Annotated in this window: 39 protein-coding genes and 1 riboswitch; of the genes, 17 read left to right on the top strand and 22 right to left on the bottom strand. The window is 72.2% G+C overall.

The window, feature by feature from the left end; translation table 11 throughout:
• Positions 1–85: 85 nt before the first annotated feature.
• The 5 genes from KVA01_RS11510 to KVA01_RS11490 all read right to left on the bottom strand — a co-directional run bounded on the left by KVA01_RS11510 (position 86) and on the right by KVA01_RS11490 (position 8,228).
• The gene (locus tag KVA01_RS11510) at positions 86–1,288 is read right to left on the bottom strand and encodes a cystathionine gamma-synthase (protein ID WP_068470617.1); all 1,203 of its coding nucleotides are present in this window, start codon (positions 1,286–1,288) and stop codon (positions 86–88) included.
• A 166-nt stretch (positions 1,289–1,454) separates the two neighbouring features.
• Complete coding sequence (locus tag KVA01_RS11505) at positions 1,455–2,744, bottom strand: PLP-dependent transferase (protein WP_068470615.1); 1,290 nt, start codon at positions 2,742–2,744, stop codon at positions 1,455–1,457.
• Between the two features lie 103 nt (positions 2,745–2,847).
• Entirely contained in the window at positions 2,848–5,289 is a 2,442-nt protein-coding gene (gene metE / locus KVA01_RS11500) for a 5-methyltetrahydropteroyltriglutamate--homocysteine S-methyltransferase (RefSeq protein WP_068470613.1), read from the bottom strand.
• A gap of 124 nt (positions 5,290–5,413) precedes the next feature.
• Positions 5,414–6,424: a methylenetetrahydrofolate reductase gene (locus KVA01_RS11495; RefSeq protein WP_233438869.1), complete on the bottom strand. Its 1,011-nt coding sequence runs from the start codon at positions 6,422–6,424 to the stop codon at positions 5,414–5,416.
• A gap of 41 nt (positions 6,425–6,465) precedes the next feature.
• A riboswitch (SAM riboswitch) is annotated at positions 6,466–6,581 on the bottom strand.
• Positions 6,582–6,722: 141 nt separating this feature from the next.
• Complete coding sequence (locus KVA01_RS11490; RefSeq protein WP_141270386.1) at positions 6,723–8,228, bottom strand: MFS transporter; 1,506 nt, start codon at positions 8,226–8,228, stop codon at positions 6,723–6,725.
• A gap of 78 nt (positions 8,229–8,306) precedes the next feature.
• Here KVA01_RS11490 and KVA01_RS11485 point away from each other — a divergent pair, with 78 nt between their 5' ends.
• The 11 genes from KVA01_RS11485 to KVA01_RS11430 all read left to right on the top strand — a co-directional run bounded on the left by KVA01_RS11485 (position 8,307) and on the right by KVA01_RS11430 (position 17,677).
• Positions 8,307–8,951 carry a TetR/AcrR family transcriptional regulator gene (locus KVA01_RS11485; protein WP_141270384.1) on the top strand — a complete coding sequence of 215 codons (645 nt, stop codon included), beginning with the start codon at positions 8,307–8,309 and terminating at the stop codon, positions 8,949–8,951.
• A 71-nt stretch (positions 8,952–9,022) separates the two neighbouring features.
• Positions 9,023–9,868, top strand: a complete 846-nt coding sequence (locus KVA01_RS12665) for a hypothetical protein (protein ID WP_170221161.1) — start codon at positions 9,023–9,025, stop codon at positions 9,866–9,868.
• A 53-nt stretch (positions 9,869–9,921) separates the two neighbouring features.
• Positions 9,922–10,791, top strand: coding sequence for a fructosamine kinase family protein (locus KVA01_RS11470; RefSeq protein WP_141270380.1), 870 nt, complete (start codon positions 9,922–9,924; stop codon positions 10,789–10,791).
• Between the two features lie 85 nt (positions 10,792–10,876).
• Positions 10,877–11,389 carry a MarR family winged helix-turn-helix transcriptional regulator gene (locus tag KVA01_RS11465; protein ID WP_068470603.1) on the top strand — a complete coding sequence of 171 codons (513 nt, stop codon included), beginning with the start codon at positions 10,877–10,879 and terminating at the stop codon, positions 11,387–11,389.
• Positions 11,386–12,567 carry a polyprenyl synthetase family protein gene (locus KVA01_RS11460; protein WP_141270376.1) on the top strand — a complete coding sequence of 394 codons (1,182 nt, stop codon included), beginning with the start codon at positions 11,386–11,388 and terminating at the stop codon, positions 12,565–12,567. The genes KVA01_RS11465 and KVA01_RS11460 overlap by 4 nt, the downstream gene beginning before the upstream one ends.
• A gap of 14 nt (positions 12,568–12,581) precedes the next feature.
• Complete coding sequence (locus KVA01_RS11455) at positions 12,582–13,502, top strand: phytoene/squalene synthase family protein (RefSeq protein WP_068470601.1); 921 nt, start codon at positions 12,582–12,584, stop codon at positions 13,500–13,502.
• Positions 13,499–15,100, top strand: a complete 1,602-nt coding sequence (gene crtI, locus KVA01_RS11450; RefSeq protein ID WP_082810439.1) for a phytoene desaturase family protein — start codon at positions 13,499–13,501, stop codon at positions 15,098–15,100. Before KVA01_RS11455 ends, crtI begins: the two co-directional genes overlap by 4 nt.
• Positions 15,100–15,495 carry a lycopene cyclase domain-containing protein gene (locus KVA01_RS11445; RefSeq protein WP_068470620.1) on the top strand — a complete coding sequence of 132 codons (396 nt, stop codon included), beginning with the start codon at positions 15,100–15,102 and terminating at the stop codon, positions 15,493–15,495. The genes crtI and KVA01_RS11445 overlap by 1 nt, the downstream gene beginning before the upstream one ends.
• Positions 15,492–15,944 (top strand): lycopene cyclase domain-containing protein, encoded by a 453-nt coding sequence (locus KVA01_RS11440; protein WP_082810438.1) that lies wholly within the window; start codon positions 15,492–15,494, stop codon positions 15,942–15,944. The genes KVA01_RS11445 and KVA01_RS11440 overlap by 4 nt, the downstream gene beginning before the upstream one ends.
• Positions 15,938–16,813, top strand: coding sequence for a prenyltransferase (locus KVA01_RS11435; RefSeq protein WP_068470599.1), 876 nt, complete (start codon positions 15,938–15,940; stop codon positions 16,811–16,813). The genes KVA01_RS11440 and KVA01_RS11435 overlap by 7 nt, the downstream gene beginning before the upstream one ends.
• Positions 16,814–16,861: 48 nt before the next feature.
• Positions 16,862–17,677 carry an alpha/beta fold hydrolase gene (locus KVA01_RS11430; protein ID WP_141270374.1) on the top strand — a complete coding sequence of 272 codons (816 nt, stop codon included), beginning with the start codon at positions 16,862–16,864 and terminating at the stop codon, positions 17,675–17,677.
• 12 nt (positions 17,678–17,689) lie between these two features.
• Here KVA01_RS11430 and KVA01_RS11425 read toward each other — a convergent pair whose 3' ends face one another.
• On the bottom strand, positions 17,690–18,667 hold the full coding sequence (locus tag KVA01_RS11425) for an LLM class flavin-dependent oxidoreductase (protein ID WP_141270372.1): 978 nt from the start codon (positions 18,665–18,667) through the stop codon (positions 17,690–17,692).
• 93 nt (positions 18,668–18,760) lie between these two features.
• On the opposite strand from KVA01_RS11425, the gene KVA01_RS11420 reads away from it, so the two are divergent.
• The 4 genes from KVA01_RS11420 (at position 18,761) to KVA01_RS11405 (ending at position 21,649) form a co-directional block, all read left to right on the top strand.
• Positions 18,761–19,465 (top strand): alpha-ketoglutarate-dependent dioxygenase AlkB family protein, encoded by a 705-nt coding sequence (locus tag KVA01_RS11420; protein ID WP_141270370.1) that lies wholly within the window; start codon positions 18,761–18,763, stop codon positions 19,463–19,465.
• A 55-nt stretch (positions 19,466–19,520) separates the two neighbouring features.
• Positions 19,521–20,048, top strand: a complete 528-nt coding sequence (locus tag KVA01_RS11415; RefSeq protein WP_141270368.1) for a flavin reductase family protein — start codon at positions 19,521–19,523, stop codon at positions 20,046–20,048.
• A 220-nt stretch (positions 20,049–20,268) separates the two neighbouring features.
• On the top strand, positions 20,269–20,928 hold the full coding sequence (locus KVA01_RS11410; RefSeq protein WP_082810437.1) for a flavin reductase family protein: 660 nt from the start codon (positions 20,269–20,271) through the stop codon (positions 20,926–20,928).
• A gap of 163 nt (positions 20,929–21,091) precedes the next feature.
• The gene (locus KVA01_RS11405) at positions 21,092–21,649 is read left to right on the top strand and encodes a YceI family protein (protein WP_068470589.1); all 558 of its coding nucleotides are present in this window, start codon (positions 21,092–21,094) and stop codon (positions 21,647–21,649) included.
• A gap of 206 nt (positions 21,650–21,855) precedes the next feature.
• Here KVA01_RS11405 and KVA01_RS11400 read toward each other — a convergent pair whose 3' ends face one another.
• Both KVA01_RS11400 and KVA01_RS11395 read right to left on the bottom strand, forming a co-directional pair.
• Positions 21,856–22,095: a hypothetical protein gene (locus tag KVA01_RS11400; protein WP_068468160.1), complete on the bottom strand. Its 240-nt coding sequence runs from the start codon at positions 22,093–22,095 to the stop codon at positions 21,856–21,858.
• A 121-nt stretch (positions 22,096–22,216) separates the two neighbouring features.
• Positions 22,217–23,017 (bottom strand): cell division protein CrgA, encoded by an 801-nt coding sequence (locus KVA01_RS11395; protein WP_141270366.1) that lies wholly within the window; start codon positions 23,015–23,017, stop codon positions 22,217–22,219.
• 203 nt (positions 23,018–23,220) lie between these two features.
• Between KVA01_RS11395 and KVA01_RS11390 the strand changes: the two genes are divergently transcribed.
• Positions 23,221–23,862: an anthranilate synthase component II gene (locus KVA01_RS11390; RefSeq protein ID WP_068468162.1), complete on the top strand. Its 642-nt coding sequence runs from the start codon at positions 23,221–23,223 to the stop codon at positions 23,860–23,862.
• 185 nt (positions 23,863–24,047) lie between these two features.
• Here the strand turns inward: KVA01_RS11390 and pknB are convergent, their stop codons facing one another.
• The 8 genes from pknB to KVA01_RS11350 form a co-directional block, all read right to left on the bottom strand.
• Entirely contained in the window at positions 24,048–25,985 is a 1,938-nt protein-coding gene (gene pknB, locus KVA01_RS11385) for a Stk1 family PASTA domain-containing Ser/Thr kinase (RefSeq protein WP_068468164.1), read from the bottom strand.
• A 5-nt stretch (positions 25,986–25,990) separates the two neighbouring features.
• Positions 25,991–27,751 carry a protein kinase domain-containing protein gene (locus KVA01_RS11380; protein ID WP_141270364.1) on the bottom strand — a complete coding sequence of 587 codons (1,761 nt, stop codon included), beginning with the start codon at positions 27,749–27,751 and terminating at the stop codon, positions 25,991–25,993.
• Positions 27,748–29,190 (bottom strand): peptidoglycan D,D-transpeptidase FtsI family protein, encoded by a 1,443-nt coding sequence (locus KVA01_RS11375; protein WP_068468166.1) that lies wholly within the window; start codon positions 29,188–29,190, stop codon positions 27,748–27,750. Before KVA01_RS11375 ends, KVA01_RS11380 begins: the two co-directional genes overlap by 4 nt.
• The gene (locus KVA01_RS11370) at positions 29,187–30,917 is read right to left on the bottom strand and encodes an FtsW/RodA/SpoVE family cell cycle protein (RefSeq protein ID WP_068468168.1); all 1,731 of its coding nucleotides are present in this window, start codon (positions 30,915–30,917) and stop codon (positions 29,187–29,189) included. The genes KVA01_RS11375 and KVA01_RS11370 overlap by 4 nt, the downstream gene beginning before the upstream one ends.
• A complete protein-coding gene (locus KVA01_RS11365) occupies positions 30,914–32,479 on the bottom strand; it encodes a PP2C family protein-serine/threonine phosphatase (RefSeq protein WP_141270362.1) in 1,566 nt (521 codons plus the stop codon). Before KVA01_RS11365 ends, KVA01_RS11370 begins: the two co-directional genes overlap by 4 nt.
• Before the next feature lie 3 nt (positions 32,480–32,482).
• A complete protein-coding gene (locus KVA01_RS11360) occupies positions 32,483–32,995 on the bottom strand; it encodes an FHA domain-containing protein FhaB/FipA (protein ID WP_141270360.1) in 513 nt (170 codons plus the stop codon).
• Between the two features lies 1 nt (position 32,996).
• Positions 32,997–33,830, bottom strand: a complete 834-nt coding sequence (locus KVA01_RS11355) for an FHA domain-containing protein (protein WP_068468174.1) — start codon at positions 33,828–33,830, stop codon at positions 32,997–32,999.
• A gap of 288 nt (positions 33,831–34,118) precedes the next feature.
• Positions 34,119–36,233, bottom strand: a complete 2,115-nt coding sequence (locus KVA01_RS11350) for an NADPH-dependent 2,4-dienoyl-CoA reductase (RefSeq protein WP_141270358.1) — start codon at positions 36,231–36,233, stop codon at positions 34,119–34,121.
• Positions 36,234–36,440: 207 nt separating this feature from the next.
• On the opposite strand from KVA01_RS11350, the gene KVA01_RS11345 reads away from it, so the two are divergent.
• Positions 36,441–37,058, top strand: a complete 618-nt coding sequence (locus KVA01_RS11345; RefSeq protein ID WP_141270355.1) for a Dps family protein — start codon at positions 36,441–36,443, stop codon at positions 37,056–37,058.
• 143 nt (positions 37,059–37,201) lie between these two features.
• On the opposite strand, the gene serA is transcribed toward KVA01_RS11345, so the two are convergent.
• From serA to KVA01_RS11315, 6 genes are all read right to left on the bottom strand, one after another.
• On the bottom strand, positions 37,202–38,398 hold the full coding sequence (gene serA, locus KVA01_RS11340; RefSeq protein ID WP_068468180.1) for a phosphoglycerate dehydrogenase: 1,197 nt from the start codon (positions 38,396–38,398) through the stop codon (positions 37,202–37,204).
• Positions 38,399–38,839: 441 nt separating this feature from the next.
• Positions 38,840–39,955: a glycosyltransferase gene (locus tag KVA01_RS11335; RefSeq protein WP_141270388.1), complete on the bottom strand. Its 1,116-nt coding sequence runs from the start codon at positions 39,953–39,955 to the stop codon at positions 38,840–38,842.
• 5 nt (positions 39,956–39,960) lie between these two features.
• Positions 39,961–40,500, bottom strand: a complete 540-nt coding sequence (locus tag KVA01_RS11330) for an LbetaH domain-containing protein (RefSeq protein WP_068468184.1) — start codon at positions 40,498–40,500, stop codon at positions 39,961–39,963.
• 140 nt (positions 40,501–40,640) lie between these two features.
• Positions 40,641–42,386, bottom strand: a complete 1,746-nt coding sequence (locus KVA01_RS11325) for a glycoside hydrolase family 71/99 protein (RefSeq protein ID WP_141270353.1) — start codon at positions 42,384–42,386, stop codon at positions 40,641–40,643.
• Positions 42,370–43,701, bottom strand: coding sequence for a hypothetical protein (locus tag KVA01_RS11320; protein WP_141270351.1), 1,332 nt, complete (start codon positions 43,699–43,701; stop codon positions 42,370–42,372). The genes KVA01_RS11325 and KVA01_RS11320 overlap by 17 nt, the downstream gene beginning before the upstream one ends.
• Positions 43,698–44,336 carry a YveK family protein gene (locus KVA01_RS11315; protein WP_141270349.1) on the bottom strand — a complete coding sequence of 213 codons (639 nt, stop codon included), beginning with the start codon at positions 44,334–44,336 and terminating at the stop codon, positions 43,698–43,700. Before KVA01_RS11315 ends, KVA01_RS11320 begins: the two co-directional genes overlap by 4 nt.
• Between the last annotated feature and the right edge of the window lie 588 nt (positions 44,337–44,924).

The raw sequence follows: 44,924 nt of genomic DNA, 5'->3' as shown, positions 1-44,924 counted from the left end.
GTTTTCCCTGCCCTGCGTGGTGTTTCTCCTGCCCTTCCCCTGCGCCGTATGGCGTATGCCGCTGCGCTGCCGGTGGACTCTGGTGCTACCCCGCGAGCAGCACCCGGGACGCAGTGGTGGCCTGGTTGAGGGCCGCGTCGAGATCCTCCACATGGTCGGAGAGGTCCTCGATCCCCACGGACAGGCGTACGAGATCCTCGGGAACCTCGTACGGAGTGCCCACCCGGGGGGCGTGAGTCATGCTGTGCGGCACGCACACGAGCGACTCCACGCCACCGAGGCTCACCGAGAGGTTGTACAGCTCCGAGGTCTTGGCGAACTCGTCGGCCGCCTCGACCCCGCCGGCGGGACGGAACGAGATGATGCCCCCGTATCCACCGTTGAGAGTCCGGGTGGCGAGGTCGTGCTGGGGGTGGCTGCGGAGCCCCGGGTAGTTCACCTCCAGGACGTCCTCCCGCGATTCCAGGAACTCGGCCACGGCCAGCGCATTGGCGCAGTGTCGTTCCATGCGCAGCGGAAGCGTCTTGAGCCCCCGGGCTGCCAGGAAGGAGTCGAAGGGTGCGGCCACGGCACCGCACGCGAACTGCTGGAAGGCGATGACGTCCGTGAGGGGCTGGCCGCGCCACTGCGCGTCTCCCACTACGACGGCCCCGCCGAGCACGTCCGAGTGGCCCCCGATGTACTTGGTCGTCGAGTGGATGACCGCGTGTGCACCGAGCGTCAGCGGGTTCTGCAGGACGGGAGTGGCGAACGTGTTGTCCACGACGAGCAGAGCGCCGGCGTCTTCCGCAACTCGTGCCCACGCGGCGATGTCCGCAACGCGCAGCAACGGGTTGGACGGTGTCTCCAGCCAGAGCACGGCGGTGCGGCCCGGCTGGATGGTGGCCGCGGCGTCGTCGGCGGAGGCGGAGGGGACGAAGCTGTGCTCGATGCCCCACGAGGAGAGGACCTGGTCCACCAGGCGGAACGTGCCGCCGTAGACGTCCGAGGCGAGGACCACGTGGTCGCCCGGAGACAGGACTGCCCGAAGCAGCGCGTCCTCCGCCGCCATGCCGGAGGCGAAGGCGAAGGCCCGCCTGCCACTCTCCAGGGAGGCGAGCTGCTCCTCGAAGCCATTGCGCGTGGGGTTGGAGCCGCGGCTGTACTCGTGCCCGCCGGAACGGAACTGGTTGACTCCGTCCTGCACGAACGTGGAGGTCTGGTAGATGGGTGGGACGACGGCGCCGGTGGTCGGGTCCGGCTGCTGGCCGTCGTGGATGGCTCGCGTGGCGAGTCCGTGCTGCGTCATGGGAGGTCTCCTGTGAGTGGGTGTGAAGGGTGTGACGTCGTGTGGGTGGGGTGCCGGGAGGGTGCCGGGAGCGAAGCGGATGTTACGTCGGCGAGTGGCAGGGACCGCGACTGGTAGGGCCTGCGGGTGGCCGTGCCCTCAGCGGTGATCCGGAGTCGACATGTCCTTACGCGGGGACCTGCGGTGACCTCGCGGGGGCGATCACCGAGAGGGCTTGGAAGAGGTCGGCGGTGAGGTCCGCCTCGTCTTCGAGCCCCACGGTGAAGCGCAGCGTGTTCTCGGTGATGCCGCTCGCCTCGAACTGCTCGGGGGTGAGCCGGCAGTGGGTCATGCTCGCGGGGTGCGCGACCAGGGTGCGCACGTCCCCGATGTTGGCGGCGAGCTTGATCAGACGCAGCGCGTCCACCACCTGCTCGACCTGTTCGGGTGCGCCGCGGAGGTCCACCGAGAACACCGCACCGGCACCGCGGTAGCCGCCGGCCTCCAGCAGCGCCGCCTGGCGGGCCCCGGTGAAGCGGGGATGGTGGACCCGGGCGACGGCGGGGTGCTGGGACAGTGTCGAGGCAAGCCGCTGCGCGGTGGCCGTCTGGCGCTCGACCCGCACGCCGAGCGTTGAGATGCCCTGCAGGATCTCGTGGGCGGTGGTCGCCCCCATGCACGGACCGAGGTCGTTGAGGTACTTGCACCGGGCCACCCCCAGCAGTGCGCGCTTCGGCCCGTAGACCTCCCTGGGGGAGCGGCCGCCCCAGCGGTGCTGCCGCCGGGTGAGCCACGGCCACCGTTCGGGATCGCGGGTCGGGTCGAAGCGGCCGGTGTCCACGAGCAGACCTCCGAGGGGCCCGCCGTGACCGGCGAGGTACTTCGTGGCCGAGTGGATCACGAGGTCCGCCCCGTGCGCCCCGGGCGTGTACAGGTGCGGGGTGGCGACGGTGTTGTCCACGACCACCACGGCCCCGTGGCGGTGCCCGATCTCCGCGATGGCCTCCAGCTCGGGCAGCTCGGTCAGCGGGTTGGCGATCGACTCGAGCAGGAACACCCGCGTGCCCTCGCGCACGGCCGCCTCCCACTCGTCCGGGTTCCGCGGATCCGCGAACGTGACCTCCAGGCCCGTGTCCGCGAGCGTGTCTGTGAGCAGGTCCACCGTGCCCCCGTAGATCCGGGAGGAGACGACGGCGTGCGCGTCCTTCGCGGGGCCCGTGAGCGAGAGCAGTGCGAGGGTCACCGCGGCCTGCCCGGAGGCCGTGGCCACCGCGCACTCGCCGTGCTCCAGGCGGGTGATCTCGGCCTCGAGCGCCGCGACGTTGGGGTTGCCCGTCCGGGCGTAGGTGAACCCTCCGGCGCGCTGCGCGAACACCGCGCGGGCGTCCGCCAGGGTCTCGAATGCGTAGGCCGCGCTGTGGTGGATGGGCTGGACGATCGGTGTCCCCAGCGGTGCGGGAGCCGTGCTCGTGCTCATGACTTTCTCCGTTCCTCGGTGGCCGTGCCGCCCGGTGGAGGCGGCGGCACGGCCACGTCGTGTGCTCTGGACGTGGACCCGTGGGGGTCGCGGGGTGCGGTGCTCAGCGCTCGAAGGCGAGAGCGGGCTGCGCGGAACCGGGCGACGTGGAACGGGACGGGGTCGAACGGGCCCCCGCGGCGTCGTCGTCCGTGGCGAGCTCCGCGCGCACCGTGACGGCCGCGGCCACCAGCCGGTCGAGGGCGGCCTCCGTCTCCGGCCAGCCGCGGGTCTTCAGCCCGCAGTCCGGGTTGACCCACACGCGGTCCGCGCCGATGGCGTGGGCGGCGTGCCGGACGCGCCCGGCGACCTCCTCGAACGTGGGCACGCGCGGGGAGTGGATGTCCCACACGCCGGGGCCCACGTCCCGCGGGAAGTCCGCGGCGGCCAGCCCGTCCACGATCCCCGACCCGGAGCGGGAGGCCTCGAGCGTGGTGACGTCCGCGTCCAGGCCGTCGATCGCGTCCAGGACGGTCTCGAACTCCGAGTAGCAGAGGTGGGTGTGGATCTGGGTGTCCGTGGCCGCGCCTCCGGTGGCGAGCCGGAACGAGCCGACCGACCAGTCCAGGTAGGCGGGGCGGTCAGCCTCACGCAGCGGGAGCAGCTCGCGCAGCGCGGGCTCGTCCACCTGGATGATCGCGGTGCCCGCGGCCTCCAGATCGGTGATCTCGTCCCGCAGCGCGAGGGCGACCTGGTCCGCGACCTCCGCCGCGGGAGCGTCGTCGCGCACGAAGGACCACGCCAGGATGGTCACCGGACCCGTGAGCATGCCCTTCACGGGCCGCTCCGTCAGGGACGCCGCGTAGGAGGTCCAGTCCACCGTGATGGGCGCCGGGCGGGAGACGTCCCCGAAGAGGATCGACGGGCGGGTGCACCGCGAGCCGTAGGACTGCACCCAGCCGTGCTGCGTGGTCGCGAAGCCGTCCAGCGCCTCCGCGAAGTACTGCACCATGTCGTTGCGCTCGGCCTCCCCGTGAACGAGCACGTCCAGGCCGCGCTGCTCCTGCGCCCGCACCGTGCGGGCGATCTCCTCGCGGATCCGGGCGGTGTACTCGGCCTCCGGGATGCGCCCGGCGCGGTGCTCGGCGCGCGCCCGGCGCACGTCCAGGGTCTGGGGGAAGGAGCCGATGGTCGTGGTGGGCAGCTCCGGCAGCCGGAGCCGCTCGTGCTGCGCGGCGCGCCGGGCCTCGGCGGAGTCGCGGCGGCGGTCACCGTCCCGCACGGCGGCGGTGCGCTCGCGGACCTCCGCGCGGTGCGTGGCCGGGTGGTTCGCCCGGGCCTCACGCACGGCGGCGTCCTCCCGCAGCGTCTCGGCCACGGCGTCCCAGCCCTCGCCGACGCCGCGCGCCAGGGCCACGACCTCGCTCACCTTCTGGTCCGCGAACGCGACCCACGCGCGGACCTCCGGGTCCAGCCGGGTCTCGCGGGCGACGTCGTGCGGCACGTGCAGCAGCGGCGTCGCCGTGCCCACCGCCACCGGCCCGCGGGCCCGGGTGCGCAGCAGGTCCAGCTTCTCGACGGCGCGCGCGAGGTCCGTGCGCCACACGGTGCGCCCGCCGACCACGCCGGCCACGAGCGGGCGCTCGCCCCACGCCGCGAGGGCGCTCTCGCCGGGGACGTCCCCGCGGTCGAGGTCCACGGCGAGGGCGTCCACGTCCGTGCGGGCCAGCGCGAGCTGCGCGTCCTCGCCGGCGTCCCCGTAGCCGACCGTGACCAGGATCTGCGGCCGGTGCGAGGGGTAGCTCAGGCGGGCGTACGCCGATTCGAGGGCGGCCACGAGCTCGGCCCGCGGCACGTCCCAGCCGTCCGCGGCGAGGGCGGGCTCGTCGAGCTGCACCCACGCGACCCCGGCCTCCGCGAGGGCGGAGAGGATCGAGATGTAGAGGGCGAGGACATCGTCGAGCCGGTCGAGCGGGCGGGCCCCGGCGTCGTCCGTGGTCTCCCCGCGGGAGAGCAGCAGCAGGCTCAGCGGCCCCACGAGCACGGGACGGGTGGCCACGCCGGTGGCGGCGAGCGTGGTGGCGTAGCGCTCGACCAGGCTCTCGGGATGGGCGCTCAGAGCGGTGTCCGGGCCGATCTCGGGGACGTAGTAGTGGTAGTTGGTGTCGAACCACTTGGTCAGCTCGAGCGGCTCCAGGTGGTCCGTGCCGCGGGAGAGCGCGGTGACGAGCTCCACGCCGCGCGGGGTGTCCGGGGCCGCCGGCTTGTAGCCGTCCGCGGCGAACCGGGCCGGCACCGCACCGAGGGCGAGAGCGGTGTCCAGCACGTGGTCCACGGCGAAGCCCTCCGAGGGCACGGCGGCGTCGCCGGTGAGACCGAGCTCCACCAGGCGGGTGGTCGTGCGTCGGCGCAGCTGGGCGAGCGTGTCCAGCACGGTCTCGGCGGGGTGGGCGGCGGCGTCGGACCAGTGGGCCTCCAGAGCCTTCTTCAGCTCGCGGTCGGGACCGATGCGCGGGTAGCCCAGGACGGTCGCGGCGGGGAACGGGGTGGTGGGTCGAGCGGTCATGAGAACTCCTCCGTGGATGCTTCGGTGCTTGCGTGGTCGGATCGGAAAAGGGTGTGGGGTGCCGTGACCACGTGCGGCCTGCGCGTGGAACGGTTGGTGGTGCGGGTGGGGGACGGGTGCCGGGTCAGGCGGCGGGACTGCGGCCCCGGTACTCGCGGGCGGCGTCCCGGACACGCAGGTGCTCGAGGATGGCCAGCGCGGCGTCCGGGCGGTTGAACGTGTAGAGGTGGAAGCCCGCGCAGCCGAGGTCCAGCAGATCGTCGATGAGCGAGAGCGTCGCGGCGATCCCGCGGCAGCGCAGCTCCTCCGCGCTCCCGGAGGCCAGGAAGTCGGTGAGCCGCCCCGGGACGGGCACGCCCGTGATCTCGGTCATCCGGCGCAGCCGCTGCGGACTCGTGAGCGGCACGAGCCCGGCGACCACGGGAATGTGGATGCCCTCGGAGCGGGCGCGCTCCAGGAAGCGGGCGTAGTCCTCGGGCTCGTAGAGCACCTGGGTGATCGCGTAGTCCGCCCCGGCCTCCTGCTTCTCCCACAGGGACGCGAGGTCCGCCTCGAAGTCACGGCCCCGCGCGGGGGAGGGGTAGCAGGCCACGGACACCGACAGCGGCCGGGTGCCGGGACGGAAGCCGTCCCCGAAACGACGCCGCTCAACGTCGCGGATCAGCGCCACCAGTTCCGAGGCGCGGCTGATCCCGCCCGGGGGTGTGCGCCACTCGCCGTGGCCCAGGGGCGGGTCCCCGCGCAGGGCGAGGAGGTCGCGGACGCCGTCGTCGAGCAGCTGCTCCACCGAGCGCTCGAGGCCCGCCCGGTCCGTGCCGCCGCACGTGAAGTGCGCCATCACGGGGGTGTCCGTGGTGCGGCGCAGGTGCCGCAGGGCCTCGCGGGAGACGCCGGTGTCCGCGGAGTGGCCGTGGGTCACGGAGAAGAAGTCCGGCCCGGCCTCCGCCATGGTGTCGATGTGGGACCACACGGTGTCCGGGTCCGCGGTGGGGCGGGGCGGGAAGACCTCGAAGGACACGAGCGTGGAGCGCCGGGGCCGCCGCACGAGCCAGGACGTGCCCGTGGGCGGGGTCGTGGTGGGGGACTCGATCACCGGCAGGCGGGTGTGCTGCGGGGCGGCTGACGGTGCGGACATGTGAAAAACCTCCGGCGGAGGACGCCGGAGGTGGATTCCGAGCGCCGTACTTGCCATCGCGCGGTCACGCGGCGGCCGGATCCTCATCTGGGGCACCCCACTACAGCAGGAGGGTTGCCGCCCGGCTAGCCAGAGCTTCGCACCGGGACTCTTGATCCTTTGTTGCTGGAAAACGTAGCACGGCTCCGCCGCGGATGTCAAGGGAAGGGCGTACGGTGCGGTGCCCGCCGTGCAACGGGAGGTCACACGGCGGGCGCTCGGAGAGGGTGCGCCGGCGCAGTGCCGGCGCAGCGTCAGGTCAGTGCTCGTCCGCGGTGCGGGAGTCCGTGAGCGTGGAGCAGCCGTAGCCGCTGATCACCGCAACGAGGGCCGCGACCACGAGGAAGATCACGCGCTCGCCGTGGAAGAAGGACGCCAGGAACTCGGGGGACCAGGGGGCGTCCGGCAGGGTCTGAGCCACCAGCGCGGCGAGGATGGTGCCGACCACCGCGGTGCCGAGCGAGTTGCCGAGCTCCTGCCCGACGTCGTTGAGCGCGGTGCCCATGGAGGTCTGGTCCTCGGGCATGGCCTCGATCAGGGCCACCGCGCACACGGTCATGATGATGCGCAGGCCCAGGGCCATGATCCCCATGCCGATGGCGAGGATCCAGTAGCCGTGTCCCACGCCGTAGGCCAGCACCAGGGTGCCCGCCACCACGCAGGCGGTGGCGATCAGGCACGTGATGCGGTGGCCGTACCGGGCGATCAGCTTCTCCGAGACGGGGCTGGAGACGATCATCATCACGACGAACGGCAGGTTGCCCAGCCCGGCCTTCATGGGTGACCAGCCCAGGGCGAACTGGAAGTGCAGGATCAGCATGAACATCGCGGCCATCATGGCCACCGAGCTGCCGATCTGGGCGAGCGCGGAACCCCGGACGGTGGGGTGTGCGAGCACCGAGAGGTCGATCATGGGGTGCGCGGCGCGCCGCTCCCGCAGGACGAAGACGACCACGGCGAGAACCGCCCCGGCGAAGCACGCGATGGTGAGGGGCGAGGTCCAGCCGTTGTCCACGCCGCTGGTGAACGCGTAGCAGCCGAGACCCATGGCGGCCATGGTGGCGAGTGCGGCGGGGATGTCCAGCGGGGTGGCGTGCAGGTCCTCCGGGGTGTCCCGGGGGACGCCGAACATCAGTCCGAGGATCGCGAACGCCGCAATGGGGGTGTTCACGAACAGCAGCCAGTGCCAGCTGACCGTGGCGAGGGCTCCGCCGGCGACCACCGGGCCGAGCGCCATGGCGCTCATGCCCACGATCACCATGATCGAGATGGCGCGCATCCGGACCTTCTCGTCGTCGAAGAGCCGGAAGACGAGGGACATGGTCGCCGGGGCCATGCACGCGGCGAAGAGACCCATCACGGCGCGCAGCGCAATGAGCTGGTTGGCGTCCTGCACGACCCACACGAGGGCCGAGACCAGGCCGAAGCCCGCGAGACCCACGGTGAGGACGCGGCGTCGGCCGAAGCGGTCCGCGAGCGAGCCGGAGGTCAGCAGCAGGGAGCCGAACATGAGCGAGTACGCGCCGGTCACCCACTGCAGCTGGGTGGTGGAGGCGTTCAGGTCCCGGCTCATGGTGGGCAGAGCGATGGTCAGGACGGTGTTGTCCACCATCTCGACGAAGAAGCACAGGCACAGGGCCGCGAACGGCAGCCGGGCCTGGCGCAGGGTGCGGCCGACGACGGCGCTCGGGGTGGGTGCCCCGGCGGGAGCCGTCGAGGGCTCTGAGGCCGACTCGGAAGTCGGCTCTGACGTGGTGGTGGACATGGCCCCGACCTTTCTTGGAACGACGTTCTATTTTCTGTCTGCCGCGATATTAGAACGAGGTTCGGTAAAGTGCAATCCATGAGTTCTGCAACCACGCCCAAACGCACCCGGGGCCGTCCCCGCGGTGGTCGCCCCGCCCTGTCCCTGGACGCGGTGGTCACCGCGGCCGTCGCCCTGCTGGACGAGGCCGGCGAGGACGCCCTGACGTTCCGGGCGCTCGCGGCCCGCATGGAGACGGGAGTGGGCGCGATCTACCACTACGTGGGCGGGCGCGACGAGCTGCTGGACCGGGTCACGGACGCGATCCTCGTGGACGTGCTCGCGCCGGTCACGGAGTCCGACGAGCCTTTCGCGACCCTGCGCACGCTCTCCGCATCGCTCTTCGACACCCTGCAGCGGCACGAGTGGGCCGGCCCGTACCTCATGCGCGACGCCACGCTGCAGCCGCACGCCCTGGGCCTCTTCGAGGTCATGGGCCAGCAGTTCATGCGCCTGGAGCTCCCCGCGGCCCAGTGCTTCAACGCGGCCAGCACCCTGCTGTCCTTCGCGGTGGGCAGCGGTGCGGAGAACCGTGAGCTGCCGGACGCGTGGCTCGCGCTCGACGCCGAGCAGTTCCCGTTCCTGCACACCATTGCCTCGGGCTTCGCGGACCACGACGACCGCGAGCAGTTCCTGGCCGGCGTGGACATCTTCCTGGCCGGGGTGCGGGCCCAGCTCGGCTGACGGCGCACTCCCGCACCGGCGTGTGCTCGCGGTGGTTGATTCGGGCCCGGGGACCTGTGACACTCCAGTCCATGGAGATCGCACGCCTGGCCCGTCCCCTCTCGACAACGGCCCTCGTGCTCGCACTCACCGCGTGCGGGACCTCCGGTGGATCCGGAGGTGGCGGGTTCCCGCCCACCGACCGGGCGGGTGGCCCGGCCACGAGCAGAGCGGCGTCGCCGTCGGAACCGGGGCCGACGCCGTCGCGCGCGACGTCCGAGCCCTCCGCGTCCTCGAACCCGTCAGCCTCCTCGAACCCCTCCGCCTCCTCGAACCCCTCCGCCTCCCCGGACGGCTCGACGAGTCCCACGGCGGGTGGCGGGTCCTCGCGGGCAACCGGCGCCGGGCAGGACGTGGCCCTGACGCAGACCTTCACGACCCCGGACGGCACCGTGTCCTTCGGCTACCCGGCGGACTGGACGGTCTCCGAGCTGCCCACCGCCACCGCGGAGAACCCCGCGTGGGGTGTTGCGGACGCGCTGGGCACCCGGATGTTCACGCTGTCCATCCGTCCGGACGGGCAGATCGCCAGCCCCGTGACGCCCCAGAACCCCACCACCCTCGGCCGCCTTCCGGACGCCGTGGACACGAGCGGCCAGCCCCTCGCCATCGGGGTCGGTCCGTTCCCCGGCCAGGCGCCCGGGGTGCACATGGCCCACGTCTACGGCGTGACCTCTGCGAGCGGCGCGGACCCGCTCTTCGGGTACGTGAGCCGCGGGGACGGCACCATGGTCTCCTTCGAGGGCACCCAGGAGGGTGGCATCAACAACGAGGTGGACATGGGCGAGGAGAGCCAGAAGTTCCAGGCCAGCGATCTCTTCCGCCACCAGCTGCTGCCCGTGCTGAGATCGTTCACGCTCAAGCCCGCCGCGGGCTGAGTGCAGGGGCCCGGGCGGTGTCGGGCGTCGGTGGGCAGTGCTAGACAGGAAGCATGACTGCCGTGGACCAGCTTCCCCAGGACCTCGTGACCGAGCTGCGGGCCGAGGCCGCGCACCCGCTCAGCGGGGGTGACAGCGCGAACGCCTTCCGCGTGGACACCCCGCGGGGTCCCGTGTTCGTCAAGACCATGCCGCGGGCACCCGAGGGTGTGCTGCCGCTGGAGGCCGCCGCCCTCGAGGCGCTGCGCGCGGTGGCCACGGACGAGATCCGCATCCCCCGCGTGCTCCACGTCTCGGATCGGGCGCTCGCGCTGGAGTGGATCGACGAGGCCTCCGGGGCCGGAGGCGAGGCCACCGAACGCGGTTTCGGCAGCGGCCTCGCCGCGATCCACCGGGCGCACGCGCCGCACGTGGGCTGGCTGAGCTCGGACCTCCCCGAGCGCATCGGCTCCACCCCCGTGGACCTCACCCCCACCGACGACTGGGCGGGCTTCCTCCTGGAACGGCGGATCGAACCGCTCGTGCGCACGGCGGTCGACGCCGGGAAGCTGGACCCGGCGGCGTCGGCCCTGCTGGCGAGCCTGGCGCCGCGCGCGGAGGAGCTCGCCGGCCCGCCCGAGCCCCCGAGCCTGCTGCACGGGGACCTGTGGGCCGGCAACCGCGTGGTGGACGCGTCCGGCGGCAACTGGCTGATCGACCCGTCCTCGCACTACGGCGGGCGCGAGTACGACCTCGCGATGATGCAGCTCTTCGGTGGTTTCGGCCGCGAGTGCTTCGCCGCCTACGACGACGCCTACCCCCTCTCCGACGGCTGGCGGCAGCGGGTGCCGTGGCACCAGCTGCCGCCGCTGCTGGTGCACGCGATCCGTTTCGGCGGCGGCTACGGGGCGGCGGTGATGCGTGCGCTGCGCACGTGTGCGTGAGGCCGCGCCGGCACCTCGAATGGACATCCGTCCACTCACTAGGGATAGTGGTTGTCAGAATTTCTTGCAATCAGCGGGCGGAGGCGTGGTCGTGCAGGAGACCGGTGGATGGCGTCCGACCGTCAGCCCGCAGGCCCGGGCGCTGCGCCGGGTGGTGCGGCTCAACGAGGAGATCGGCTACCAGATCCGGCGGCTGATGGGGCTCAACGAGACCGACTACTCGGCCATGTCCTGGCTCGTCCGCGGTCCCCTCGGACCAACGGATCTCGCCCGCGCGCTGCACGTGACCACCGCCTCGGCGACCACCGTGGTGGACCGCCTGGTCCGCGCGGGGCACGCCGTGCGTGAACCCCACGAGCAGGACCGCCGCCGCATGACGGTGCGCGCCGTCGAGAACTCCCGGGAGGAGATCCGCAACCACGTGGTGCCCATGATGGACATGGTCGAGGAAGAGCTCGCGCTGCTGGACGAGCCCGGCCGCGCCGCGGTGCTGCAGTTCCTCAGCGGGACCGCGGAGCGCATGGAGACGCACTTGTCGCAGCTGCGGGAGCAGTCGGCGCAGGGTGCCCCGACCGGGTCCAAGGAGGCGGGGACGTGAGCGCCGGAGCCGCCGGGTCGGGAGGCACCCGGCCCGCCGGGAGGAGCGGGGGAAGCGCGGGGCCCGCTGGTGCGCTCCCGGACGAGAACGCGCCGGGGGGCGCGCACGAGAGGGCGCGGCCGGTTGCGAACGAGAACTGGCTCGAGTTCAGGGTGGCCGTGGACCGTGAGCTGGACGCGTTCTTCGCAGCACCCACCAACGCGGTGCCCACGAGCCCGGGCTTCCCGGTGATGTGGGAGCGCGTGCGGCGTCAGCTGGCGGGCGGGAAGCTGATCCGCCCGCGGCTCACCCACATCGCGTGGTGCTCCTTCGCCGGTGAGCAGACGGGGGAGTGCGTGCGCCTGGCGGCATCCTTCGAGATGCTGCACGCGGCGCTGATCGTGCACGACGACGTCGTGGACCGGGACTGGCACCGCCGCGGCCGACCCACCGTGGGCGAGCTCTTCCGGCGCGACGCCGCCCGCGCCGGGGCTCCCGGGCCCGAGGCCGAGCACGCGGGGGAGTCTGCGGCGGTCCTCGCGGGGGACCTGCTGCTGGCCGGGGCGCTGCGGCTGGCAACCACGTGCACCGAGGATCCGGCCCGACGCCTCGCGGTCTCGGACGTGGTCTTCGAAGCGGTCACGGCGTCCGCGGCCGGGGAGCTCGACGACCTGCTGCTCTCCCTGCACCGCTTCGGCGCCGAGCACCCGGGGGTCCAGGACATCCTGGACATGGAGCGGCTCAAGACCGCGACCTACTCGTTCGAGGCACCGCTGCGCGCGGGGGCCCTGCTCGCCGGGGCGCCGGAGGACCAGGCCCTGCAACTCGCCCACGCCGGTGCGCTGCTGGGCGTGGGCTACCAGGTGATCGACGACGTCCTCGGCACCTTCGGAGACCCGGAGGCCACCGGCAAGTCGGTGGACGCGGACCTGCGCTCCGGCAAGGCCACCGTGCTCACCGCCCACGGCATGCAGGATCCCGAGGCCCGCGGTGCGCTCGCGGACCTCGCCGCCGGGCGCACCACGGTGGGCTCAGCGCGGTCGGCGCTCGCGGCGTCGGGCGCGCACGAGGTGGCGGTCGAGCTGGCCACCGACCTCGTGGACCGCGCCCGTGAGGCCCTCGCCGGGCTGCCGCTCCCAGACACGCAGCGCGCCGAGCTCGACGCCCTGTGCCACCATGTCCTCAACCGGGACTCGTAGTGAGGAACCGCACCATGCCGCAGGCCACCCCGGCCCACGCACCCCTGAGCCTCTACACCGGGACCGCCCTGGCGGCCTCCGGGGCAGTGATCGAGCGCTACTCCACATCCTTCGCACTCGCGTGCCGCACACTGCCGCCCGCTGTGCGCCGGGACATCGCCGGGATCTACGCGCTCGTACGCGTCGCGGACGAGGTCGTGGACGGCACGGCGGGTGCCGCGGGTCTCGGCACGGACTCGGTGCGCTCCGCGCTGGACGGCTACGAGGCGGAGGTGGCCTCCGCGATCGACACGGGCTTCTCCACGGACCTGGTGGTCCACGGTTTCGCGGACGTGGCCCGCCGCCACGGCTTCGGCACCGAGCTGACCGCGCCGTTCTTCGCGTCCATGCGCGCGGACCTGGAGGTCGCGGAGCACGACGGCGCCTCGCTGCAGACCTACATCTACGGCTCCGCGGAGGTCGTGGGGCTGATGTGCCTGGAGGTCTTCATGGACATGCCCGGAACGCGCTCCGGGACCCCGGAGGAACGGGAGCTGCTGCGCACCACGGCCCGCAGGCTCGGCGCGGCGTTCCAGAAGGTCAACTTCCTGCGGGACCTCGGCGCGGACCACGACGAGCTGGGCCGCACCTACTTCCCCGGGGCGGATCCCGTGCACCTGGATGAGGCCCGCAAGGAGCGCCTGCTCGCGGACCTGACCGCGGATCTCGACGCCGCCGTGCCCGGCATCCTCGCCCTCGACCACCGGGTCCGGCGCGCCGTGTTGATCGCCCACGGGCTCTTCGAGGAGCTCGCGCAACGGATCCGGGAGGTGCCCGCGGCGGAGCTCACGCGGCGTCGGATCAGCGTGCCCACGGCGGTGAAGCTGCGGATCGCGGCGCGGGCGCTGTCGACCTCCGCCCGGTTCCGCTCCCGCGCTGGGGAGGTGTCCCGATGACCCGCGCCGTGGTGATCGGCGGGGGCTTCGCCGGGCTGGCGACCGCTGGGCTGCTCACGCGGGACGGGCACCGCGTGACCCTGCTCGAGCAGCAGGACACGGTGGGTGGCCGCTCCGGACGCTGGTCCGCGGAGGGCTTCACGTTCGACACCGGGCCCAGCTGGTACCTCATGCCGGAGGTGATCGACCGCTGGTTCCGCCTCATGGGCTCGAGCACGGCAGAGCGCCTGGACCTGCGGCGGCTGACCCCGGGCTACCGCACGTTCTTCGAGCACCACCTGGACGAGCCGCCCACGGACGTGGTCACCGGTGCCGCGGAAGAGCTCTTCGACCGGCTGGATCCCGGTTCCTCCCGCGCGCTGCGGGCCTACCTGGACTCCGGCGCCGAGGTCTACGAGCTGGCCAAGAAGCACTTCCTCTACACGAACTTCGAGCACCCGCGGGAGCTGCTGCACCCGAGCGTGCTCGCCCGCCTGCCGCGGCTGGCCGGGCTGCTGAGCACCTCCATGCAGCGCTACATCGCGCGCCGTTTCCCCGAACCGCGCGAACGCCAGCTGCTCGGCTACCCCGCCGTGTTCCTGGGCGCCTCGCCCGGTTCCGCACCAGCCATGTACCACCTCATGAGCCACCTGGACCTCACCGACGGCGTGCAGTACCCCGTGGGCGGGTTCGCCGCGCTCGTGGACGCCATGGCGGATCTGGTCCGCGCCGCCGGGGTGGAGATCGTCACCGGGGCAACGGTCACCGGCATCGAGGTGGATCCGGCGCGGGGGCCCGCGCGGGCGCGGCTGCGCTCCGCCCTGCCGGGAGGCCGCCCCACCGGGGTGGTGACGGGCGTGACCTACCGGCCGGGCGGCGTGGTCCCCGGCGCAGAGAACACCGTGCCCGCGGACCTGGTGGTGGGCGCCGCGGACCTGCACCACCTCCAGACCCGGCTCCTGCCGCAGGGGTTCAGGGCACCGGAGTCCCGGTGGACGCGGCGCGATCCGGGGCCGTCCGGCGTGCTCGTGTGCCTGGGGGTGCGGGGGAAGCTGCCCGAGCTCGCGCACCACAACCTGCTGTTCACGGCGGACTGGGACGAGAACTTCGACCGCATTGCCGCCGGCGCGCCGCTGGCGGAGGAGACCTCGATCTACGTCTCCATGACCTCCGCGACGGACCCCGGGACCGCCCCCGAGGGGGACGAGAACCTGTTCATTCTGGTGCCCTCCCCGGCCACCCCTGAGTGGGGCCGTGGCGGGATCTCGGCGCCGGGGATCGAGCAGCCCGGCTCCCCGCGGGTCGAGGAGGTCGCGGACCGCGCGATCGACCAGCTCGCGCGGTGGGCGGGGATCCCAGACCTGGCCGCGCGGATCGTCGTGCGGCGCACGTACGGGCCGGGGGACTTCGTGAGCACGGTCAACGCGTGGCGCGGTTCGCTGCTCGGCCCCGGGCACACCCTCGGACAGTCCGCGATGTTCCGTCCGGGTGTGCGCGACCCCGGGATCAAGGGGCTGTTCTACGCGGGGTCCTCGGTGCGGCCGGGGATCGGCGTGCCCATGTGCCTGATCTCCTCCGAGGTCGTGCGGGACGCCGTGCGGGAGAGCGGGGCGCACTGATGTACCTGCTCCTGCTGCTCGTGCTCCTGGGGTGCTTCGCGCTCCTGGACCGCCGCTGGAACCTCTTCTTCTGGTCCGGGCACCCGCTGCGGGCCTGGGCCGTACTGATCGCGGGCGTGGTGTTCTTCCTGGCGTGGGATCTGGTGGGGATCGCCCACGGCCTGTTCTGGCACGGCGAGAACTCGCTGTCCCTGGGCGTCTTCGTGGCACCCGAGCTGCCGCTCGAAGAGGTCTTCTTCCTCGCGTTCCTGTGCTACCAGACCGCGGTCTACGTGCGCGGCGCGCCGGTGCTGTGGCGGTGGCTGAGGGGGTGGTCGCGTGGATCCGGCGGGTCCGGCGCCGCCGGCCCTGCCGCCCCGGGCCCGGGTGCTCGAACGAACGGAGGTTGCCCGTGACGTACTGGGCGGTGAACGCGATCTTCCTGGGGATCGCCGCGGTGGTGCTGCTGGCCGCGGTGCTCCTGCGACGCCCGCGGCGGCTGTTCTGGGGCGCGCTCGCGGCGGCCGCGGTGCTGCTGGTGACGCTCACGGCGGTCTTCGACAACGTCATGATCGCCTCGGGCATCATGGCGTACACGGAGCACAACATCTCCGGGGTGCAGGTGGGCCTGGCCCCGCTCGAGGACTTCGCGTACCCGGTGGCCGGGGTGCTGCTGCTGCCCGCGCTGTGGCTGCTGCTGGGCAGCAGGGTCCAGGAGGAGGCGGACGAGGCGGGCGACCCCGCTGAGGGTGCTCTCCCCGGAGCCGGTCTCCCCGCGTCGGGTCTCCCGAACGGACGAACCCCCGACGCCCGAACGTCCGAGGGGCGTCGTCCCACGAACGAGACAGGAGGCCGCTCGTGCTGAGCACACTGTTCCGGGCCTCGCGCCCGCTGAGCTGGGTCAACACCGCGTACCCGTTCGCCGCGGCGGTGCTGCTGACCGGGGGGCTGCCGTGGTGGCTCGTGGTTCTGGGCACCGTGTTCTTCCTGGTGCCCTACAACCTGGCGATGTACGGCATCAACGACGTCTTCGACTACGAGTCGGACCTCCGCAACCCCCGCAAGGGCGGTGTGGAGGGCGCAGTGGTGGGACGCTCCGAGCGGCGCACCGTGCTGCTGGCCTCGTGCCTGGTGCCGGCGCCGTTCGTGGCGGTGCTCGCCGGGTACGGGATCGCGACCGGCAACCCCGCCTCCGTGGCGGTGCTCGCGGTGAGCCTGTTCGCGGTGGTCGCCTACTCGTGGGCGGGGCTGCGGTTCAAGGAGCGCCCGTTCCTGGACGCCGCCACGTCCGCCACGCACTTCGTCTCCCCGGCCGCGTACGGACTGGTGCTCGCGGGCGCGGACCTCACGCCCGGGCTGTGGGCCGTGCTCGCCGGGTTCTTCCTCTGGGGCATGGCCTCGCAGATGTTCGGGGCGGTGCAGGACGTGGTCCCGGACCGCGAGGGCGGCCTTGCCTCGGTCGCCACCGTGCTCGGGGCTCGCCCCACCGTGTGGCTGGCCGCTGCGCTCTACGCGGTGGCCGGCCTCCTGATGCTCGCCACGCAGTGGCCCGGCCAGTTCGCTGCACTGCTCGCGGTGCCGTACCTTGTCAACGCGCTGCGCTTCCGGGCCGTCACGGACGAGGACTCGGGGTGCGCGCACGCCGGGTGGCGGACGTTCCTCTGGCTGAACTACGCCACCGGGTTCCTGGTCACGCTGCTGCTGATCTGGTGGGCGCGGGTCCAGGTCCTCTGAGCATGAGCTGAGGCGAGCTCGCCAGCGGGTGGCTGGCATCATGGGGCCATGAGCCGCTCCACGTTCACCACGCACACCGTCCGCGTCAACGGCACGCAGCTCGCCTACACGGACGAGGGCGAGGGGTGCCCGGTCGTGCTGCTGCACGGCCACGCCTACGACCGCTCGATGTGGGACGCCCAGGTCCGCACCCTCACCCGGCGGGGTTGGCGCGTGATCGCCCCGGACCTGCGCGGCTTCGGGGACTCGGAGGTCACTCCGGGGATCGTGTACACCGAGGAAATCGCGGCGGACGTGCTCGCCCTGCTGGACCACCTGGGGCTCGGGTCCGTGGTGCTCGTGGGCTTCTCGATGGCAGGGCAGGTGGCCCTGCAGATCCTGGCGGAGCACCCCGAGCGGGTGGCCGCGCTCGTCGTCAACGACACGGTGCCGCGCGCCGAGGACGCGGCGGGGCGGCGTCGTCGTCACACGGGAGCGGACGCGATCATCGCGGGCGGCATGGCCGCCTACGCCGAGAAGGTGCTCGCCTCCATGATCCTGGCGGAGAACGTGGAGCGCCTGCCCGACGTCGCGCGCGCGGTGCGCGAGATGATTGCCGCCTCACCCGCGCAGGGCGCGGCCGCCGCGATGCGCGGGCGCGCAGAGCGCCAGGACTTCACCGCGACCCTGCGGGCCTGGGACGGCCCGGCGCTCGTGGTCGTGGGGGAGGGGGACGCCTTCGACGGTGGCGCCGCGGAGGTCATGGCGGACCTGCTGCCCCGCGGCGAGCTCGCGGTGGTCCCGCGCAGCGGCCACACTCCGAACATGGAGAACCCCGCGGACTACGACGCCGCCCTCACCCGTTTCCTGGACGGCCTCGCCTGAGCGGGACCGGGCTCAGTTCCAGTTCTTCGCGAGCAGCTCCATGGAGTTCAGCACGTCCGGCTGCTGCGTGGCGGTCGGGGAGATCATGAGCTCGTCGGCGTCCGCGTGCTCCGCGAAACGGTGCAGGTAGTCCACCACGGTGTCCGGGGTGCCGGCGCCCGTGTAGCTGATCATGTGCAGCACCTGGGACGCGGCGGGGGAGGCCATGACCATGTCCATCTCCTCCTCCGTGAACTCCCGGCCGCGGCCCACCATGGCGCGCACGCGGGAGCGCTGGGCGGCCTCGAGCTGCCGGGCGGCGTCCTGCGCGTCCTCCGAGACGATCACGTTGACCGCGGCGATCACGTACGGCTCCGCGAGCTGCTCGGACGGCTGGAACTGGGAACGGTACGCGGCCACGGCGTCCACGAGGGCGTCCGGCGCGAAGTGGGAGGCGAACGCGTAGGGCAGCCCGTAGGCGGCGGCCAGCTGCGCACCGAACAACGAGGAGCCCAGGATGGTCAGGGGTACGTTCGTCCCCGCGCCCGGCATGGCGCTGACGCCCGGGACCACGGAGTTGCCGCTGAGGTAGCCCTGCAGCTCACGGACGTCCTGCGGGAAGTTCTCCGCGGCCTCCGGTGAACGGCGCAGGGCACGCAGCGTGCGCTGGTCGGTGCCCGGGGCGCGTCCCAGCCCCAGGTCGATGCGCCCCGGGTGCAGCTCCGCGAGCGTGCCGAACTGCTCGGCCACGGTCAGCGGCGAGTGGTTGGGGAGCATGACGCCGCCGGAGCCCAGCCGGATGCTCTGGGTGTGCGCGGCCACGTGGGCGATCAGCACCGCCGGAGCGGAGGACGCGATGGTCCCCATGTTGTGGTGCTCCGCGTACCAGACGCGGGAGTAGCCCAGGCGCTCCGCGTGCTGGGCGAGCGTCACGGAGTCCGCGAAGCTCTGCGCCACCGACTGGTCCTTGCGCACGGTCGCGAAATCAATGACGGACAGGGGCAGTGCCATCTGAAAAACCTTTCCGGAAGAAAACTTGCTGTGGAAATAACGGGGATCGGGGGCGGGGTATTCCCTGTCCGAGGGGCGTTCTAGGGTGCAGGTATGGCCGAGTACGAGCTCGATGAGCTGTTCAGCGTCCCCCGTGAGCGGGCTGTTCTGGCCCCCGGGGCGGTGCACGTCCCGGAGTGGCTGGACCCCGCCCGGCAGCGGGAGCTGGTGGCCGTGGCGCGCGAGTGGGTGCGAGCCGCACCCATGGAGCACAAGGTGCTCGCCGGCGGGGGTCGGATGTCCGTGCAGTCGGTGATGCTCGGCAGCCGCAGCGCGGCCTACCGCTACGGGGCCGGCGGCGGCGCGACTCCCGAGCTGCCGGAGTGGCTCGTCGCGCTCGGCGCGCGGGCGGTCGAGGACGCCTACCTCGGGGACCCGGCGCACGACGTCGGTCTCCCGGACGCCGCGGGCACGGCCCGGGACTTCGCCCCGGACTCCGCGCTCGTCAACTTCTACGACGACGCCGCCCACATGGGCATGCACCAGGACAAGGACGAGTTCCCGGCGGCACCGATCGTCTCCCTCTCCCTGGGCGACACGTGCGTCTTCCGCTTCGGCAACACCGAGACGCGCACCGCGCCGTATCAGGACGTGGAACTGCGCTCGGGGGACCTGTTCGTCTTCGGCGGGCCGTCACGGTACGCGTTCCACGGCGTGCCCAAGGTGCTGCCGGGCACCGGTGGCCGACAAGTGGGACTGAAGAACGGCGGGCGCGTCAACATCACGCTGCGCATGACGGGCAGCCGCAGCGGGAGGTGACGGCGGCGCGACGCCGTCACGCGGCGTCGTCGGCCGGCGGTGACACACTGGGGCCATGCAGATCGAGCCCCTGGACGCCCAGCCCACCGAGCCCCAGGTGGAGCGCTACCGGACCCTGGCGGCCGAGCACGCCGTGGGGGTGGGTGTGGTGTGCTCGCGGTACCGCGGCAAGGACCACGCGATCACCGTGACGGCGTTCGCGGACGTCTCCTACGACCCGCCCACGATGCTCGTGTGCCTCTACGACATGGGGCGCATGTGCGAGGCCGTGGAGAGCACCGGCTCCTGGACCCTCTCCCTGCTCAACGCCCGGCAGCGCTCCGTGGCGAACTGGCTCGCGAGTCCGGGCAACCCCGTGGAGGGTCTCCTGGACTCGGTGCCCTTCCACCGTACGGAGCGCACGGGGACCCCGGTGATCGACGGCTGCCTGAGCTGGTTCGAGCTCGACACCGTCTCGACCCACACCGCCGCCACCCACCTGGTGGTCATCGGCAGGGTCACGGCCATGGGCCGGGGGCCGGGGGCACACGCCACGGACCGGCCGCTGATCCATGTGGCGCGGGAGTACAAGACCCTCGGGTGATGCCCGGTTGGGCACGGTTTCACGCCCCGTGTGGGCGCAACGGCGTCTGTCCGCGCCGCCCGGTGTCCCCCAAGATGACGTTCTTCGACGGTGTGTGGCCCAGAATGTGGACTGACCAAGCATGTATTGGACAGCACACGCCTGGCAGGATCTACAGTGGCCGGAAATTGGCGGAAGCAACCGCCCGTCCCGGAACACAGCCGTGTGAGAGGAACCCAGCATGCCGCAGCGCGTCAGCAACGCAACGCCCACCACTGCCGAGACCCCGGAGACGGGTCCCGCGCCGGACACCGTTCCCGCGTCCGGCCGCGAGGCCGAGCGGGTGGCCGCGCAGGCCGTGGATCTGGTGGCTCCCACCGAGGCGCTGCACAGTGACCCGGCCCTCACGGACGGCTTCAAGTCCGCGTTCGGGCAGCACCCCGCCGGCATCGCCATCATCACGGCCTCGGGGCCGGAGGGTCCGGTGGGCCTCACGGCGTCCTCCGTGTCCTCGATCTCCGCGGATCCGCCCATCCTGGGCTTCTCGCTGCAGGCGAGCCGCGGCTCCGCCGCCATCGTGGCCACGGCCGAGTCCTTCGTGGTGCACTTCCTGGACGCGGACGACGTCGAGCTGGCCCGTTCCTTCGCGGTCTCCGGCGCGCCGCGCTTCGGCGAGGACATGGCGTGGACCACCCTGCCCACGGGCGAGCCCCTGCTCACGGACGTGCGCCGTGTGCTGCGTGCGGTGCCTCTGGCCCGGATCAAGGCGGGGCCCTCCCTCGTCTTCAATGCCGCCGTGGTGGAGGTCCTGGGCGTGGAGGGTTCCGGCCGCCCGCTCGTGTACCACCAGCGACAGTTCCACGGGCTGAGCGAGGAGTCGGTGCTGGGTCTGCGCCCCTGAGGCCTCCTCCTGTGGGGACTGCCGCCCGGATCGCCGCCCTTCCGCGACGCCAAAAGTAGTTTTTTACGCATAGGTTGACGCGTCATGCTTCCCGGCGTAACTTAGTTTCCGAAGCAAGTAGTTGGGCGTCGGACGGCGTCCACGATCGCTAAGGAGAAATCACATGAGCACTCTCGAAGGTATGACCCCCGGCACCTGGACCCTCGATCCCGCCCACACGGAGGTCGGCTTCTCCGTCCGCCACGCGGGCATCTCCAAGGTTCGCGGCGTCTTCACGGACGTCGCCGGCGAGCTGAACGTCGCCGAGGACGCCGCCCGGACCACCGGCCTCGTGACGGTCAAGACCGCTTCCGTGGACACCAAGAACGAGGGCCGCGACAACCACGTTCGCGGCGCGGAGTTCTTCGACGTGGAGAACTACCCGGAGATGACCTACAAGGTCACCGGCGTGGAGCTCACCGACGGCGAGGGCACCGTCAAGGGTCAGCTGACCCTGCGCGGCGTGACCAAGGACGTGGACCTGGACACCGAGTTCAACGGCGTGGCCGTGGACGCGTTCGGCACCACCCGCGCGGGCTTCAGCGCCTCCACCACGATCTCCCGCAAGGAGTTCAACGTGACCTGGAACGCCGCCCTCGAGGCCGGCGGGGTCATGGTCTCCGACAAGGTGCGCATCGACCTGGACGTCGAGTTCACCGCCCCGGAGTCCGCCTCGAACTGAGCGCGGGAGGCGCCCCGGTCCTGAATGCCGGGCGCGCCTCGTGACGCACGTACCCCCGCAGGACCACGGTCCTGCGGGGGTACGTCTGTGTCCGGGGTGCGGCGGTCGCCGGGACACCCCTGACTCGCGAGAGATGCGGCGTCACCGGGGAGGGAGAGACGGGGTGCGGCTGCACCGGGGGGGCGAGGGGGCGGCCGCACCTCGGCTCAGCGCAGCGACTGCACCAGGAAGTAGACCACCGGCACCAGGATGAGCCCGATCAGCGCGATGCGCCGCACCCGCACCTCCATGCGGGCCGGGTTCACACCGCGCCGTTCCCGGTCTCCTTCGCCGGGCCCCGTGTCCGACTCGGGTGCGCGCCCGTCCTCGCTCAGGGGCCCCGGTGCGGCGTCCTGCGACGGCACGCGGGACGCGTCCTCCGGTGACGGCTCGGACGGCTTGTTCACGGTCTCTCCTGACGGGTGGCGCGGTGGTCCGGTGGCGCGGCGACCCCGGGGCCCTGTGGTGCTGGAGCGCCGAAGCCCGGTGGTGCCGCGCCCGGGTGGTTCGGTGGGGCGGTGGGCGGGGTCAGCGCCAGCGGGTGGTCATGATCAGGCCGGTCAGCATGAAGGCCAGACCGATCACCAGGTTCCACACGCCGATCCCGGGAATGGGGATCAGCCCCTGGAAGAGGTAGTACGAGATGATCCACAGCAGCGCCACGATCATCAGCCCCACCATGATGACCTTGTACCAGGTGGGGGTGGGCTGGTAGTCACCCGCGCGCTGCTCGCGCTCCGCGGCCTTGGCGGCCTTCGCCTCGCGGCGCTGGGCGGCCAGCTCACGCTTGCGCCGGGCCTTGAGCTCCGCGGGGGTCTCCTCGGCGGTCTCAGCGGCCGCGGTGGTGGTCCCGGTGGCGGAAGGGGCCTTGGCCTTCGTGGCGCTCGCCGTGGACTTCGACGACGACGCCGCGCCCACCGCAGTGCCGCGCGCGCCCTTGTTCCTGCCCTTGCGCTTCTTCGTGCCGTGGTGCGCAGCGCCCCGTGCGTCCTTGGCGCCGGCACCGTCTGCGGTGACCTCGGAGTCCGTGGTGTCCGCTGCGGCGGGGGCGTTCGATTCTCCGGCCGCGTCGGCGGAGGCGCCGCCGCGCGAGGGGCGGGAGGCGTCGTCGTCCGCAGTGCCGCGGTCCGTCACGGCGTCACGCGCCGTGACGGAGGTGGAGCCCGCGTTGCGGGCCGCGTGCCGCTCGAAGGAGGCCGCGGCGCTGGTACGGGGGAGGATCTCGGCGGCGAGGGCCGTGAGCTCACGGTCGCGCTCGGTCAGGGTGAACTGCTGGAGGTCGTCGTCCTCCGTGCGGGAACGGCGGAAACGCTTCTGGGACTGGGCCAATGCTGTTCATTCCTCCTGCTGCGTGGGCTCCGCACCGGGGGCAGGCTCCGAGGGCGGAACGACGGCGGACGGTGGGGGACCGCGGTGATTCCCCCGCGCGGGCGCTGCGGTGCCCGGTGCGAGATCGACGTTCAGTCTATCGGCCCGCGCGGGCGTAGACTTGCGCGAGTTCTGTCAACTGGTGAACCCGCAGGAGTTCTTGAGTGTCCGTGAAGATTCTCGTGGTGGACAACTACGACAGCTTTGTCTACACCCTGGTGGGCTATCTCCAGCAGCTGGGGGCCCAGACCACCGTGGTGCGCAACGACGACCTCGACGTCTCCGCCGCCACGGCGCTGGCCGGTGAGCACCAGGGCGTGCTGCTCTCCCCGGGCCCCGGCGCCCCGGCAGATGCCGGCGTGTGCTCGGACCTGATCCGCTGGGCCGAGGTGAACCAGAAGCCCCTGCTGGGCGTGTGCCTGGGCCACCAGGCCCTCGGCGAGGTCTACGGCGCCCGCGTGGGCCACGCGCAGCAGCTCATGCACGGCAAGACCTCACGTCTTGTGCACAACGGCGACAGCGTCTTCCCGGGCGTGCCGTCTCCCTTCACGGCCACGCGCTACCACTCGCTCGCGGTGGACGCGGACACCGTCCCGGACTGCCTGGAGGTCACCGCCACCACGGACGACGGCCGCGTGGTCATGGGTCTCAAGCACCTCAGCGCACCGCTGCACGGCGTCCAGTTCCACCCGGAGTCGGTTCTCACCGAGGGCGGCTACCTGATGCTCGGCAACTGGCTCGAGGAGGTCGGCCAGCACGGTGCGGCCGCCGCTGCCGCCGGGCTCTCGCCGCTCATGACGGCCTGACCGCCCCGCCCTTCCGTACGACGACGGCCCGTCCCCTTCGCGGGGACGGGCCGTTCCCGTGGGAGGACCCGATGCCAGATCCGGGCCCGGGGCCGGGCACCGGACGCCAGGTGCTGCGGGGCCCGTCGTCCGGGGCGCCGGGAGGCACCCGGGTGCTCCACGCGGACCGGACCACCGGGCCCGGATCAGCCGTTCGAGCGACCGCCTCGCGTGGCCGAGGGCCGCGCAGTCGTGTGCGAGGGCGTGGGCTGGGCGGTGGGGCCGTCGTCGGTGGGCGTGGGCTCCGCCGTCTCCTCCTCGGTGGGGGTAGGGCTGGGGGTCACCCGCTTGGCGACCGTCAGCGTGATCGTGGAGCCCTGGTTCACGGAGGACCCCGCGGGGGCGGACTGCGCGAGCACCGTGCCGCTCTCCGCGTCCTCCGTCTCCTCGATCTTCACGTCCGAGCCCAGCCGCACGTTCTCAGCGCGCAGCGCCTGCTCGGCCTCGGCGCGGGTGCTGCCCACGACGTCCGGGACGGTGACCTTGCCCGAGGAGATCTGCAGCTTCACGGCGGTCTTGCGCGCCACGGACGTGCCCGCGCCGGGGTCGCTGGAGATCACCACGTTCTCCGGCACCGTGGCGCTGTTCACGGTGGTCACCTCGCCCACGGTGAGCTCCGCCTTCTGCAGGGACTGGCGGGCGTGGTCCAGCGACTGACCCACCAGGTCACCGGGAACGGCCACGTCCTCCGGGCCCTGCGAGACCACCACGTTCACGGTGGAGCCCTGGTCCACCTCGGTCCCGGAGGCGGGATCCATGCTGATCACGTGCTTGTCCGGCACGCTGTTGTCGTGCTTGGTGGTGAACGCGGGGTTCAGCCCGGCGTCCCGCAGGGTGTTCTCCGCGGTGGTGCTGTCCATTCCCACGACCTGGGGCACGCTCACGCGGGCCACCTGCTCCACCTGCTGGGACTGCCACCACTGGACGCCCAGCACCGTCCCCACGCCCAGCAGGGCGAGCAGCAGGAGCAGCATGACGGGCAGCAGCCAACGACGCCGCCGCGGCGGGTTCGCCTCGCGGCTGCCGGGGGCCACGGGGCCGGTCTCGTCGTCCGGGTCGAGGTCTCCGGGACGCACGGGTGTGCCGCCGGAGGGCTCGGAGTCCTCGCTGCGTCCGGCGGCCACCACCGCGGCCGCCGGGGCGCCGTGGCCCACGGCGGGAAGCGTCTTGGTGCTGGAGTCCCCGGCCAGGGCGGTGTCAATGGGCTGCGTGGCCCCGAGGTCACCGGGCAGGGCCGTGGCGAGCTGGCGCAGGGCGCGCCGCATCTCGCCGGCGTCCGCGAACCGGTCCTGCGGGTTCTTCGCGAGGGCGCGCTCCATGAAGCGGTCCACGGCGGGAGGGAGCTGGGGGTTCAGCGCCGAGGGTGCCGGCGGGGCGTCCCGCACGTGCTGGGCGGCGATCGCCACGGAGGACTCCCCGACGAACGGTGCGCGCCCGGTGAGCATCTCGAAGAACACGCACGCCGCGGAGTAGAGGTCCGAGCGGGGGTCCACGGCCGCGCCGCGGGCCTGCTCGGGGGAGAGGTACTGTGCGGTGCCGAGCACCGCCTGGGACTGCGTCAGCGCGGCCTGGGTGTCCTCCACCGCGCGCGCGATCCCGAAGTCCATGACCTTGACGCTGCCGTCCGGGGTGACCTTCACGTTCGCGGGCTTGATGTCCCGGTGCACGATCCCCGCCCGGTGGCTGAAGGACAGCGCGTCCATGATGCCGAGCATGTACTCGAGGGCCTGCTCGGGGGTCACGCCGCCGCCGTGGATCAGCTCCCGCAGCGTCTGCCCGGGCACGTACTCCATGACGATGTAGGGGCGCAGCACACCGTCCGGGCCCTGTGGCGTGATCTCGCCGGTGTCGTAGATGGCCACGATCGAGTGGTGGTTCAGGGAGGCCACGGCGTGCGCCTCGCGCTGGAACCGCTCGTGGAACGTCTCGTCCGCGGCGAGCTCCGGGCGCAGGATCTTGATGGCCACACGCCGGCCGAGCCGCACGTCCTGGCCCACGTGCACCGTGGCCATGCCGCCGCGGCCGATGACCTCGCCGACCTCGTAGCGGTCGTTGATCAGGTCAGGAATCGAAGGGGTCCCCATGCCGACTACCCGTCCGTGCCGGCGCCCGAACCGCCCGAGGCACCGGGGGCCGCCACGGCGTCGCCACCCTGCTGGGTGCCTTGACCCGCGGCGTCGCCGCCGGTGGTCGCGCCGGAGTCCTGGGCCTGGGCGTCGGAGGTGCCGTCGGCGTGATCAGCCGCGCCGTTGGTCGCGCCGTTGGTCGCGCCGTTGGTCGCGCCACCGTTGCCGGCACCGCCCTCGCCCGCCGGGAGGGTGGGCTGCACGCTCTGCCCGCCACCCGCGGGGGCCGTGGGCTGGGCGGTCTCGTTGGCGCCGTTGCCTGCGCCCGGGTTCTGGGTGTTCGAGCTGCTGGGCGTCCACGCGACGTAGAGCACCACGGTGGAGCCGACCTCCACGTGCGAGCCGCCCGCGGGGTCGGAGGAGACCACGGTGTTCTCGGCCTTGCCCGTGCCCTGCTGCAGGCGCTTGTCCACGTTCACACCGAGCGCGACGATCTCGTCCGAGACGGTCTGGGCGTCCCGGCCCACGATGTCCTTGGGCAGCGTGACGGTCTCCGCGTTCGTGGGGCTCACGGTGGAGGACGTCACGGTGCCGGGCGCGGGGGAGTCCGAGGAGTCCTGGCTCGTGACGAACCAGATGCCCACCCCGGCCAGCAGCACGATCAGGACCAGCAGTGGGAGCAGCCACGCCCAGACAGAGCGCTTCCCGGGCTTCTCCGCCGGGCGGGAGGAGCTGCGGTCCACGGCGTCGAGCTGCGCGGTGGAGGGGTGTGCGCCGTACTTCGGATCCGGACGGTCCGCCGCGGCGGCCGAGCCGGTGCCGATCGTGGGAGCCGCGGTGCCGTCCATGGCGCGCGTGCGCGGACCCGTCACGGGGGCGATCGCCTCCGTGGGCTGGTCGTCGTCCGAGTACTTCTCCGAGAGCCACGGTGCCATGTCGGGCACCATGGCCACGGCGGACTTCACGTCCCCGCGGCGCAGCGCGTCCACGGCGTTAGCGAGCTTGCCGGCGTTCTCCGGTCGGTCCTCCGGGTCCTTCGCGAGCATCGACATGATGAGCGCGCGCACCGGCTCCGGCACGGAGTCCGGCAGCGGGGGCGGGTTGTCGTTGACCTGGGCGAGCGCAATCGCGATCTGCGACTCGCCGGTGAAGGGCCGGCGTCCCGCGAGCAGCTCGTAGCCGATGATGCCCAGCGAGTAGATGTCCGAGGAGCCGGTGGCGGTCTGCCCCGTGGCCTGTTCCGGCGCGAGGTACTGGGCGGTGCCCATGACCTGCCCGGTGGCGGTGAGCGGCACCTGGTCCGCGAGCCGCGCGATGCCGAAGTCCGTGACCTTGACCCGGTTGTCCGGGGTGATGATCAGGTTGCCGGGCTTGACGTCGCGGTGCACGAGCCCCTGGGCGTGGGCGGCCGCCAGCGCACGCGCCGTCTGCCCGATGTAGTTCAGGACGGTGTCCGAGTCCAGCGTCTTCTGCCGGTCGCTGATGTTGGACAGCGGCTCGCCGGGAACCAGCTCCATGACCAGGAAGGCCGAGCCCTCGTCCTCGCCGTAGTCGAAGACGTTGGCGACGCCGGGGTGGTTCAGCAGCGCGGTGTGGCGTGCCTCGGCGCGGAAACGCTGGAGGAACGTGGGGTCCCCGTTGTACTCGTCCTTGAGGATCTTCACCGCGACGATGCGGCCCAGGACCTGGTCCTTGGCCTTCCACACCTCGCCCATGCCGCCGATGGCAATACGTTCCGTGAGCGCGTAGCGACCGCCCAGAATGGTGTTCGACGATGGTCTCACTTGTTCAACACCGCCTCGAAGAGTTGCCGTGCGCTGGGGCTGGTCAGGGACGATCCCGTGGTGACGTCCACGTCCTCGACCACCACGGACACCGCCAACTGGGGGTCGTCGGCGGGTGCGAATCCAGTGAACCACGAATCGTTCAATCCGTCCTTGCCGATCTCCGCCGTACCGGTCTTGCCCGCGACCTGGACGCCGTCGATCTTGGCGCCGGACGCGATGCCGTTGTCGACCACCGAGGTCATCAGGCTGGTCACGGTCTGGGCGGTCTCGGTGTCGGTGGAGCGGCGCAGCTGCTCCGACTTGAACTCGTCGATCACGGAGAGGTCGGAGGAGCGGACGGTCTTGACCAGGCTGGGCTTCATCATCACGCCGCCGTTGGCGATTGCCGCGGAGGTCATGGCGACCTGCAGGGGAGTGGTGCGGACGTCGTACTGCCCGATCGATGACAGCGCGAGCTGCGCCTGGTTCATGTCCCGCGGGAAGACCGAGGGGGTGACCTTCAGGGGGATGTCCAGGTCCTGGCCGTAGCCGAAGTTCTCGGCGGTCTTGCGGATCTTGTCCTGGCCCAGGTCCATCGCGATCTGCGCGAACGGGGTGTTGCAGGACTGCTCCAGGGCGAACTGCAGGTTCACCTGGGTGCGGGCCGCGCAGCCGCCCTGCCGGTAGTTCGGCAGCGTGACGGTGGTGTCCGGGAGGGGCAGCTCGGAGGGGTTCTGGAGCGTGGAGTCGGTGGTGTACTTCCCGGACTCCAGCGCCGCGACGGTGTCGATGAGCTTGAACGTGGAGCCGGGGGAGTAGAGGTCCCCGCCGATCGCGCGGTTGACGAGGGGCTTGTCAGGGTCCGCGTTGAGCTGGTGCCAGGCGGCCACGACCTTGTCCGTGTTGTGCGAGGACAACGAGTTCGCGTCGTAGCTCTTGCGGGTGACCATGGCCTTGATCTCGCCGGTCTTGGGATCCACCGCCACGATGGAGCCGTTGTGGCCCTCGAGGGCGTTGTAGGCGATCTTCTGCAGGTCCGGGTCGATGGTCAGCTCCACGGACGCGCCCTTGGGCTGGTCCCCGGAGAACAGGGACATCACGCGGTCGTAGAACTGGTCGTCCGAGGCGCCGGAGAGCTCGTCCCCCAGGGTGGACTCGAGGCCCGTGGCACCGTAGACGAGCGAGAAGTAGCCGGTGAGGCCCGAGTACATCGGGGAGTCCGTGTAGACGCGCTGGTGCTCGAAGTCGTCGTTGGAGGCCACGGAGGTCGCGATCTCCTTGCCGCCCACCAGGATGGGCCCGCGGTCCTGGCCGAACTGCTCGTACAGCGTGCGGTTGTTCCAGGGGTTGGCCTTGAGGGAGTCCGCCGCGAAGAACTGCACGTAGGTCAGGGCGAGCAGCAGCACCACGACGATGGCTGCAACCATGAGCCACATCCTGCGAATCGCCTTGTTCACGCGGTCCCCCCTTCCTGTTCGTCCTCGGCACCGTCCGGTGCGGTGCTCGTGTGCGTGCTCGTCGCCCGGCCACCGGGTTCCTCCCGGTCAGCGCTGCGGCGCCGACCGGCCGGAGTGGCCCCGGAGTCGGCCGTGCGGCTGCTCAGCCGGGACATGACCTCCGTGGCGGAGCCGGCGTCCGCGGCAGGGTCCTCGTCGTGCGCGGGTGCACCCGTCGAGGAGCTGAGCGCGGCCGAGCGCGTGGGCTCGGTGGGCGGCTCTGCGCCGGAGGCGCCGGAGTCCCGCGCGGCGGGGCCGGCGACGTCGCGCTGCTGTTCGCGCGTGCGGCGTCGCCGTTCGATGGACGCGAGGTCCTCCTCCGTGGCGGGGCCCGTGACCACGGGCCGGCGCGCACTGTGGGAAATGGCGAGCAGGATGGCCACGATGATCCAGTTCGACAGCAGCGACGAGCCGCCGGCGGACATGAACGGAGTGGTCAGGCCGGTCAGCGGCAGCAGCCGGGTCACACCGCCGATCACGACCAGCAGCTGCAGCACCATCAGCGCGGAGAGCCCGGCGGCCAGCAGCTTGCCGAAGGCGTCTCGCGTGCCCAGGGCCGCGCGCAGGCCACGCGAGGCGAAGAGCAGGAACATCACCAGGATCGCGCCCAGGCCGATCAGCCCGAGCTCCTCCCCGAGGGCCGTGATGATCATGTCCGAGTTGGAGTACGACACCAGGTCCGGGCGGCCCTGTCCGAGTCCACGGCCGAAGAGCCCGCCGGAGGCGAGGCCGAAGAGGCCCTGCACGATCTGCGCGGAACCGCCCGGGGAGCGGTTGTAGACCTCGGGGTCGAACGCGGAGAGCCACGCGTCCAGGCGCAGGCTCACGTGGGAGAAGACACGGCTCGCGGCGAACCCGCCCACGGCCATCAGCACCACGCCCAGCACGATCCAGCCCAGGCGACCGGTGGCCAGGTAGATCATGGCCAGGAAGAGGCCGAAGAACATGATGGCGGTGCCCATGTCCTTCTGCAGCACGAGCACGCCGATGGCGATCAGCCAGGCTGCGAGCATGGGGGCGATGTCCCGGAAGCGGGGCAGCCGCACGGGGCCGATCTTGCGGCCCGCGAGCAGGATCAGGTCCCGGTTGGTGGAGAGGTAGCCCGCGAAGAAGATCGCGAGCGTGATCTTGGCGATCTCACCGGGCTGGAACGTGCGGCCGGCAATGGAGATCCACAGCCGGGCGCCGTTGATCTCCACGCCCAGCCCCGGGACCATGGGCAGCACGAGCAGCAGCGCCGAGAGCAGCAGCATGATGTAGGTGACGTTGCGCAGCCGGCGGTGGTCCTTGAGCAGCCACAGCACCGCGCAGCACACCACCATGGCCACCGCGGTCCACACCACCTGCGTGTTCGCGGCACTCTGTCCGGTGGAGAGGTCGATGCGGTGGATCATCGCCAGGCCCAGGCCGTTGAGCATCACGGCGAGGGGCAGCAGGTACGGGTCCGCGTAGCGCGCGCGGATCCACAGCACCACGTGCACCAGCAGCGCTCCGCCGCCGAGCACCGCACCGCTGAGCACGATGAAGCCGGGGTCCGTGCGCAGCCGGTCCGGGTCCACCATGACGGTGGCGCCCACTCCGATGCCCACGGCCAGCACCAGCAGGAACAGCTCGATGATCCGCCGGGGCCTGGGCCGCACGGCGGGGCGCGCGTCCTGCGCGGGGGCGGTGGTCGCGGGGGAGCTCACGAGTTCTCACCCGCCGTCGCGGACGAGGAGCCCCCGGAGGTGGGGGAGGGCGTGCGCGAGGTGCTCGCGGAGGGGTCCGGGGTCGTGACGGTCACGCGGCCGGTGGGGTGCGGGCCGGGCCCGCTCGACGTCTTCAGCTCCGCCACGATCTTCTCGGCCTCCTCGCGGCTGCCGGCGGGGATGGTGGCCTGCACGCGCTGCTGCGCGTACTCGGAGAGGGAGTCCACGGTGACGTCCGTGGTGGAGTCCAGCTCGCTCAGGGAGATGGGCCCGAGGGACTGGGAGACCCCCCGGTACACGGCGACCTTCCCCTGGTCCTCGCCCACGTAGAACTGGGAGGAGGTCCACGCCCGGGCGCCCCAGCCGCCGAGCAGCAGCGCGAGGGCCACGACCACGGCGATCACGGACCACAGGGCACGACGCCGCGCGGAGCCCCGGGAGGGGTCCTCGCCCTTGCGGCGCAGCAGGCTGCGCACCTCGGCGGGGTCCGGTGTGACGTCCAGGGTGGACGTGGAGAGCATGGTCGCGCGGCGCTGGATGGCGGAGTCGGAGACGGTGGGGATCCGGCCCGTCTGGGTCGCGCTGGCCGCGGCGCCCACGAGCAGGTGGGGGCGCTCGGCGAGGTCCTCGCGCAGCACGGAGGCGGAGGACTGCCCGTCCGGGGCGTCGCGGTCCGGCTCGCGGTAGTCGCGTCCGCCGCCCGCCACGGGGGAGTCCATGGGTCCGTCCCACTCCTCGACGGTCTCGCTGGCGAGCCGCTCGTCCGAGGTGCGGGACGCGTCCGGCACCTCGCCCTGGGTCTCGCCGGTCATGGGGTGCGCCTCGCGGCCGCCGGGGATCTCGTCCACCTGCAGCGCCACCACGGTCACGTTGTCCGGGGCGCCGCGGTCCAGGGTGAGCTCCACCAGGGAGTTCACGATCTGGTTCAGGTCCCCGGTGGAGCGCATCACGTTCTCGATGGTCTGCGCGTTCACCACGGCGTTCAGGCCGTCCGAGCACAGCAGCCAGCGCTCGCCCACGGCGGGGCGGACGGTGCGGACCTCGAGCTCGGGGGAGGCGTCCACGTCACCCAGGACACGCATCAGCACGTTCTTGTGGGGGTGGGTCTCGGCCTCCTCCGGCCGCAGCCTGCCCTCGTCGATCAGCCGCTGCACGAACGTGTGGTCCGTGGTGACCTGCTCGAAGCCCTCGGCCTCGGAGAGCCGGTACGCACGGGAGTCGCCGATGTGGGCCACGGACAGTTCGTCCCCGTCGATCAGCAGGGAGGTCACCGTGGTGCCCATGCCTCCGAGGCGCGGGTTGGACTGCACGAGCTTGGCGAGGTTCTGGTTCGCGTTCTGGATCTCGTCCGCGAGCACCGTGGCGCCCTCGCCACCGTGCTCCGCGTGGTCCAGGTGCGTGAGATCGATGACCGCGGAGGCGGAGGCGACGTCCCCGCCCACGTGTCCGCCCATGCCGTCCGCGACGACGGCCAGGTAGCGCCCGGCGTAGGCGGAGTCGTCGTTCTTGGAGCGGATGCGGCCGACGTCCGAGCGTGCGGCGTAGCGGAAGGCGATGGGCATGGGCTACGGCCTCAGTTCCATCACGGTGCGGCCCACGCGGAACGGCACGCCGGGGTCCACGGCGGCGGCGCGGGAGAGCTTCTGCTCGCGCAGGTACGTGCCGTTGGTGGAGCCGAGGTCCTCGAGGAACCAGCGCGAACCCTGGGGGAAGAGGCGTGCGTGGCGGCCGGAGGCGTAGTCGTCCTCCAGCGGCACGGTGACCTCCGGGGAGCGGCCGAGCATCACCGGCGCGGAGCCGAGCTGGTAGCTGCTGCCCGCGAGCGGGCCCTCGAGGACGACGAGCTGCTGGGGGCGGTGCCGGGTGCCACCGGTGGTGGGCGCCGGGGTGCGCGCAGCCGCGGCGGGCTCCGGCGCACGGCGCTCCTGCCGTGCCGGTGCGGCGGTGCGGGCCTTCGCGGCGCGCGGCTTGCCGCTCACGGTCAGGTCACGGGCCTGGGAGAAGACGACGGCGGCGATGAAGAGCCACAGCAGCGCCAGGAAGCCGAAGCGCAGCAGGGTCACGGTCAGTTCGGACACGTCAGCGCCCCTCCTTCGGCACCAGCAGCCGGAAGACCAGCCTGGTGCGTCCCATGGTGATCACGGAACCGTCCACGAGCTGGGCCCGTCCCTGGATCTTCCGGCCGTCCACGTAGGAGCCGTTGGTGGACCCGAGGTCCACGGCCAGGAAGTTCTGCCCCTGCCGCCGGATCTCGAGGTGCTTGCGGGAGACTCCCGTGTCCTCCACGGTGATGTCCGCCTGGGAGGAGCGTCCCACGCTCACGGCGTCCGCGTTGAGGGAGAAGCGCTCGGAGCCCACCTCGATCACCGGCACCTGGCGCAGCGCTGGGGCGGCGGTCCCGGGGGCGCCCCCCGAGAAGTCCTCCGCGGGGGAGACGGTGCGGCCGTCCCGCGTGGTGCGCGCCGGTGCGTGCGGAGCGGGAGCCGGGGGCTGCGGTGCGCGCGCGGAGGTCCCGGCGTTGGCGGGGGCCTGGGGTGCACTCGTGCGCTCGAACGAGGAGACGATGGCGAAGTCCCCGGCCTCCAGCCCGGACTCGCGCGTGAAGCTCACCCGCACCGCGCCCTGCAGCGTGTAAGCCTGCGAGCGTGCGTGGCGGATCACGACGTCGCACAGCTCCTCGGCGAGCTGCACGCCCCACTCCTGGGCGCGGGGGAAGTCGTCGTCCGAGAACTCGACGGTGAAGACGTTGGGGGCCATGGTGCGCCCGCCGCTGACCGTGAAGGACTCCTGGTCCAGCTCACGGCGCAGTGCGCTCGCGATCTCCACGGCCTCGACCCGTTTGCGCGAGCCGGCCGTGAAGGCGGTGCGGACCACTTTCTCGATCCCGTTCTCCAGTCCGGTCCAGAAACCCATCCCGCCTCCTTTCTCGGCCAGCCAGCGGCGGTACGTTCGGTGCCACCGCGGGGGCGGTGTCTCGTGCGGTGCTCAGAGGTCTTGAGAAATAGTAGCCGTACACGCTGTGCGGGCGATGACAGTGCGTGCCGGGTGCGGTGATCATCCCCTGCCGTTGCGGCGATCCCGGGCCGCCACGCCGGGGTGCGGGCTGCGGCGCGAAGGCTGCCCCGGCGGGTGGCGGCCCGCAGCCGGCAGGTCGCCACCCGGCGGGGTCCGGCGGCCGGGGGCGATCCCGGCACGCGGAGGTCAGGGCAGCGACGCCGCGAGCTCCACGGCCTCGCGGATGGCCCGCTTGGCGTCCAGCTCGGAGGCCACGTGGGCGCCGCCGATCACGTGCACCGGGCGCTCGCCCGTGAGCTGCTCCGCGAGCTCCGCACGGGACTCCTGCCCCGCGCACAGCACCACGGTGTCCGCGGGCACGAGCAACTCGGCCTTCCCCGGCGCGGTGTCCACGGCCGTGGCGGCGCCGCGGGCGGCGTCGTCGTGCCCGGCCCGTGCGCCGTGGTGCTGCGCGGGGGCGGAGACCCCGGCGTTCTCCTCGACGAGCCCGGGGTCCGGGACCAGCACGTGCACGCCGCGCTCGTCGATCCGCAGGTACTCCACCCCGGTCACGAAGTCCACGTCCGCCATGCGCAGCTCCGCGCGGTGGATCCATCCGGTGGTGGTCCCGAGCCGCGCGCCGGGCTTGCCCGCGCTGCGCTGCAGCACCGTGACGCTGCGCAGGGGCGCGGTCGGCTCCGGGCGCAGCAGCCCGCCCGGGGCCTCGAGCGTGCGGTCCACGCCCCACTCGCGGTAGAAGTCGGCGTTGGGGTCGTGCGTGAGGAAGTGGGCGACGTCGAATCCGATGCCGCCGCCGCCGATCACCGCGACCCGCCGGCCCACCGGCGCGCCCTCCAGGACGTCCTTGTAGCCCAGCACGGTGGGGCCGTCCTCCCCGGCAATCCCGGGGATGCGCGGCGTCACGCCGGTGGCCAGCACCACCCGGTCCGCGTCGGCGAGGTCCTCGGTCGTGGCCGTGTGCCCCGTGCGCACGGTGACGCCCAGCTCCGCCAGACGCGTGCGGAAGTAGCGGATCGTGTGGCCGTAGTCCGCCTTGCCCGGGATCCGCCGGGCGAGCTGGAACTGGCCGCCGATCTCGTCCTGCTCCTCGAAGACGGTCACGCGGTGGCCGCGGACGGCGGCGGCCTCCGCGAAGGCCATGCCGGCGGGTCCCGCGCCCACCACCGCGATCCGCTCGGCGGTGCGGGTGGGGCCCAGGACCAGCTCGTCCTCGCGCATGGCCCGTGGGTTGACCAGGCAGGACATCCGCTGCCCGGAGAAGGTGTGGTCCAGGCACGCCTGGTTGCACGCGATGCACGTGTTGATCTCCGCGGGGCGCTCCCGCCGGGCCTTCTCGACGAACGCGGGGTCCGCGAGGAACGGGCGGGCCATGCACACGAGGTCCGCGTCCCCGCGGGCGATCACGGCCTCCCCGATCTCCGGGGTGTTCATCCGGTTCACCGCGGCGACCAGCACGCTCAGGTTCTCCCGCAGGGCACGGCTCACCCACGTGAACCCGGCGGGCGGCACGCTGGTGGCGATCGTGGGGATGCGCGCCTCGTGCCAGCCGATCCCCGTGTTGATGATGGACGCCCCCGCCTGCTCCACCTCGCGGCCCAGGGCGAGCACCTGCTCGAACTCCTGGGCGTCAGGGACGAGGTCGAGCGCGGAGAGCCGGTACATGACCAGGAAGTCCGGACCCGTGGCCTCGCGCACGCGCCGCACGATCTCCACGGCGAAGCGGCGGCGGGCGGCGTCGGACCCCCCGTAGCGGTCCGTGCGGTGGTTCGTGTGCGCCACCAGGAACTCGTTGATCAGGTAGCCCTCGGAGCCCATGATCTCCACGCCGTCGTAGCCGGCCCGCTGCGCGAGGGCCGCGGCGTGCGCGAAGTCCTCGACCGTGCGCTCGACCTCCTCGGTGCCCAGCTCGCGCGGCGTCACCCGGTTGATGGGGGCCCGCAGGGGCGACGGCGCGACGGCGTCCGCGTGCATCGCGTACCGGCCGCTGTGCATCAGCTGCAGTGCGATCAGCCCACCCTCCGCGTGCACGGCGTCCGTGACGGTGCGGTGCGGGGGCAGCTGGTCCTCCTGGCTGAGGTGGGCGCCGTCCTCGCGCGCGGCGCCCTCCGGGTTGGGGGAGATGCCGCCGGTGACGATCAGCCCCGCCCCGCCGCGAACGCGCTCCACGTAGAAGCGCGCGAGCTCGTGCTCACCGCCGGGGGTCTCCTCCAGGCCGGTGTGCATGGAGCCCATGATCACGCGGTGCGGCAGGGTCACGGAGCCCACGCGCAGGGGCGCCAGCAGATGGGGGTAGGAACTCATCCGATACTCCAAGTCTCAGGTATTTCCTCCACCCTAGGGCTCGTGAGCTGGATCACCAATCCGATCCGCGGGGCGGCCCCACCGGGAGGCCTTCCGTGTCCGTGTGCCTGGCATGCGCGGGCCCTCGGTGTTATTATGAATACATCAAAATAAGGGGTTCGGCAGGCGTCCCGACCGGGCGCCCCGCCCCCTGCGGAGGAGGTTGTCATGGCCAAGAAGTCCAGCAAGAACGCCACCTACACGGTGCCCGGTCTCACCACCGAGCAGGGCCACGCGGTGGCTGACATCCTGCAGCAGCGCCTGAATGCGCTCAACGACCTGCAGCTCACCCTCAAGCACGCCCACTGGAACGTGGTGGGGCCCAACTTCATCTCGGTCCACGAGATGCTCGACCCCCAGATCGAGGAGGTCCGCGGCTACGTGGACGAAGTCGCCGAGCGCATGGCCACCATGGGCGTCTCGCCCAACGGCCTGCCCGGCACCATCGTGGCCGAGCGCACGTGGGACGACTACGACGTCATGCGCGCCTCCGGCGTGGAGCACCTCGCGGCCCTCGACCTCGTCTACGACGGCGTCATCCAGGACCACCGCGCCGCGCTCGCCGAGGTCAGCGATGTGGACCCCATCACCGAGGACATGCTGATCGCCCAGGTGCGCGGTCTGGAACTGTTCCAGTGGTTCATGCGCTCGCACATCGAGAACGACTCCGGCGTGCTGCAGAACAGCTCCGCCCGCACGGAGAAGGCCGCGGCCAAGGCGGCGAAGTCCGCCAAGAACGGCAAGGCCAAGAAGTCGGCGTCCGCGAAGGCCAAGAGCTCCAAGTAGGCCCGAGCTCGACTCAGTCCCGGGGCTTCACGCAGCCCCGGGCCGGACAGGGTCCCGGGGGCGAAGAAACCGGGACACGAAGAACCCCCGGGAACCCCGCGCGCAGCGGTGGTTCCCGGGGGTTCTCCCGTGGTGGGGCCCGGTCAGGAGACCGTGGCCACCCGGATGGTCTCGGGCAGGGCCTCGATGGCGGCCACGACCTCGTCGGTCACACCGTTGGCGCAGTCGGTGACCATGTAGCCCATCTGGCCCTTGGTCACGAGCTGCTGACGGTCCACGTTGATGCCGTGCTCGCCCAGGGTGGAGTTCACGCGGGCCAGCACGCCGGGGACGTTGCTGTGGATGTGCAGCAGGCGGGTGCCGTGGATGACGGGGTCCAGCTGCACCTCCGGGAAGTTCACGGACAGGCTCGTGGTGCCGTAGCGGCAGTAGTCCACGAGCTTGCCGGAGACGAAGTCGCCGATGTTCTCCTGGGCCTCCGCCGTGGAACCGCCCACGTGCGGGGTGAGGATCACGTTGGGCAGTCCCTGCAGGTCCGAGGTGAAGGGCTCCCCGGCGGCCTTGGGCTCGGAGGGGTAGACGTCCAGCCCGGCCCCGGCCAGGTGACCGGAGACCAGGGCCTCGCGCAGCGCCTCCAGGTCCACCACGTGACCGCGGGAGAGGTTGAGGAAGATGGAGCGGGGCTGCATCTGGCGGAACTGCTCGCGGCCGAACATCTTGGTGTTGGACTCGCGCCCGTCCACGTGCAGGGACACTGTCTCCACCCGGGCGAGCAGCTGCTCCAGGGAATCGCACTTGGTGGCGTTGCCCATGGCCAGGCGGTCCACGATGTCGTAGTAGTAGATGTCCATGCCGAACGCCTCGGCCACCACGGAGAGCTGCTTGCCGATGTTGCCGTAGCCCACGATGCCGAGCGTGCGGCCGCGGACCTCGTGGGAGCCCTTGGCGGACTTGTCCCACACGCCCTGGTGCATGGCGGTGTTCTTGTCCGTGAGGTGGCGGGCCAGGGCGATGATCTCCCCGAGCGCGAGCTCCACCACGGAGCGGGTGTTGGAGAAGGGCGCGTTGAACACGGCGGTGGCGGTGTCCGTGGCGGCGGTGAGGTCGATCTGGTTGGTCCCGATGCAGAACGCTCCCACGGCCTGCAGCTGCGGGTGGGCCTCGAGCACCTCGCGGGTCACGTGGGTCTTGGAGCGGATGCCGAGCAGGTCCACGCCCTGCAGGGCCGTGAGCAGCTCCTGGGGATCCATGGCGCCCTTGCGGGTCTCGACCTCGAAACCGCGGCTGCGCAGGGCGTCGACGGCGTCCGGATGAATGTTCTCGAGCAGTAAGGCCTTCACCCGTTCATCGTAAGGGGTGGGCCGCGCGGTCACGGCGGTGTGACGGCCGTGCGCACTCCGCCGGACAGGGGACGACGCCGCGGCGCGGAGGAGTTCGGAAGAGTGTGCTCAGCCGGTGACGCCGAAGGCCTTGAGGAACTCGAGCACGATCTCGGCAACGCTGCCCAGGGACTGGATGATGGAGTTGAAGATGTCCACGGTGTACGTCCTTCTCCAGTCGTTCTTCCATGTGTGCCGGGGTGGAGCGCGGGTGCGCCCCCGGACGCTCGTCGCGTCCTCGAACCCGGTGGTAACAACTTACGAACGGCGCACCTCCCCGCGGTACTGCCGAACGGCCAGACCTGGACTGGACCATCGGCCATTCCCGACTGGCCGTTCGGCCAGTCGCGTGTCCCCCGGCCGGAGGGCGGATGGTTTCCGGCGCGATGGACCCCGGGGCCCTCAGCCCCGGTACGCCTCGAGCAGACGCTCCACCACCGCGTCCATTCCGTACTCCCGGGCGATCGTCTCGCGGGCGGCCTCACCCGTGCGTCGCCGCAGGTCAGGCTTCGCCAGCAGCTCCGCCAGGGCGTCCTCCAGGGCCTGCTGGGAGTCGTCCACGACCACCCCGGAGCCCGTTCGGCCCACGGTTGCCGCCAGACCGCACGTGTCGGTGACGACCACGGGCAGGCCGGTGGACATGGCCTCCAGCACGGACATCGGGTACGGCTCGTCCACGGAGGGCAGCACGTAGAGGTCGGAGTCGTTCATCCAGCGCGCGGCCCCGGCGGAGTCCACCGCGCCGGCCCACACGAGACGACCACCCAGCCCGGACTCCTCGATGGCGCGGCGCACGGCGTCCCCCTGGCCCTCGTCCGGGCCCACGAGGGTGAACGTGGCGTTCGGGAAGCGCTGCGCGAGCGCGCGGGCCGCGGCCACGAACGCGAGCGGGCGCTTGCGCTCCTGCAGGCGCGCGAGGAAGAGCACCCGGCAGGCGTCGTCGTCGCGGGGCGTGCGGGGCTCGGGGCTCACGGGCATGCCGTTGTGCAGCTCCATGAGGTTGACGGGCCCGCGGGCCACCTCCGCGACCTCGTCCTCCTCGCGCGGGGTGAGGTAGAAGACGCGGTGGGCGTCCCGCAGCACGCGCCGCGTGAGCACGGCGTCCAGCGGCCCGGCGAGTGGGTTGTCCGAGGGGTCGATCATGCCGTGGGTCTGCAGCACCACGCGCGTGCCGGAGAGCTCCGCGAGCCACGCGGAGGGCAGCGTGAGCAGGTCACGGGCCGTGTGCACGTGCACCACGTCCACGCTGCGGGCCACGCGGCGCACCCACGCGAGCATGGCCGGCGAGGTCAGGCCCGCGAACCCGGCGCCCGGCAGCACGTAGTGCGGCGGGAACAGGCGGGTGCGCACGCCGTCGCGCTCGGTGGGCAGCGGGGTGCCGAGGTCCGAGCCCGTGGCGGCGAGGACGACGTCGTGCCCGGCCGCCGCGAGCGCGCGGCACTGGTTGAAGGCGACGGTGGTGGGGCCGCCGTAGGCGTTCGTGCCGGAGACGAGCGCGACGATCTGCAGGATGCGCATGCCGCTCACGCCCTCGCCGCAGCCGGGGCGAGCACGCGCTCGCCGGCGGGCACGTCACGGGTGACGAGCGCGGTGGCGCCCACCACGGCGCCCTCGCCCACGGTCACCCCGCGCAGGACGGTGGCACGCAGGGCGATCCAGGCGCCGTCGGCCACCGTGATGGGGGCGTTGTCGAACTCGAAGGCCGGGTCGTCCGCGCGGTGGCTGCCCGTGCAGAGCATGGCGCCCTGGGAGATGCACACGTCCGAGCCGATCGTGATGGGCTCGAGGTTCAGCAGCCAGGCGCCCACGCCGATCCACGTGTTCTCACCCACGCTCAGCTTCCACGGCCAGTGGATCCGCACGTCGTGGCGGATCAGCGTGCCCTCGCCGATCTGCGCGCCGAACGCCCGCAGGAGCTTCGTGCGGACCCTGGGTGGGCACAGCACGCTGCGCTGCAGCGGCTCCGCCACGAGCGCCCACGCGGCGCACTCCAGCGTGCTGCGTCCCTTGTCGTAGCCGCGTCCGGTGAAGCTCGCGAGGCGGCGTCTCGTCGTCGTTGTCATGGTTCTCCCCTTCGTGGTGGTGGTGGTGCCTGTCGTGTCCGTCGGCCCCCGCCGGGTCGGACACGGGATCTGTGGTGCGGATCAGTGGTGTGGGCGTGTGGTGCGGATCCGGCGTGCGGGTCCGTGGTCGCCGTGGCGGTTCAGCCGCCGGGGTCAGCGGTCGCCGCGTGGTGGATGGGCGGCGAGTAGGCGATCTTCCCGGAGTTCGTGACCACCCGCGCGAGCGTGAAGCCCTGCGGGACGGTGGCGATCCGCTGCCCGCCCACCAGGGTGTCGGGCGGTGCCCGGTAGCTCAGCTCGCGGGTGTTCAGCCCGGTCCCCGCGGGCCACGTGTTGTGCAGGAACTCCACCGAGCGCAGGCTCTCGCGCGCCACGACCTTCAGGCCGTCCGGTGTCGCGGGGCTCCCCTCGGCGCCCTCGACGCGGGCCAGGTCCGAGAACTCGGCGGCGCTGGCGGAGGACAGCGAGTAGTAGCGGCGGCGGCGCGGGTCCGGGAGGGCGGCGTCGTCCGCGGCGAAGACGACGACGGGCGCGCTCTTGGTGCGCGCGAGCCGCCGCCGGGAGCGGTCCGTGAGCTCGACGACGGCGTAGAGGTGCTCCCCGCCGCGGGCGTCCACGGGGCCCTCCAGCACGGCGGCCCCCATGGTCCCCGGTGCGACTTCCCTAGCCTCGGAGGCAGCGAGCTGCGTGCCGGAAGCGGTGGTGACCGTGACCTTCACGGTCACGGACTCCGTGCCGTGGTTGATGCCCAGGCCCTCCGCGAGCAGCGGCTGCCCCTGGACGAGGTACTGCGGGGTGGTGGCGTACGCGGTGGCGGAGTCGTCGGGGAACCCCTGCGAGCGGAAGCGCGTGGAGTGGTGGGCCAGGACGTCTGCGCGCGTGGTGCCCCAGTCCGCCGTGGGCCCCACGGAGGTGTGCTCCACGGCGTCGTTCCAGGTCACGGCGGTCAGCCAGGCCGCCCCGGAACCCACCTGGCGCTCGAGCTGGGTGCGCCACAGCTCGGTGGCACGGGCGTCCGTGTAGCCGCCGTTCGTGGTCTCGCGGTCGTAGCCCGGCAGGGTGCCGCCCGCGAACGGGGTGTCGTGGCGCCTGGCCCACGCCACGAAGTCGTCCAGCACCTCGGGCTCCTTGTCCTCGAACAGCCACACGGCCTCGAACGAGTCCCCGTAGGGATCGATCAGCGAGGTGTCGAGGCGGTCCCCGTGCTGGCTCGCCGCGGTCCCGAGCTCCGCCACGAGGCACAGCTGCGTGCCCTTGCGCTGCAGCTCGCCCCGGCACGAGGCCCAGTCCTGCGGGCTCAGTGACCGGGCGTTGAAGAGCCACACGACCAGCGCATCCCCTGAGCGGGCCGCGGAGGGATGCCCCTCGGCCGCGGCGGCGTACTGCTCGAGCAGCCGCACGGCGGCACCGCGCGAGGAGACCTGCAGGCACGGTGCCACCGAGAAGCCCTCGCCCTCGTCCCACGTGGGGTCTGCCGCTGCCATCCAGTCCCCGACGAAGTCCCCGCCCTGGTTGACGCCCTCCAGCAGCAGGATCTGCATGCCGGTGAGACCGGCGGCGCGGGCCTGGTCGATCTGGCCCGAGACGAGCGAGCCGTAGTCGGTGCCCGCCGGGGCGTAGGACAGGGGGCGTTCGCTGCCGTAGTGGATGTCCCCGGACTCGGACAGCGGCAGCCCCTGCGGGACCATGTGCGCCCAGACCTGGCGTCCGGACAGTCCCCGGCCGGGGGAGCGGGACGCCTGCGGGCCGCCACCGCCCGAGCACGCGGCGGTCGTCAGCACGGCCGAGGCCCCGGCGAGCGCCAGGAAGGCGCGCCGGGTGGCGACGCCGCGCGGCGTCGTCGTCGGCCCGTCCTCACGCGGCCTGCCCTCACGCGGGGCGGACATCGCCGGCTCCGTTCCGTGCCGGGGAGCCGGCGCGCGCTGACGTGATGCCTGCCGACCCGGCCGGTGAGGCCCCGGCCCGCGAGGTCGAAACCCGCGTGCGCCCGGCTCCGCGGCGTCGTCGCCAGCGTTCCAGCACACTTGCCGTCCAGGGGCGCAGCACGCGTTCGAGCACGGTCAGCGCGATCATCACGGAGATGATCCGGCTCACGGCGCGCGTGTTGTACTGCGTGATCATGACCACCGTGAGCATGGACATGCCCAGCACGGCGGCCAGGAACAGTGCCGCGGTGGGGTGCGGGTTGGAGCCCACGCTGCGCAGGCAGGAGCGCACCACGAGCCCCCACACCAGGGTGAACGCCATCAGGGCCACACCGCCGAAGCTAGCCCACTCGCCAAGCGCGGAGTACGGGATGAAGTCGTGGACGCGCATCCGGGGCATGATCTCGTTCCACCCCACCAGCGAGCCCGGCCCGGGGTTGAGGGAGATCAGCATGTCGGAGGCGGTGATCCCGGTCGCGTGGCTCGTGAAGACGAGCAGGGGCACGCTGAAGCCGAAGCTGCTCGCGGTGGTCAGCAGGGACCTGCTGAAGAAGGACGGGTCCTCCACGAGGTGCAGCATGGCGCGGGCGTAGGGGATCAGGCCGTGGTCGTCGAGCTCCCGGCAGTGCAGCGGGATGGGCAGCAGGACCACCGTGACGATGCCCGTGATCAGCCACGTGGTCCAGGAGACCCGCCCGCCCGCGAGGAACCGGCCGACCATGTAGAGGACCAGGACCCCGGCGAACACGCGCGTGGCGCACGCGAACAGCAGGACCAGCCACAGCACCAGTGCCGTGCGCGCGAGCACGGGGTGGCGCACGGAGAGGAAGCCCGCGGCGAGCACCGCCATGGGCTGGGCCACGCTCGCCGCGGAGACGATCGCGGACGGCGCCGTGAACATCAGGTACTGCGGGGCGTGCAGGAGGTAGGGCCCCTTGGCGAGCACCAGGGCGACCATGGTCCCGAAGGTCACGAGCAGCCACAGCCCGGACAGCGACTGCACCTGGCGCCCGATGGTCCCGAGCAGCGTGGGCCACGGGGCGACCCGCCCCGGCAGTGGCAGGACCAGGGCGGCCACCAGGCCGACCAGCGCCCAGGTCACCAGCTGCAGCGCCTCCGTGCGGTCGTAGGCCGCCCACACGGCCGTGAAGGGACTGGGCGCGGTGACGACGGCGTGGTCCAGGTAGTAGACCGTGGAGGCCCAGCTGACCAGCAGGAAGACGATCAGCGTGAGGACCGGGACGCGGTCCAGGGTGACGGCGTCACGCCACCTCACGAGGATGCTGCCCCGTCCTCGGCGGGGGTCGCGGCCCACGGGCCCCGGGCACGACGCCGCGCGGTCACGGCCTGTGCGAGCGCGAGCCCCACGACCAGTCCCGCGCCGCCGCCGAGGGCGGCCCAGCGGCTGATCTTCGGCGTGTTCGTGGTGGTGGCGGTGCCGGCCTCCTGCACGAGGGCCACGTCCACCTGCGAGGAGCCGTTGCTGTTGGGCGAGAACGTGCGGATGCTCTCCTGCAGCCCCTTGGCGAGGTCGTCCGCGATGCCCGTGCCCCGTTCGCGGTCCGTGTCCGTGTAGGCGAGCTTGAGCAGTGTCGATCCCGCCGGCACCTCGACCGCCACGTTGCGGGAGATCTCGTCCGCGGAGACCCCGTGCCCGTCCGCGGCCCGCAGCACGCTCGAGGTGGTCGCCAGGTTGTCGTAGGTGGGCATGTTGCCCAGGATGTACTGCGCCACGATCTGCGCCTCCGCACTCGGCAGCGAGCGCTGCGGGGTGACCATCAGTGTGGCGGTGGACGTGTACGTCTGCGGGCGCAGGGCGGCGGCGGCACCGGCCACCACGGCCCCGAGGACGGTCATCCCCAGGACGACCGCCAAGAATGCTGCAATGCTGCTCTTCGCTCGTGAGCTCATGTCTCTCCCCCGTCACTTCGTTCGCGTTCCCGCGCCACGACCGCCGCTGCTCTCCCCTCACCACCGGCCGCGGTTGCGACGGGTGTGGGAGGCTGACCGGTCCCGGCCGGATTCCCCCTGGTCGGGGCGGCAGCTGCGCCGTCATCCATCGGTGCCGTCACGTTGGCCGAGCGGTCGACTCACCGGATATCCCACGAAAGGCGCGGGTCCCCGGGATCGCCGGGGTGGCTGCGGTGGACGGCGAGTGGTGTGCTCGCCCCTCCGTTTTCATGGTAACCGGATTTCTCCGCAGGGTTTTCTTTGGCAAAGACTCTGTCCGCACATGTTCACGTGGGGCGGGCGGCGGGCGTACGACGGCGCCGCCGGGCGCGCGCGGCCGGGCCGTTGCGGGCGTGCGGGGCAACGGCGCACGTCGCGGGGCCCTCACCGGGAGGGATGAGTAGTTGTCGTGCTCATGGGATACGCGTGGCAGTATTTGTGCGACCCCCGTTTTTCTGGGGGAAACGCGGGAAAGGTTCCGAAGAAACCGAAGATTCATCCCCCTAAATGGGTACAAAGTTATTCCGGGGAAACTGGCTCTTCACAATC

It is taken from the genome of Kocuria varians, from assembly GCF_006539885.1.
GTDB classification, from domain to species: Bacteria; Actinomycetota; Actinomycetes; order Actinomycetales; family Micrococcaceae; genus Kocuria; species Kocuria varians.
The sequence above is the reverse complement of the archived record's forward strand: the minus strand, read 5'-3'. Positions and strand labels throughout refer to the sequence as shown.

Bases quoted from the DNA above. Each gene is read 5' to 3' on its own strand.
- KVA01_RS11485 (WP_141270384.1), top strand. From the start codon at position 8,307: ATGAGTTCTGCAACCACGCCCAAACGCACCCGGGGCCGTCCCCGCGGT.
- pknB (WP_068468164.1), bottom strand. From the start codon at position 25,985: ATGGGGACCCCTTCGATTCCTGACCTGATCAACGACCGCTACGAGGTC.
- KVA01_RS11335 (WP_141270388.1), bottom strand. From the start codon at position 39,955: ATGCGCATCCTGCAGATCGTCGCGCTCGTCTCCGGCACGAACGCCTAC.
- KVA01_RS11350 (WP_141270358.1), bottom strand. From the start codon at position 36,233: ATGAGTTCCTACCCCCATCTGCTGGCGCCCCTGCGCGTGGGCTCCGTG.
- KVA01_RS11445 (WP_068470620.1), top strand. From the start codon at position 15,100: ATGTACCTGCTCCTGCTGCTCGTGCTCCTGGGGTGCTTCGCGCTCCTG.
- KVA01_RS11315 (WP_141270349.1), bottom strand. From the start codon at position 44,336: ATGAGCTCACGAGCGAAGAGCAGCATTGCAGCATTCTTGGCGGTCGTC.
- KVA01_RS11345 (WP_141270355.1), top strand. From the start codon at position 36,441: ATGGCCAAGAAGTCCAGCAAGAACGCCACCTACACGGTGCCCGGTCTC.
- KVA01_RS11355 (WP_068468174.1), bottom strand. From the start codon at position 33,830: ATGGGTTTCTGGACCGGACTGGAGAACGGGATCGAGAAAGTGGTCCGC.
- KVA01_RS11505 (WP_068470615.1), bottom strand. From the start codon at position 2,744: ATGAGCACGAGCACGGCTCCCGCACCGCTGGGGACACCGATCGTCCAG.
- crtI (WP_082810439.1), top strand. From the start codon at position 13,499: ATGACCCGCGCCGTGGTGATCGGCGGGGGCTTCGCCGGGCTGGCGACC.
- KVA01_RS11455 (WP_068470601.1), top strand. From the start codon at position 12,582: ATGCCGCAGGCCACCCCGGCCCACGCACCCCTGAGCCTCTACACCGGG.
- KVA01_RS11325 (WP_141270353.1), bottom strand. From the start codon at position 42,386: ATGTCCGCCCCGCGTGAGGGCAGGCCGCGTGAGGACGGGCCGACGACG.
- KVA01_RS11420 (WP_141270370.1), top strand. From the start codon at position 18,761: ATGGCCGAGTACGAGCTCGATGAGCTGTTCAGCGTCCCCCGTGAGCGG.
- KVA01_RS11495 (WP_233438869.1), bottom strand. From the start codon at position 6,424: ATGTCCGCACCGTCAGCCGCCCCGCAGCACACCCGCCTGCCGGTGATC.
- KVA01_RS11425 (WP_141270372.1), bottom strand. From the start codon at position 18,667: ATGGCACTGCCCCTGTCCGTCATTGATTTCGCGACCGTGCGCAAGGAC.
- metE (WP_068470613.1), bottom strand. From the start codon at position 5,289: ATGACCGCTCGACCCACCACCCCGTTCCCCGCCGCGACCGTCCTGGGC.
- KVA01_RS11410 (WP_082810437.1), top strand. From the start codon at position 20,269: ATGCCGCAGCGCGTCAGCAACGCAACGCCCACCACTGCCGAGACCCCG.
- KVA01_RS11330 (WP_068468184.1), bottom strand. From the start codon at position 40,500: ATGACAACGACGACGAGACGCCGCCTCGCGAGCTTCACCGGACGCGGC.
- KVA01_RS11365 (WP_141270362.1), bottom strand. From the start codon at position 32,479: ATGCCCATCGCCTTCCGCTACGCCGCACGCTCGGACGTCGGCCGCATC.
- KVA01_RS11510 (WP_068470617.1), bottom strand. From the start codon at position 1,288: ATGACGCAGCACGGACTCGCCACGCGAGCCATCCACGACGGCCAGCAG.
- KVA01_RS11470 (WP_141270380.1), top strand. From the start codon at position 9,922: ATGACTGCCGTGGACCAGCTTCCCCAGGACCTCGTGACCGAGCTGCGG.
- KVA01_RS12665 (WP_170221161.1), top strand. From the start codon at position 9,023: ATGGAGATCGCACGCCTGGCCCGTCCCCTCTCGACAACGGCCCTCGTG.
- KVA01_RS11415 (WP_141270368.1), top strand. From the start codon at position 19,521: ATGCAGATCGAGCCCCTGGACGCCCAGCCCACCGAGCCCCAGGTGGAG.
- KVA01_RS11430 (WP_141270374.1), top strand. From the start codon at position 16,862: ATGAGCCGCTCCACGTTCACCACGCACACCGTCCGCGTCAACGGCACG.
- KVA01_RS11405 (WP_068470589.1), top strand. From the start codon at position 21,092: ATGAGCACTCTCGAAGGTATGACCCCCGGCACCTGGACCCTCGATCCC.
- KVA01_RS11490 (WP_141270386.1), bottom strand. From the start codon at position 8,228: ATGTCCACCACCACGTCAGAGCCGACTTCCGAGTCGGCCTCAGAGCCC.